Raw genomic sequence first — 57671 nt, forward strand, 5'->3', positions numbered from 1 at the left:
GTCTTAGATCACACCCAAAAACGGTCAATGAAAAGGTTTGCATTTAACTTATATTACTGTTTTATAAAGATTTTATTATTTATATTATTAATTTTAAGGCGTAAATAAAATACAGAGCAATGTTATTTTTAGTAACAAAATTACATTTGTGAAATTTGAATGTTATTGAATCAACATTTTTCGTAAACATTAAAATGAAGAGTACATCTGACGTATTTGTAAACAAAAAAAGGAGCTTTCGCTCCTTTTTAATACCGGATGTCATTTTTTATCGCAAAAAAAGATTTCGGAAGTTCTCGGTGGTTTTATGCGCAACTTCAGACAGTGCACATGACTTAAGTTGCGCAATATACGCGGCAACCTCGACAACATAAGCCGGTTGGTTCTCTTTTCCTCGATGAGGAATTGGAGCCAAGTATGGTGAGTCGGTCTCAATCAACAGTCGCTCTAATGGCAACGCTTTCACCACTTCTTTCAACTCGGTTGCTTGACGAAAAGTTACGATACCTGAAATCGAGATATAAAAACCCAAATCCATAGCAGCTTCGGCAAAGGGAAGATCTTCAGTAAAACAATGAATGACACCACCACATTTCTCCGCGCCACCATTACGTAAAATGTCCAATGTATCTTCACGCGCATTGCGGGTGTGAATAATAAGCGGCTTGTTCAGTTCAACCGCCAACTCAACCTGCTGTTCAAAACGCTCTTTTTGAAGCGCCGCTGTTTCTGGTTTGTAATGGTAGTCCAATCCAGTTTCGCCAATAGCAACAACTCTTTCGTGGCTAGCATGGCGACGCAAAGTCTCCATGGAAAACGCACTCTCAACATCCAATGGGTGAACACCACAAGAAGCGTACACATTCTCGTAAGGTTCGATCATCTCCAACATATTAGGAAATGAGTCTAACGTAACACCTACAGATAGCAGCTCTTTTACGTTAGCTTGCTTTGCTTTGTTAATAACGTCTTCAATATTGATATGAAGATCATCGTAATTCAATTTGTCTAAATGACAGTGCGAATCTACGAACATAATGCCTCTCGTGATTCAATTAACCAGTTCATTGATAGTAGCTCAAGGTTCAAACCCGGAAAGGTTTGCATTTGCGCTTTGAGCTCCATGAGTTTCTTTGTTGATGCATACAACCCATCGTAATGATGGGGCTGAAATTTCGCGGCACCAGGCAGTATGCCTTCGTCTACAACACCAAACTGCGACTTCTGAGCATCCGTCAATAACAACCATGCCCAATCCAGCGCTTGGTCTGGATTTTTTGCCATTAACGATGCACATTTGGATACATCAGACGTCGGAGATAACAGTGTTTCAACCAAACAACGTTCGAAAGCCGAATACTCCTCTAGCTCACCATTTTTCAACGATTCAAGCGTTTTTAATGGAGAACCCATATTCAGTTTCAACGCGAAAGCCGGTACTTGAGACAAGCCTTGCTCCCCAATCCACTGCATAGCTTGATCGGTTGAAGGCGGCGTCACAACCCAATGCTGGCATCGGCTACGAATCGTCGGTAGCAATCTTTCTTGATTATGAGTAACCAGCAAAAACAAACATTTTTCGCCCGGTTCTTCCAGCGTTTTTAATAGCGCATTAGAAGCGGATTCATTCATCGCATCGGCTGGCTCAATCACAAACAAACGGTAACCATTCAGCTGAGAAGATTCATGAGCTAGACGATTGCAAGCGCGAATTTGGTCAACCGTAATCGCCTTGCCTTCTTTCTCTGGCCTAATCCAGTGCAAATCTGGATGGCTTTGAGATTTCGTCAGTTGACAGCTATGGCAAAAACCGCAAGCTTCACTGCTGTAGTTTTGACAAAGAAGTGCATGACTAAAAAACTCAACAAGCTTTTCTACTGCCAAGCCTTTATTACTTTGCAGCAATAAAGCTCCAGGAATTCGATCTGAATCCAACCCAGATTTGAGGTTCTCCCATGCTGGCTTTAGCCAAGGAAAATCATTAAACATGCGTAACCTATATTCGCTTTTTACTTACTGGCGAGACAACCATTCGTTCAAGGCGTCTTGAATATCACGAGACACTTCTTCAATCGATTGTTCTGCATTGATCACAACAATTGACGGATCAGCATTGGCGATTTCCAAGTAACGCTCACGAGTGCGCTCGAAGAAGCTGATATCCATCTTTTCAATACGGTCTAGCTCGCCACGACCACGAGCGCGCTCAAGACCGATACGAGGATCGATATCCATATAAAGTGTAAATGCGGGCTTAAAGTCACCCAACGTGGTGTCACGAAGGTTTTTCATGAGTGACGCATCAATTTGACGGCCACCACCTTGGTAAGCTTGTGATGACAAGTCATGGCGATCGCCAACAACCCATTGTCCGTTTGCAAGCGCTGGCTTAATCACATTCTCAACCAGTTGAACACGCGCGGCGTACAACAGAAGCAACTCTGTCATGTCTTTCAACTCTTCGCCTTCATGCTCTTCCTTGACTAAAGCGCGCATTTTCTCGGCAAGAGGTGTCCCACCAGGTTCACGCGTGTTAACGATGTTTTCGATTCCCGCTTGTTTGAGCGTGTCCAAAACCGTTTTGATCGCAGTGCTTTTCCCCGCGCCTTCAAGGCCCTCTACGACAATAAAGTTTGCTTTCATCATTTGTTCTTTCTTAGTTCTCTTAAATAGGCTCGAACAGCACGATTGTGCTCAGCAAGTGATTTCGAGAAAACGTGTCCGCCCGTCCCACTTGCTACAAAATATAAGTAATCACTGCTTTCTGGGTTTAGTGCAGCTTCAATAGAGGCTTCTCCGGCCATTGCAATAGGTGTCGGCGGCAAACCATTAATAACGTAGGTATTGTATGGTGTTGGGGTGCGTAGGTCTTTCTTACGGATGTTACCATCGTAAGCATCCCCCATTCCGTAGATAACGGTCGGATCCGTTTGAAGTCGCATATGTTTATTCAAACGGTTAACAAACACAGAAGCAACACGTTCGCGTTCTGAATCAATCGCCGTTTCTTTTTCGATAATAGAGGCAAGGATCAGCGCTTCATACTTGTCTTTGAGAGGCAGCTTCTCCTGACGAGCGTCCCAGTTCGCATCCAGTATTTTATTTAATTTGGAATGTGCACGCTTTAGCAACTGACTTTCGCTCGCACCAGCGGTGTAGTGGTACGTTTCAGCCAAAAACAAGCCTTCAAGCTTATCACGTTCAATACCAAGCTTCTGTGCCATCTCTTTTTCTGACAACCCTGAAAGATCGTGTTGAACATACGGTGCGCTTTGAAGTTGCTCTAACCACTCAGAAAAACGACTACCTTCAACAAACGTGATGGCAAATTGATGTTCTTTGCCTGTATTGAGTAGCTCTAACGCCTCGTAAAGCGATACATTTGGCTCGAGTTGGTAAGTGCCGGCTCGCAATTGAAGAAGCTCTGGGTAAAGATGGGGCATTAAGCGAGTGTAATCAGACGCTTTTATGATGTTCTCTTTCACCAAATCGCGCATTACACGATGAAAGCTTGTGCCGTTTTCGACAGTGAACAGTTGAGGTTGCTCAATTAAAATTGGCGAGTTAACGTATTGCTTTGTTTGTGAAACAACGTAAAAAAACCCTGCTGCGCTTATCACAGCGATCAGCACAACAAAAGCCAACAGTTTTTTAATCACGTATTTAAATTCCCTTGCAGTCGTTGAGTCAGTTTTCCTATCGGAAAGACAGTTTTGTGGTTATTAGAGGCTGTAATGCTCGTGACAGGAGCAACACCTAGTAGTGAGTTGCACATCCATACTTCATCCGAAGAAAGCAGTTCCACCAGAGAAAAGTCCCCTACTTCAACTTCGGTATTATTGGCCTCAAAAAATTCAAGCACCTTACGACGCATCACGCCTGCAACGCCAGACAAATTTAAGCTAGGCGTATAAACCTTGTTATCTTTAACCCAAAAAAGGTTTGCCATTGTAGTTTCAATGACATGATTTTGCACATTTAACGTCACTGCATCGGCAAAGTTAGAGTGCTCAATTTCAGCCTTCGCAAGCACTTGTTCTAAGCGATTGTTGTGTTTATGCCCTGCCAACAAAGGCTGAATTCCGAGACGGGCTTCGCATACCCCCAGATTCACCCCATTTTGTTGCCAGTCGACATAATGGACAGGAAATGCAAAGTTCGAGATGGTCACCATTGGGCACTCAATGCCCTTAGTGCCATACCCTCTTCCACCGATTCCGCGGCTAATGTGAATTTTGATTCCAGCGTGTTCATCTTTCAGGGTAGCCAAGTGAGCCCACTCGGAAACTATACTCCAGTCAGGTAAAGGAATATGAAGTGTTTTGAGACATGCTTCCAAACGTTCAACATGCGCTTGCCAGTACTCTAGCTCGCCGTTTTTAGTCTGGATAGTAGTAAAGCAACCGTCTCCATATTGAAAAGAGCGGTCACCTAATGAAACCTGTGTTTGTGGAACTCCATTTACCCAAAACATTAGAACACCCTTAGGTTGCAGACGACAAATAAAAGAAAACGGCTCAATGCTAAGCATCGAGCCGTTAGAATACAAGTTTCGCGGTCTTAAAACCTTATTAGAGATTTTACTCAGCGAACTTTTTGAAGATCAAAGAACCGTTTGTACCACCAAAGCCAAACGAGTTACAGATTGCGTATTCCATACCTTCAACTTTGCGCGCAGTGTGCGGCACAAGGTCAATGTCTAGACCTTCTTCTGGATCATCAAGGTTAATCGTTGGTGGAACGATTTGGTCAACCAAAGACATAATCGTGATGATAGCTTCAACTGAACCAGCAGCACCCAATAGGTGACCAGTCATTGACTTAGTTGAAGAAACAAGAACTTGTTTTGCGCCTTCTTCACCAAGAGCACGTTTCACACCCTTGATTTCAGCAACGTCGCCAGCAGGAGTAGATGTACCGTGAGCATTCACGTAACCTACTTGAGTACCCGTGATGTTCGCATCACGCATTGCTGCTTCCATTGCTAACGCACCACCTGAACCATCTTCACTTGGTGAAGTCATGTGGTAAGCATCACCAGACATACCAAAGCCAACTAGCTCTGCGTAAATCTTAGCGCCACGTGCTTTCGCATGTTCGTATTCTTCAAGAACCATCACGCCAGCACCATCACCTAGAACGAAGCCGTCACGGCCTTTATCCCATGGGCGAGATGCCTTTTGAGGTTCGTCATTGCGAGTAGAAAGTGCTTTAGCAGCACCGAAGCCAGCCATACCAAGAGGCGTAGAAGCTTTCTCTGCACCACCAGCAACCATCGCGTCTGCATCACCGTATGCAATCATACGAGCAGCGTGGCCAATGTTATGTAGACCTGTAGTACATGCAGTAGAGATCGCGATGTTTGGACCACGAAGACCACGCATGATAGACAGGTTACCCGCAACCATGTTTACGATGGTCGAAGGAACAAAAAATGGGCTAACTTTGCGAGGACCTTTCTCAACCAGTGCTGAGTGACCAGTTTCAATGAGGTCTAGGCCGCCAATACCTGAGCCGATTGCAACACCAACTCGAGGCGCGTTTTCTTCGGTAATTTGTAAGCCAGAGTCATCTAGCGCTTGGATACCCGCTGCAATGCCGTACTGGATGAATAGATCCATTTTACGAGCATCTTTTTTAGACATGTACTCTGTGCAATCGAAATCTTTAACAAGACCTGCAAAACGAGTTGAGAAGTTCGTAGTATCGAAGTGTTCGATATTTACGATACCGCTTTTACCTTCAAGCAGGGCTTTCCAAGATGATTCTACTGTGTTGCCTACCGGTGACAACATACCCATGCCAGTGACAACTACACGACGCTTGGACACGATATAATTCTCCGGGAATTGAATATTTCTATGAGAGGATAGAAGAAGTTAGAAAGAACACAGGCGGTCTAGGAGACCGCCTGGGAGAGATAATTACTGAGCGCTGTTTACGTAGTCGATTGCAGCTTGAACAGTAGTGATCTTCTCAGCTTCTTCATCAGGAATCTCAGTGTCGAATTCCTCTTCTAGAGCCATAACTAGTTCTACAGTGTCTAGAGAATCAGCACCTAGATCATCAACGAAAGAAGCTTCGTTTTTAACTTCTGCTTCGTCTACACCTAGCTGTTCAACAATGATTTTCTTTACGCGTTCTTCGATGTTGCTCATTTTTCTTTTCCTTTACAGATTTCGCCTAATGCGATGATTCCGTAGTTTATTCGAACTATTGAAAGTTGCAAGGGGGTCCTTGCTGGTCAAACCACAAAATTAGCGAATTTAACCGAATTTCAATACATTTTTGACTTAAATCATGCACAAATCTTGCGCATAAGCATGACAAGTTCATGACAGTTAATTGCAACTATAGGCTATTTTTCACAATGTAAAATAGCTAAATTTGCACGAACTGTGCATTAAACCATGTACATGCCACCATTTACATGCAAAGTTTCACCAGTAATGTAAGCGGCTTCAGGTGAAGCTAGGAAAACTACTGCTGATGCAATTTCACGAGGATCACCCAAGCGACCAGCTGGCACGTTCGCCAACGTTGCTGCACGTTGGTCGTCATTTAGCGCCTTAGTCATGTCAGTTTCGATGAAACCAGGTGCAACTGTGTTCACTGTTACGCCACGAGAAGCCACTTCACGAGCCATTGATTTGGTAAAACCAATCACGCCCGCTTTTGCTGCTGCGTAGTTAGTTTGACCCGCATTACCCATAGTGCCTACAACAGAACCTACGTTGATGATACGACCCGCGCGTTTTTTCATCATTCCACGCAGAACCGCTTTAGACATGCGGTAAATAGGCGTTAGGTTTGTGTTGATGATGTCGTTCCACTCATCGTCTTTCATGCGCATTAGTAGGTTATCGCGAGTGATACCTGCGTTATTCACTAGAATATCGATCGCACCAAACTCATCGTTAATGGTTTTTAGTGTTGCTTCAATAGACTCAACGTCAGTGACGTTAAGCGCTAAACCTTTACCATTTTCGCCTAGGTATTCGCTGATCGCAGCCGCGCCGCCTTCAGACGTTGCGGTACCAATAACGGTGGCACCGCGTTCAACAAGAAGCTCAGCAATCGCACGACCAATGCCACGGCTTGCGCCAGTCACTAGAGCGATTTTACCTTCTAGATTCATCATGTTGTGTTTTCCTTTTCTTATCGTGAAAGAATTATTTAGCGGCTTCTAACGACGCCACATCGTTAACTGCTGCTGCACTTAGTGTTTTCACGATACGTTTTGTTAGACCTGTCAGAACTTTGCCCGGGCCAAGTTCAAGAAGGTTTTCTACACCTTGTTCACTCATTAGCTGTACGCTTTCAGTCCAACGAACTGGGCTGTATAGCTGACGAACAAGCGCGTCTTTGATTTTTGCAGGGTCAGTTTCAGCTGCCACATCAACGTTATTGATAACTGGAAGTTGTGGTGTGTTGAATTCGATAGACTCTAGCGCTACTGCTAGTTTATCAGCTGCTGGTTTCATTAACGCGCAGTGTGAAGGCACTGACACAGGAAGAGGAAGAGCACGTTTCGCGCCAGCTTCTTTACACAGTGCGCCAGCGCGCTCTACTGCATCTTTACTACCTGCGATAACAACTTGACCAGGAGAATTGAAGTTTACTGGAGAAACGACATCGCCTTGCGCTGCTTCTTCACACGCCTTTGCAATCGCATCATCATCTAGACCGATGATTGCATACATTGCGCCAGTACCCGCAGGAACCGCTTCTTGCATTAGCTTGCCACGTAGTTCAACCAATTTGATTGCTTCTTTAAAGTCAATCACGCCAGCGCACACAAGCGCTGAGTATTCACCGAGACTGTGACCCGCTAGGTTTGCTGGTTGTTCTAGACCAAGCTCTTGCCATACGCGCCAAATAGCGACAGAAGAAGCAAGCAATGCAGGCTGAGTACGGAAAGTTTGGTTTAGATCTTCAGCAGGGCCATTTTGAACAAGCGCCCATAGATCGTAACCTAGTGCGTCAGATGCTTCTGCAAATGTTTGTTTTACTACGTCATATTGTTCGCCTAGATCAGCAAGCATACCTACAGCTTGAGAACCTTGACCTGGAAATACGATAGCAAACTTGCTCATGTTGTTTTCCTTTAAGCAATGTAAAAAGAAATAAGATGCACGTGAGTGCACCTTAAATTTTGAATTCTCGCGAAACTTAGAATTTCACCAGAGCAGAGCCCCATGTGAAACCGCCACCGAAAGCTTCAAGTAGCAACGTTTGTCCACGCTTAATACGGCCATCACGAACCGCTTCATCAAGCGCCGTCGGAACTGTCGCTGCCGACGTGTTACCGTGTCGGTCTAATGTGACAACAACTTGGTCTAGTGACATTGACAGTTTTTTCGCCGTCGCTGAAATAATACGGTAGTTCGCTTGGTGCGGCACTAGCCAGTCTAGCTCAGACTTGTGCATATCGTTTGCTTCAAGCGTATCTTTAACGAGTTTAGACAGTTGAGTTACCGCAACTTTGAATACTTCGTTACCAGCCATATGAAGCCATTTATCAACATCTTTACCACGCTCTGGTACAGGTAGACTTAATAAATCACCAAATTGGCCATCCGCGTAGATATGCGTAGAGATAATGCCAGGCTCTTGGCTTGCACCAACAACAACTGCACCCGCACCGTCACCAAACAAAATTATCGTTGAACGGTCAGTTGGCTCACACGTTTTAGACAGTGCATCTGCACCAATCACCAATACGTTTTTACACATACCTGATTTGATATGTTGATCCGCAACAGACAATGCGTAAACAAAACCAGAACAAGCAGCGGCTAAGTCGAAAGCCGGACAACCTTTAATGCCAAGCTTTGCCTGCACCTGACACGCAGATGAAGGGAAAGTATGGCTACTGCTCGTGGTAGCAACGATAATTAGGTCGATATCATTTTTATCAATGCCGGCCATATCGATAGCGTTTTCAGCTGCGTAGAATGCCATGTCCGCAACAGTTTCGTCTTCTGCTGCAATTCGACGCTCTTTAATACCAGTACGAGCTACGATCCACTCATCACTTGTATCTACCATTTTCTCTAGGTCTGCGTTAGTACGCACTTGAGATGGCAGGTAGCTGCCAGTACCTAAAATTTTGCTATACATGAAGACTAATAATGCCTCTCGAGTAAAACCGCTTCCAAACGATCGCTAATACGGCTTGGTACTTGTCGTTTGACCTCGTGTACTGCCTCGCCAAGTGCATTGACAATCGCAGATACATCCGCACTTCCATGGCTTTTTATGACAATGCCGCGCAATCCTAGCAAACTTGCGCCGTTATACTGGTCGGGGTTCAGTGTTTTTAGTTCATTAAATAGCCGAGAAAACAACTTTCTAGCAATCCAACCCTTTATCGTCGATGCCATCATGCTGGTTTTTAGTTTTTCGATAAAAAGTTGTGCTGTTCCCTCGCTGGCTTTTAAGCATACGTTGCCAACAAATCCATCACAAACGATGACATCGGCTACGTCATGCAAAATTTGATTACCTTCAATATAACCAACAAAATTGATAGCGTCGGTTTGAGAAAGCATTTCTGCACAGCGTTTAACTAAATCGTTCCCTTTAATTTCTTCTGCACCAATATTAAGTACAGCAACGCGAGGAGGACGACATAGGTGTTCTTCTGCTAATGCACTGCCCATCACGGCAAACTGAAACAGACTGTCTGCGTCACAAGACACATTCGCACCAAGATCTAACATCCAAGTACGTTTGCCACTGATGGTGGGTAAAGCTGAAACTAAAGCAGGCCGCTCTATACCGGGAAGCAACTTGAGGATAAATCGCGACAGCGCCATTAATGCGCCGGTGTTGCCGCCACTTACACAAGCATCCGCTTCTTGGTCAGAAACCAGATCAATTGCCATACGCATAGAACTGTTTTGACTATTGCGTAATGCTAAAGACGGTTTTTCTGAGTTCGAGATAACTTTCTCGCTATGAAGAATAGTCAAGCGGGAACTGGTAGAGGTACCGAGTTGAGATAATTGAGATGTGATCAGGCTTTGATCACCTATAAGAATCACTTTTAGCTCTGGGAAATGAGACAGTGCCTGCACGGCGGCAGGCACTGTTACGCGTGGACCGAAATCCCCGCCCATTGCATCAAGTGCAACGGTAATACTTTGCAAAGGTTCAACCTTACTTGTTGATAACCTTTTGACCACGGTAGTAACCTTCAGCAGTTACGTTGTGGCGTAGGTGAGTTTCACCAGAAGTCGCGTCTACAGATAGTGCAGCTGTAGTTAGCGCATCGTGTGAACGACGCATACCGCGCTTAGAACGAGTTTTACGGTTTTTCTGTACGGCCATTGACCCTACTCCTATACTATTGGGTTAAAAACCTAAAGAAGAAGCGGCTACCACACCAGTTACTTTTTCAGATTTTTCAAAACGTCGAATGGATTCGGTTTCTTTTCCTCAATTTCTTCAGGAAGCTCACCAAAAACCATGTTATTTGAATCAACGCTACAATCCGCTTCATCGTGCATCGCAATTTGAGGTAATGCTAAGATGAACTCGTCTTCAACCAGTTGTATAAGGTCTAATTCACCGTACTCATTTAGATCTACCAAATCATAAATTTCTGGTGCTTCCTCTTCCGTCTTCTCACCGTAGTAAGGAGTGTAAAGGAATTCAACTTCACACGCGTGTGTGAATACCTCATTACAACGCTGACACTCTAATTCGACTTCGATGTTAGCTTTACCAGAGATAACAACAAGTCGCTGTTCATCTATCTCAAATGACAATGAGACTTCTGCGTCGCGTTTTACGCCTTCAGTTGCTTCCGCTAAGCGCTTGAAAAGACTAGCTTGGATGATGCCATCGTAATCTAATCGTTTCTGTGCGGACTTTGCTGGATCAACCGTTCGCGGTATTTTTACCTTTTGCATAGGGCGCGAATATTATCTTCCAAATCAAAATTAGTCAAAGAAAAAGGCAAAAAAGTTGTACTTTTTTACGCTTAACATACAGAGCATTAGCCATAATCAATTTTGATCGATTATCCTATTGGAAATGCTTGCGTGAATTGTAATTCAAAATGAAAAATTACCAACTGGTTTTAGCCTCAACCTCCCCTTTTCGTCAACAACTGCTTGAAAAGCTTTCAGTCCCGTTCATTTGTTTATCTCCTGACTGCGATGAAACGCCGTATGAGAGTGAAACTCCTCTGGATCTAGTGCAGCGCTTAGCCGTAAACAAAGCAACCTCTTGCTCTATTAATAAACCAAGTTTGGTCATCGGCAGCGATCAAGTTTGCGTAATTGATGGAAAAATCGTTGGCAAACCTCTAAATCGTGAAAATGCTATCGATCAATTACTTGCTCAAAGTGGTAAAGCCATCACTTTCTATACCGGACTGGCGGTTTATAACTCGGTGACGAATCTGACTGAAGTTGGCTACGACACTTTTGAAGTGCATTTTAGGAACTTAAACCGTGAACAAATTGAACGTTACGTCGACAGAGAAGAACCGTTTTACTGTGCTGGCAGCTTCAAAAGCGAAGGGATGGGAATTTGTTTGTTCGAAAAGTTAGTCGGCAAAGATCCAAACACTCTCGTTGGCCTGCCTTTGATTGATTTGATTGATATGCTGCAAAAGCAAGGTTTCGAGATCTTGTAAGTTTAATCAACGCCTCTACTCATCATTTCATCATTTGAAACCTAATATATAAGTGGAATGCAAAAAGGGAGCTAAAGCTCCCTTTGTTTATAGTAAATGCGTTCAGTTTGCCTTTCTTAATCCAACAAGCACTTTCTCTAGTTTGGATTCCATCGGAGCATTAATTTCCATCCATTCATCATTAGACGGATGTTGAAACTTAATGTTCGCGGCATGCAAAAACAAACGGTCCAATCCAAGTTGACCAGTGTAGGCATCAAAACGTCTATCTCCGTAACGATCATCCCATGCGATAGGATGTCCGGTGTACTGAGTATGCACACGAATTTGGTGAGTACGCCCCGTAATTGGGCTGGCTTGAATCAACGTCGCTTGCTCAAATTTCTCAAGAATTTTGAAACGCGTTTCTGATGGCTTACCGTTTGGGTTCACTCGTACAATACTGTTCACTTCATTTTTAAGCAGGGGGGCGTTCACAACTTTACAGCTGCTTTTCCATTGCCCCATCACTAAGGCGAAGTAAAACTTCTTCACCGTTTTTTCACGGAACTGCGCTTGCAAATGGCGAAGCGCCGAGCGCTTTTTAGCAACCAGTAAAATACCCGAGGTATCTCTGTCAATACGGTGAACCAATTCGAGGAAGCGTGCCTGTGGACGCAATGCCCTTAATGCTTCAATTGCACCAAACTTCAAGCCACTACCACCATGCACTGCTGTACCAGACGGTTTGTTCAGAATCAGCATATGATCATCTTCATAAATGATCATATGTTCTAGTTCAGCAACCTTATTAAGTTTCGTGCTTGGTGCGACATCCTCTTCCTTTTTCTCAACCGTTACAGGTGGAATTCGGACTAGGTCGCCAGCTTTTAGTTTATATTCGGCTTTGATGCGCTTTTTGTTCACGCGCACTTCACCCTTACGCACGATTCGATAAATCATGCTCTTTGGAATGTCTTTTAATTGGTTACGCAAGAAGTTATCAATGCGTTGACCCGCCATGTCTTCGTCGATATCAACGAACTGGACTTGTGTTCTTATCTCGCTCATGCGCGCTATTGTAAACGTAAATCCGCGTGACTTCACATTATTCTTGCTGCAAAAGAAACACTTGTTGCGAGAATCTGCTCCGAAATACGCCAACCTTTTGTTTAGATTATTAAAACCCTTTCCCTTGTTCGGGTTTTGTTTTCTGTCTTTGGAAGTTTACGTGATTCAATCGCTTATTTAACAGCCAGTTATAAATTGGAAAGTTTGAGTTTAGCGGCAAATTTTCCATCGTTTGCGCTAAAGCAGATTGCTGATATCCACGCGCACTGCTATAGTTCACAGCTGCTAAGGAAGGTTTGGTTATATTTTATTCACTACCAATCATTTGTCCTCAAGCAATGTGAGTAGAAGGTTGAAGCTCAGGTGCTGCATTGGCGTAAGACACATTGAATTCAACACTCTTGCCACCCTACTCCTCGCATATTCACGTTGAGTACCTACCGCCCAAATAGCGGGTTACAAGTCTACGTTTCTAACAGAAACCAAAATAGATTTGTGATGACTGAAGTGCCCCAGAGCATCCCCTTCCAGCCGGGAGGCTGCAAAATATTAGCCATGGGATCAGGCACCGTGAAACAGCGAAAAAAACGTGGCAAGTCGACAAGAAAGATATAAAAGAAAAGACAACGAGAATTTTCAATGAAAAGAATGTTAATTAACGCAACTCAAAAAGAAGAGTTGCGTGTCGCTCTGGTTGATGGCCAGCGACTTTTCGATCTTGATATCGAGAGTCCAGGACATGAATCTAAAAAAGCGAATATCTACAAAGGACGTATCACACGTATTGAACCAAGCTTAGAAGCCGCATTTGTTGATTACGGTGCTGAGCGTCACGGTTTCCTCCCTCTTAAAGAAATTGCCCGCGAATACTTCCCTGAAGGTTATACCTACCAAGGCCGTCCAAGCATTAAAGAAGTGCTGACTGAGGGCCAAGAAGTAATCGTACAAGTAGAAAAAGAAGAACGTGGTAGCAAGGGCGCAGCTCTAACCACGTTTATTTCTCTTGCGGGTAGCTACCTTGTTCTTATGCCAAACAACCCTCGTGCAGGCGGTATTTCTCGCCGTATCGAAGGTGATGAGCGTACTCAACTAAAAGCAGCATTAAGCACTCTAGAACTGCCTCAAGGCATGGGTCTGATTGTTCGTACTGCTGGCGTTGGTAAGAGCGCAGAAGAACTTGAGTGGGACTTGAACGTACTGTTGAACCATTGGAGCGCGATTAAGGGCGCGGCAGACTCTAACCCTGCCCCATTCTTAATCCACCAAGAAAGTAACGTTATCGTTCGTGCAATTCGTGACTATTTGCGTCGTGATATTGGTGAAATCCTTATCGACAGCAACACCATTTATGAACGTGCGAAAGAGCACATTCAATTGGTTCGCCCAGATTTCATCAACCGCGTTAAGAAGTACGAAGGCGAAGTGCCGCTGTTTAGCCACTACCAAATCGAGAGCCAAATTGAATCGGCTTTCCAACGTGAAGTGCGCCTACCATCTGGCGGTTCTATCGTAATCGACCCAACGGAAGCTCTGACTTCTATCGATATCAACTCTGCTCGTGCAACTAAGGGTGGTGATATCGAGGAAACAGCACTTAATACCAACCTAGAAGCAGCAGACGAGATCGCTCGTCAATTGCGTCTACGCGACTTAGGTGGTCTAGTGGTTATCGACTTTATCGATATGACACCAGTACGCCACCAACGTGAAGTAGAAAACCGCCTACGTGAAGCAGTTCGATTAGACCGTGCTCGCGTACAAATCGGTCGTATCTCACGCTTTGGTCTTCTAGAGATGTCTCGTCAACGATTGAGCCCTTCTCTTGCAGAAGCAAGCCACCACATTTGTCCTCGCTGTAGCGGCACAGGTGTTGTTCGTGACAACGAATCTCTAGCACTTTCTGTTCTTCGTTTGATTGAAGAAGAAGCACTAAAAGACAACACAGCTCAAGTATTGGCTGTAGTGCCAGTGCCAATCGCATCTTACCTATTGAACGAAAAACGTCGCTCGGTTAACCATATCGAACGAATTCAAGAAGTTAAAATTACGGTTGTTCCTAACTCAGACATGGAAACACCGCACTTTGAAGTAATTCGCGTACGCGAAGGTGAAGAGTTTGATTTAATTTCTTACCTACTTCCTAAGAAGTTGGAAGCAATGAAAGAAGCAGAAGGTAAAGAACCTTCTGAAACAGACATCAAACCTAAGCGAATCGAAGAGCCAGTTCTTAAGGGCTTTGCAGCGCCAGCTCAAACCGCTCCAGCTCCTGTTTCTAAACCTACGCCGGTAGCGAAGAAGAAAGAAGTAGAGCAAGAAGCAAAACCTGGCCTATTCAGCCGTTTGTTTAAAGCACTAGGTAGCTTCCTATTTGGTGGTTCTGAAGAAGTAAAAGAAGAACCAAAACAAGAAGAGAAGAAATCAAACCGCGACAACAAGCGCAACAAACGCGATCGCAACGACCGTCGTCGTAGCAACCAACGCGATAACCGCGAAGGTCGTGAAAACCGTGATAACCGTCGTCGCCGTAAGCCTCGTGAAGAGCAAGCAAATGAGCAAAACGAAGCTCAACAGCCTGCAAACAAACAGCAACCAAACCGTAGCCAGAAGCGTAAGCCAAAACCTCAACAAGCTGAAAAAGCTCAAGAGCCGAAAGCAAACGCGAAAGTAGCGGAAAAAGGCTTGCAACTTGCGGCTGAAGCTCGCTCAGAAGTGAAGCCTGAAGAGAATAAAGCGAAAGCAAACGCGAAAACAGAGAAAGTCAAAGAGCGCCGCCAACGTCGCAAACTGAACAAATCTGTTCGTGTTAAAGATCAACTTGCCGATGAGCAAGTAGAAGAAACAGCAGTGAAAGCAATTGAACCTGTTGAGTCTCAAGTAGATCAAGCCGTTGATACAGCAGCAGACGCACAGCAAGACAACAAGCAAGGTGAATCGAAACAACGTCGTAACCGTCGTTCTCCTCGTCACCTACGAGCAAGTGGTCAACGTCGTCGTCGTGGTCGTGATCGTCGTCCTAACCCATTCCGTCTGCGCAAAGGCGGTGTAGCATCTCCTGAGATGGCAATGGGTAAAGTGATGCCACGTTACATTCCAAAACCAGCGCCTAAGAAGGAAGAGCGAGTTCAGGAAGAAGCGGTTGTGGCAATTGCAACTGTACCTGCTATGCAAGGTGGTTTTGCTTGCCCTGAAATGGCAATGGGTAAAGTCATCATCCGTCGTGAGCAACCAGCGGTAGCTGAAGCACCTGTTGTTGAACCTAAAGTTCAAGAAACAGTAGAAGCTAAAGCTGAATCACCGATTGTTGAAGCTGTAGCGCCTGAAAAGGCAGAGCCAGTAGCGGTTGATCAAGCTCCTGTAGAGCCGATCGTTGAAGTGGCTGAAGCACCTGTTGCGGAAGCAACAACAGAAACAGTTGTTGAAGAAGCTCCGGTTCAAGAGCCAGTCGTTGCAGAAACTGTGGAAGAAGCAGCAACAGAAGTTGCCGTTGAAACTCCAGTAGCAGCGCCAGAGATGAAAGCTGAAGTTATCAACGTTGTTGCTAAGCCACGAGCTAGCGCACCAATGACAAAAGCACCTGGTCCTCAAGAACTACGTGAAATCGAAGTAGCCGCAGCGCCGTTTAAAGCTGAACGCTACCAAGCTAAAGGTGCTGGTAGCCAAGTGGCAACAAACCGCGCCTCTGCAGCAATGACAAAGCCAAACTTCAACTAAGTTTGAATACATTGCGATAGCCTGAAAGCTAGAATCAAAAGGCCACCGAAAGGTGGCCTTTTTTTGTTTGTTCTCGGTCTAGCGTAATTGGTCATATTAATATCAACGACGGATCACATTTGTGGTTCATTATCCGTATCATTCTTGAACTTAATCACACTTTTCGGTAGCATTCGCCAACTCAAGTTTTCGACACCATTCTACTGCTGCTCTTTTATTACTACGGTTTACACTAAGTACCTTGAATGTATTTTCATCACTTAGTGGTTAATGCAAATACGAATATGTGTCGGGATAAACTCATCTCAACGAGAACTTAAAGACAAACATGTTCGAATTCCCGCAATTTTCTAAGCACTCTATTAAAAATGACGTGCTATCAGGTTTGACGGTTGCCCTGGCACTTGTCCCTGAAGCCGTAGCATTTGCATTCGTTGCTGGTGTAGACCCAATGGTTGGTCTGTACGCAGCATTCATCGTTGGCCTTATCACCTCAATCTTTGGTGGTCGCCCAGGCATGATCTCTGGTGCTACAGGCGCAATGGCTGTAGTAATGGTCTCTCTTGTTGCGAGCCACGGTGTTCAGTACTTATTTGCTGCCATTATGTTGGCCGGTATTCTGCAAATTGCTGCCGGTTTATTTAAATTGGGCAAATTCATTCGAATCGTTCCACACCCTGTAATGATTGGTTTTGTTAATGGCCTAGCGATTGTTATCTTCCTCGCGCAATTGGGACAATTCAAGGCTCCAGACATGAATGGCGTGCTGACTTGGCTTCCACAAGATCAAATGATGTTAATGCTAGGTTTGGTTGCGTTGACCATGGCGATCATCTACTTCTTGCCGAAAATCACAACAGCAGTACCATCTTCACTTGTTGCTATCGTAACCGTTACTGCACTAGTTGTTGGGTTAGATCTAGAGACACGTACAGTTGTCGACTTCCTACGTTCTATGTCAGGTAATGAAGCCGCTACACTAGCAGGCTCTTTGCCAACCTTCTCTATTCCATCAGTACCATTTACGCTAGAGACTCTGCAAATCATCTTGCCTTATGCAGTGATCCTTGCGGCCATCGGCCTAATTGAATCTTTGCTAACGCTGACCGTTTTAGACGAAATGACGAATACTCGTGGCCAATCTAACCGCGAATGTATCGGTCAGGGCATGGCAAACATGACATGTTCTGTATTCGGCGCGATGGGTGGTTGTGCAATGATTGGGCAGTCAATGATCAACGTAAACTCCGGTGGCCGTGGCCGTCTGTCTGGCATCGTAGCGGCTGTAGCTCTGCTGATGTTCATTTTGTTTGCGTCATCGTTGATTGAAATGATTCCACTAGCAGCCCTAGTTGGTGTGATGTTCATGGTTGTGATTGGCACATTCGAATGGGCAACATTTAAGTTGGCTCGCCGTGTACCAAAGCAAGATTTCTTCGTTATCGTACTAGTAACCGTCGTTACAGTACTGACTGACCTTGCTGTTGCGGTTGCGGTTGGTGTAATCGCTTCAGCGCTGATGTTTGCATGGCAACATGCGAAGCACATTTACGCAGATACTTGCTTGAACGCAGAAGGCTCAAAAGAGTACAAAATTCACGGTCCAATTTTCTTTGGTTCAGCAGCAAACTTCCTCGAGCTGTTTAATGCGCCAGAAGATCCTAAAGATGTGATTGTCGATTTCGCAGACTCTCGCGTCACAGACCACTCGGCAATTGAGGCAATTGAAACGCTAGCAGAGCGCTACGCTTCCATCGGCAAAACGCTTCACCTTCGTCACCTAAGTCCGGATTGTCGCAAACTACTCGACAAAGCTGGCAGTCTAGTCGAAATCAACGTGAAAGAAGACCCTAGCTACAAAGTCGCAACCGACATTTTAGCTGGCTAATCTATGCGTAAAGGGATGAGCAATGCTCATCCCTTTTATTATTTATCTGATATCGTGATAATTACAGCTTCTGCAAAACCGCTACCGACGCCTCTTCGATTAAGTCCAATACCAACTCAAATCCATCATCTCCACCATAGTAAGGATCTGGGATCTCGTCATAACTCGAATTAGAGTGGCTTAAAAATAGCGAGACTTTATGACGATGTTCTGCAGGACAAATATCGAGTAAGTCAGCCAAGTTTGCTTTATCCGCAGCCAGTACCAAATCGAAGTCTTCGAAATCTTGCACTGACACTTGGCGTGCTCGCATTCCTTTAAACGAATAGCCACGTTGTTTCCCTGCCGCCATGGCTCTTGAGTCTGGTGTGTTTCCAGTGTGATAGTCAATTGTCCCAGCCGAATCAATGTCGACATCGACACCTAACTCTTCCGCTTTAGCTCTCAGAACGGCCTCACCGGTTGGTGAACGGCAAATATTTCCCATACAAACAACGAGTATTCTCTTCATTTTATTCCCTGAATTATCGATGGTTTTTCTTCACGATATGTTGGTCTATCATAGCGAGATAATTCAATGAACCCAAGCTACCGCGGGCAAAGCACGAAACGGATTTAAGGAAGTATTATGTCTATCGAAGAAAATAAAGAAGCACGCCATAAGGCACGCCAACAAAAAGTAAAAGAACAGGTAGACGCAAAAATTGCGGCCGCTCAAGAAGAGAAAGGTCTACTGCTGATCATTACTGGTAATGGTAAAGGTAAATCGACATCTGGCTTTGGCACGATTGCTCGCGCCGTCGGTCACGGCCTTAAGTGTTCAGTGGCTCAATTTATCAAAGGCACTTGGGACAACGGCGAGCGCAACTTGCTAGAAAAATTGGGAGTAGAATTCCAAGTTATGGCGACTGGTTTTACTTGGGAGACGCAGAACAAAACCGCCGATACCGAAGCAGCGCAACTGGTCTGGAAAGAATGTAAGCGTATGCTGCAAGATGACTCTATTGATGTCATCTTATTCGATGAGCTAACTTACATGGTGAGTTACGGTTACATCGATTTGGACGAAGTGGTCGAAGCGTTAAACAATCGCCCAAAAATGCAGTCGGTTGTGATTACTGGTCGTGGTGCACATCGCACACTAATTGAAATGGCCGATACCGTTTCTGAAGTGAAGAATGTAAAGCACGCATTTGAATCTGGCGTAAAAGCGCTGAAAGGCGTCGACTGGTAAAGCTTGCAGCACAATGAAAAAAAGGGTTGGTACAATGCCAACCCTTTCACTTTCAACGCGTGGTTAGTTGAAAAGATTCTTCAACAGACCATCGACCGCTTCTTTGGTTTTCTCATCTTTGATTTTGTCCGTTAGCTTCTCTACGCCACGGTCAATTTCTTTCTGAGCTTTCTGTTTAAGAACATCATCGAATACGAGTTTGAATTTAGGGTCCGCCCACTTACCAGACACATTGATTGGAATCGTGATGTCCTTAAGCTCATCGATGTTTTTACCACCTTGGCCTTCTAGCGTACCCACAATTGAAGTACTGATAGTAAAGTCGACCGTCTCATTGATGTAGTTTGCACTGCCTTTACTACGCACACGTAGTAACGGTGATTGAGCATGCAAGTTGTCCGTTGATACCACACCTTTGTTTAGTTTCAACGTCGCGGTCATCGCACTGAAGTCTGTTTTCTTCACTTCGTTGGTACTTTCAACTTTTTGCCCTTTGAATCGCGCGTAGTTTTCACGAATCAATTGAGCAACGTTGATGCCATTTACCGCACCATCAGCAAAGTTAATCACTACCGTACCAGCAAGGTTCTGTTTGATACCTGTCGGCGTCAAACTGCTACCTTGGACATTCACGTCGATGTTACCCGTACCTTCTAGCTTGTCGTTGTTAGCAACATCAATCAGTAGCGGTTGAACTTTCACACCTTTGATTGATTTTTTCACGCTGTAAGTCGCTGGCGTCTTACGTGCATCTAGCCTTGCTGTTGCTGAAATTGTGCCTTGGTACAACTTCGAGCTAAATGATGTGAGGTCAAACACACCACGATTGACAGTGAAGCTCGCTTTTACCGCTTCCATTTTTGCGTTAGCCGCTTTGAACTTATCGATGGTGATATCACCTTTGACATCCAGCGTTTTCAGTGCTGAAAGATCCGGCTCAACTTCAGGCCCCGCGGATGCACTCTTACCACCAGATGCTGGCTTTTCGCTTGCTGGTGCTTGTTTATCCAAGCCTAAGAATTCATCTAAATCGATATTAGGGCTATGAAGGGCAAAACGTATTTTTGGAATGTCTCCCAATGTCACATCGGCTTTACCATCCAATGCAATCGCGTTTGCGGTTAACTTCTCTAGAATAAAGCTAAGGTGGCTTTTATTTAGGTCAAATGAAAGGTCAGAGACCATATCAACTTTCATTGGTGATTGTGGCAAAGCATCACCTTCAAAGCTTGATTTCAGCGTAAGCTTATTCAACAACACTTTGCTAATCGCTTGGTCAACCGTAAGCTGCCCACCGCCTTGCATGTCCAGCTTCATACCAGCCGCACTGCCTTTAAGCGCGTAGTTAAGATTGTTTACTTTATCGAATTCAAATGTATCTAAGCCAATTTTTGCCGATTCAATAGTGTTGTTTGGATCAGTGTACGTCGCATCAACATTGATGTTCTTCAACGCATAACTGGCAAGACCTTTCGCCAGTTTAAAGTCTGCCTTACCTTCTGCTGTAAACTTCTGGTCATTCATTTCGCCTTTCACACCAAAGTCAGCTGTCGTCCAGCTGTCAAAAGCAAATTCAGAAAGGTTCAACGATACATCATACAGCTTGGTGTAATTGCCGGCTTGCTTGTCTTGAATTTCTAGTGAGCCATTAGAAACCGTAACACCAGCCAGGTTGATACTCCAATCTAAGCCTTCAGACTGCGATTCACCACTTTGATCTGGTGCAGTATCATTCGGTTGCTCTGCTTGTTGAGTTTGCGCTTTCGTTAGAGCATCAATGTTCTTGCTGCCGTCTTTCTTCGTTTCAACGTAGAACTCCGCACCATCTAAAGTAATGTTACCGATTTCAAGTTGTTTGCTAAAAAGTGGTGTGACAGAAACATCAACACCGACAGTGTCGACTTTAAAAAGATTTGGCTGACTAAAACCTTGCGGGTTACGCAGTTCGGTTCTTCCCAATTCAAAACCAATTGATGGGAAGAATTGCCAACTGATATCCCCTTCAATCACTAATTCTAACCCTGTTTGTTTCTGAGCTTGCTCAACAATCAGTGGCTTAAATTGGTTTGGATTGACAAAAATAGTTAACGCTAAAATTGCAGCAACAAATACCACAACAGGTATCGCGAGAACTAAGAGCAGTTTCTTCATTTGTTTTTCCTTGCTCGTGTGTTTTTAAAATTATAAGCGCAGACTAGATTTACCGCCGAGAGTTCCACAAAAGCGTGAAAATCATCCGGTTTTGACATGCAACTGACTAATTTAAAAACAAAAAAAGAAGTGGCACCTAAAGTGCCACTTCTTATCATAAAAATAAAGCGATATAGCCGTCTAAAGACTTAAGCTTTCAAAAGTTTTGCAATGTGAGCTTTTAGTACATCGATCGCGATACGGTTCTTACCGCCACGAGGTACGATGATGTCCGCATATTGCTTAGAAGGTTCGATAAACTGCATGAACATCGGACGAACAGTTTGCTGATATTGCTTAAGAACGGATTCCATTGTACGGCCACGCTCTTCAACGTCACGCTTAACACGGCGAAGTAGGCAGATATCCAGAGGCGTATCCATAAATACAGTCGCGTGCATCAGGTCACGAAGACGAGGGTCAGTAAGAAGAAGGATACCTTCTAAAATGATTACCTTTTTAGGGGTCATTGTGGTGGTGTTACTTGTTCTTGTGTGCTCTGTGTAGCTGTACTCAGGCACTTCCACGGCCTCACCACGTACAAGCTTCTCTAGGTGCTCGCACAATAGGTCGTGGTCCAACGCACTCGGGTGATCGTAGTTCGTCTTTACTCGCTCTTCCATGCTTAGGTGGCTTTGGTCGTTGTAGTAGCAATCTTCCGTGATGACACCGATTTGATGATCGCCTACTTTCGCGCGAAGCTCATTGTAAATTGTGCTCGCGATCAGACTTTTTCCAGAAGCAGAAGCGCCAGCAATACCTACGATGACGCATTGATTATTATCAGACATTAGTTTGCACCCGATGATGATTTCTAGTCACATAAAAAGATAAACTGCCTGATTATAGGGAGTTCACCCCGTAGTTACTAGCTGGAATTAGAGTTTAGTCATAAGTTTCTGCCTGCCCAGAGGATTAACCTCCGGGCAAACGTTAAAATGTGCAACTTTCAACCACCAACCTCAGTTTACCATTGTAAAACTGATTGCATCTGGTTTCGCTTTGCCTTGCCAAAACATTGTGCTACACACTCGATCTGCAAGCTGTTTGTAGTAGCCTGAATGCTCACTGTCAGGTCGTCTCGCAACGGTTGGCACACCAGCATCAATGTCTTCTCGCATAGAAATATGCAACGGAATTTGGCCCAATAGCGCTAAGCCAAACTCTTGAGACATTTTCTCCGCGCCACCCATACCAAAGATGTGTTCAGTCGCGCCACATTGGCTACAAATGTGGTAACTCATATTTTCGACCACACCTACTACTGGCACATTGACTTTGTTAAACATTGCTGCGCCTTTGCGCGCGTCTGCCAACGCTAAATCTTGTGGCGTCGTCACCAAAACCGTGCCGGTAACAGGGATTTGTTGTGACAACGTCAACTGGATATCACCCGTGCCTGGTGGCATGTCTATCACTAAGTAATCCAGCTCTGGCCAATCGGTTTCATTCAATAGCTGAGCTAACGCTTTCGATGCCATAGGGCCACGCCAGATCGCTGCTTCAGATTTATTAACTAAATAGCCGATAGAATGAGTATAGATGCCGTGAGCAAAAATAGGCTCCATCCATTTGCCATCACGAACTTCTGGTTTCGCATCTTCCTGGCCGAGCATCATCGGAACCGATGGACCGTATATATCGGCATCCAATAGGCCAACCTTCGCTCCCGACTGCGCGATAGCCAAGGCTAAGTTAACGGCTGTTGTGGATTTGCCCACCCCACCCTTTGCAGAGCTCACCGCAATGATATTCTTCACACCTTTCACCGCATTAGAAACCTGCGTTTCTAGTGCTTTTACGCCGAGTTCAATGTGAAACGGAAACGCGGCTACAGCTTTGGATGCTTGCTGTTGTTGAATCCATTTTTGCAATGTGCGCTGAAGCTCATTACTAGCAAATGGCAATGTAATCTTCACCTCACCTTGAGCGGTGATGGTGACAACGCCGTGAATATCGGCCCAGTTTTCCACTAACTGTGGATGTTGAAATTGATTAAACCAATGACAAAAATCTTGTTTTGAAGTGAACTGATGCATAAGTCCTCCTTTTGAGTACCATGCTACCACCGACCCGACATAACCAGAACCCTAAAAAAACTAAGGCATTCCGCGGTTTGACACCTTGGAGTTAGTGAGTTCATGGGGTAGTATTATCCATCAAAATTTTTTTATACCTATCAAGAAAAGCGAATATTAAGTATGGCAAACGATCCAAGACACCTTCCTTCAAGGAAACTGCTGGTAACTTGTGCCCTTCCGTACGCTAACGGTTCGATCCACCTTGGCCATATGCTTGAGCATATCCAAGCGGACATTTGGGTTCGTTACCAACGCCTACGCGGCAACACTGTAAACTTCATCTGTGCTGACGATGCTCACGGCACGCCAATCATGCTTAAAGCGCAACAGATGGGTATTACTCCAGAAGAGATGATTGCCGCTGTTAGCGAAGAGCACCAAAAAGACTTCGCTGGCTTTGATATCAGCTTTGATAACTACCACAGCACGCACTCAGAAGAGAACCGCGAACTGGCATCTCACATTTACCTAGAGCTAAAGAAAAATGGCTTTATCTCTAGCCGTACTATTTCTCAGCTTTTCGACCCTGAAAAAGAGATGTTCCTACCGGATCGTTTCGTAAAAGGTACATGTCCTAAGTGTAAGTCTGAAGATCAGTACGGTGATAACTGTGACAACTGCGGCGAGACTTACAGCCCGACAGAACTGATCAATCCTAAATCTGCAGTTTCTGGTGCGACGCCAGTAATGAAAGATTCTGAGCACTTCTTCTTTGACCTGCCTCAGTTTGAAAGCATGCTAAAAGAGTGGACTCGCTCTGGTTCTCTGCAATCAGAAACCGCGAACAAGATGCAAGAGTGGTTTGAATCCGGTCTGCAACAATGGGATATCTCGCGCGACGCACCTTACTTTGGCTTCGAAATCCCAGGCGAAAAAGACAAGTTCTTCTACGTATGGCTAGATGCACCTATTGGCTACATGGGCTCATTCAAAAACCTATGTAACAAACGTGACGATCTAGACTTCGATGAATACTGGAACAAAGACAGTAAAACTGAACTTTACCACTTCATCGGTAAAGACATCGTGTACTTCCACAGCTTATTCTGGCCTGCAATGCTTGAAGGTTCTGGCTTCCGTAAACCAAACAACGTGTTCGTACACGGCTACGTAACGGTAAACGGCGCGAAAATGTCTAAGTCGAAAGGTACATTCGTGAAAGCAAGCACGTACCTCGATCACCTAGACCCAGAATGTCTACGTTACTACTACGCAGCGAAACTAAACAGCCGTATTGACGATCTAGATCTTAACCTTGAAGACTTCACTCAGCGCGTTAACGCTGACGTAGTCAACAAGATCGTTAACCTAGCATCTCGTAACGCAGGCTTCATCGCTAAACGTTTCGAAGGCAAACTGTCTGACAACTTCGCTGAACCAGAGCTTTACAACGAATTCGTGGCAGCGGCTGACCGTATCGCAGAGCTTTTTGAAGCTCGCGAATTTGGCCGTGCTATCCGTGAAATCACGGCACTAGCAGACAAAGCAAACCAATACGTTGACGAGAAAGCCCCTTGGGTTGTAGCGAAAGAAGAAGGCAAAGATCAGGAACTACAAGAAATCTGTTCTGTAGGTATCAACCTGTTCCGCGTACTAATGACTTACTTGAAACCAGTAATGCCAGCTCTTGCTGCACGCACTGAAGCATTCCTAAACCAAGAGCTAACTTGGGAAGGCATTGCTCAGCCACTCACAGGCCACGAAATCACTAAGTTCAAAGCGCTATTCAACCGTATCGATCCAAAGAACATCGAAGCGATGATCGAAGCATCGAAAGAAGACGCTGCAGCAGAAATGGCAGCGAAAGAGAAAGCTGAAGCGGCTAAAACAGAAACTGAGCTAAGCAAAGACCCAATCGCGGACGAGATTGAGTTTGATACTTTTGCTCAAGTGGATTTGCGCATCGCTCGCATCATCTCTTGTGAAGAAGTGCCTAAAGCAAACAAATTGCTTAAGTTCCAACTGGACATCGGTGGTGAAACTCGTCAAGTTTTCTCTGGCATCAAATCAGCCTACAAACCTGAAGAGCTAGAAGGCAAGCTAACCGTAATGGTAGCGAACCTAAAACCTCGTAAGATGAAATTCGGTATGTCTGAAGGCATGATCCTAGCGGCAGGCCCTGGTGGTAGCGACCTATGGATTCTTGAGCCACACGAAGGCGCTCAGCCTGGCATGCGTGTAATGTAATTCCCTTACGTTACGCTTGAAATGAGTTCAATCCCCGCCTCTCTCGGCGGGGATTTTTTTGATCAAATTCACATTATGGGGGAGCTTCTGCACCAATAACGCGCAAAACATTTAGGTTTAAAATTTAACCATTTGTTTTTAAAGTAATTTTAATTGGCATCAAAACTGCAAATTTCTTCTTGCTAGGTCCAAACACTAACAAGGAGTTGGTTATGTTTGTTTTGATTTCAACGTTATTATCCGTCGCCATATTAGCCGGCATTTACCACCTTTCCACAAAACGCGAACAGCAACATGCACGAAAGTATCAGTTGCTTACCCTACTTCGCGATGTCGTTAACTTGCTTAGACGTCATCGAGCAATCACACATTACTCCCTTCAATCCCAACAAAACTATGATCGAGAAATAGAAGAGATCCATCATGCTCTCAACAACAAGCTGCACCTTTTGTTGGAAACATCGCGCTTTGAAAATAAACCCATGTATCGTGTGTTACAGATAAAAGTCAGTAAGTTGCTAGAACAATGGCAGGAAAACAGCATCGCGAGAAATCAAATGGAGCACGGAAAGCTGATTCGACATTGTTTGTTTTTAATGGATGAAGTCACTATTGCGTGGCTAGCAGTTGAGCAACGAGATGAGTTGCATGATGAGTACCACATGAATTGGCAAACCATTATCGATAGCCTCGAAACCTTGACTCAACTTCGTATTAGCATTCAAGACTTAAACGAACAAGGAGGAAGCGTTCGAGTAAAGAACTACGCATCTGTAATGACACGTAAACTGAATCAGTTAGCGGTAATAGCACCATTGACTATCGCAGCGCCGATCTCCGTACGTTCGACACAAGCGTTAAACGACTATGTCGAAGGAAAACACACCGGACTAACAGAAGAAGAACTTTATGGCATCACCTCAGATCTGTCACTGACGATTTTCAATACCTATGATCACGTGCTATCAGATATTGTCGAAACACTGTATTTGCCTTTGCCCAGACTCTCATTAGCCTGAAAGACTCATTTTTCGACATAATTGCATGAGGAACTAGATCAAAAGCCGTAAGTAACGAGCAATAAAAAACCGCAGGCATTGCCTGCGGTTTTTTCTAACTTTGCTCACTCAATGCTTAGCTATCATCTTCAGTGAAGTTGGTTGGTAGTTGCTTTTTCATCTCGTTCCAGATTTGAGCACTTTCCATGCCGTAGTGGCGAATTACAACTGGCAATTGTTCACGCTGGCCCGTTTCACAAGTTTCTAGCAGTTGACGGTAGAATCTTAGCGCCAAATCACGTGAGGCCGGGTTAGAGAAGTAGTAACTGCCAACGCGGTCATACAGCTTCTTCAAGCCATTGAAAATCAAACCGTAGATTTGGTTACCAGAGTGGAATGCTAAGCGTTGGAACAACATGTAATCGTAAAAGTTAAATGTTTTCGCGATCAAGATTTCCTGACGCTTTGCTTCATCTTTTTCGTTGTCTTCTTTAACGCTTTGAAGCACCTTATCCGCATACGGAGAAGAGGCAATAAAATCATCCCAAGATGATGCATTCACAAGCGCTTCACAAGACTCAATTACGTTCTTGATTGTACGCTCAGAGTTTTCTTTGTTCGCCTTGAATGCATAACGCATAAAGATAGGGCTGATGTTGGTACGTGCCGCAAGCAAATCTTCTACAATATTTGTTGCATTATCGACGTCTAGCGTCATCAACGTATCCAAGATATGCAGACCAGATGTCTCCATAAATTGGTTAACTTTTGTTGGTTTACCGTGTTGGATAGTCAACCATCCATCACGTGCTAGTCGTTGAAGAACCTCTCGTAAAGTCGTTCGAGTAACACCAATCAGTTCGGACAGCTCGCGCTCAGCAGGTAAAATTGAGCCTGGAGGAAAACGGCCGTTCCAAATGCTCTCGATAATATATTTTTCTGCGAATCCCGCAGGGCTTTTCGCCTTAATGACCATTCTACTTTTTATCCAATATTGATTTCTGAGGGTCGATACTACTCATCATACCACTACTTAACGATTTGAGAAAATTTACGATCAATTATTGACACGATCCCTCAATATAGAGTTAATACTCTACACGTTCGCTGAATTTAGGATACTTAGTGAAGCAGTTCAAAGCCGTAAAATTTGTATTTTATAAAAAAGAAACCGAACACAAATAGAGAAAAAATAACGACAAGTACGTCACATTTTTATGTTCATAATATGCAAAATAAATTTGTATTGTCTGGTTAATATTCCTTTTTAATTGATCTTTTCTCGTCACTTGGCGTCATTTAAAATCCAAGGGGATTTTTTCAAGCTTTCCATGATATAGTAACGCCGTTTTGATCGCGTTATTACACTTAAAAAGTAGTTTTAGTCGGAAGCATTACGTTTTGTTATTGACTAATAAAAGCCGGAGTGTAGAGTTTGCGATCGAAAGTGAGCGGTGCTTGAGTTCAGGGGAAGTAACTTGGCAAAACTACAATAAAACAAAGGATTGTTGTTTTACTAAGTTATTGTTTTAAAAGACTAGTTAATAAGTCTAACAAACAGATACTTGAGCGCTAATTGTAGTGTCTATTCATAATATTGTTATAAAGAGAATTATCATGCCGATATCGCTCGGAAACGCTTTTATCAAGAATTTCCTTGGTAAAGCGCCTGATTGGTACAAAGTTGCCATTATAGCCTTCCTTATTATTAACCCGATTGTTTTCTTCCTAATAAATCCATTTGTTGCTGGGTGGTTGCTTGTCGCGGAATTTATTTTCACGCTTGCAATGGCTTTAAAATGCTACCCATTACAACCTGGTGGTTTACTTGCAATTGAAGCTATTGCTATTGGCATGACCAGCCCAGCGCAAGTAAAACATGAGTTGGTTGCGAATATAGAAGTATTACTACTTTTAGTATTCATGGTTGCGGGTATCTACTTCATGAAACAGCTTCTGCTGTTCATCTTCACCAAAATCCTGCTTGGTATTCGTTCAAAAACTCTGCTTTCGCTTGCATTCTGTTTCGCAGCCGCGTTTTTGTCAGCATTCTTAGATGCGTTGACAGTAATCGCTGTTGTCATCAGCGTAGCAGTTGGTTTCTACTCGATTTACCACAAAGTTGCTTCAGGTAACCCAATTGGCGATCACGACCATACTCAAGATGACACCATCACAGAACTGACTCGTGATGACCTTGAAAACTATCGTGCATTCCTACGTTCGCTGCTTATGCACGCTGGTGTGGGTACCGCGCTGGGCGGCGTAACAACGATGGTTGGTGAACCTCAAAACCTTATCATTGCAGACCAAGCGGGTTGGTTATTTGGTGAATTCCTAATCCGTATGTCTCCTGTGACGTTACCAGTATTTATCTGTGGTCTTATTACCTGTGCATTGGTTGAGAAGCTAAAAGTATTTGGTTACGGCGCACAACTGCCTGATAACGTACGTCAAATCCTTGTGGACTTTGACCGCGAAGAACGTAAGACACGTACAAACCAAGACGTCGCAAAACTGTGGGTACAAGGTATTATCGCCGTTTGGCTGATTGTCGCGTTAGCGCTTCACTTAGCTGCCGTTGGCCTGATTGGTCTGTCTGTCATTATCCTAGCAACGTCATTTACTGGCGTCATTGAAGAGCACTCAATGGGCAAGGCATTTGAAGAGGCTCTGCCTTTCACAGCCCTACTCGCGGTTTTCTTCTCGATCGTTGCAGTAATCATTGACCAAGAGCTATTCAAACCTGTTATTGACGCCGTGTTAGCCGTTGAAGACAAAGGCACACAGCTTGCCCTCTTCTACGTTGCGAACGGTTTGTTATCGATGGTTTCGGACAACGTATTCGTAGGTACGGTATACATCAACGAAGTAAAATCAGCCCTTATGGAAGGCTTGATCACGCGTGAACAGTTCGACCTGCTAGCAGTTGCAATCAACACTGGTACAAACTTACCTTCTGTTGCAACGCCAAACGGTCAAGCCGCTTTCCTATTCCTACTAACGTCTGCGCTAGCACCGTTAATTCGTCTGTCTTACGGTCGAATGGTAGTGATGGCATTGCCATACACTGTCGTTTTGGCGATTGTAGGTCTGATGGGCATCATGTTCTTCCTAGAGCCAGCAACAGCGTCTTTCTACGATGCGGGCTGGATTGCACCTCATACCGGTGATCTGACTCCAGTTGTGTCTGGCGGACACTAAAATTTGAGTTGATTAGGAAACTTATACACGATAAAAAGCTCTGAGTATTCAGAGCTTTTTTCTATTTCAGACAGGATTGAAACCGTGACTATTTTTTCATCACTTAACCAATTTTCGAAGGGACGCGTATCGTGGTTGCTTCTTCTTTTGTTCATCATATTTTTTGAAGCCTGCGCACTCTACTTCCAACACGTAATGATGCTTGCACCATGTGTAATGTGTATTTATGAGCGTGTGGCAATGATGGGTATTGGCGGTGCAGCTATCATCGGACTTATCGCACCGAACAACGCACTATTCCGCTGGTTAGGGCTTATTGGTTGGGGATTAAGCTCGTACAAAGGATTGATGCTTGCAATGCAGCATGTTGATTACCAGTTCAATCCATCACCATTTGCAACTTGTGATCTTTTTGTCACCTTCCCAAGTTGGGCTCCGTTAAACCAATGGGTTCCTTGGATGTTTGAAGCGTATGGCGATTGTTCAAAAATTGTTTGGCAGTTCTTCGACTTATCGATGCCACAATGGTTGGTAGTTATCTTCGCTGGTAACTTGGTTGCTTTGGCGTTGATCGTGATTGCACAGTTCTTTCCGGTGAAACGTAAGAATCCAATTCGTTAAGGCGTATAAAAACATAGATGAGAAAAAGCCGACCTTAGGGTCGGCTTTTTATTGGGTTCGATTCAGTAACTCGCTTTTATAGTGTTACTTACCACAACATTGCTTGAACTTTTTACCGCTCTCACAAGGGCATGGATCGTTACGACCTACATCTTTAAATGGGTTTAGGCTTTGAGATTTATTGCCGACCATTAGTTCATCTGCACCCAATGCGACTTCAACTAACATCAAATCAAGTTGATCAACAAGGTCTGTTAACGCTGGCGGTGTTTCAATGCCCGCGTCACGCATATGTTGCTGAGTAGACTCTTCATCAATGGCTAGCATCATTGTGGTAAGCAGCGCTTGCAACATACGTTGTAAACCATCATTTAACTCAACCTCTTGCCACTGCTCTTCAATCAAAGGCCAAACCGACATGAAACCTTCAGCAAAATCGGCTAACTGCTCAGGATCTTTTCCAGTTAGCTCTAGAGCTGAATACTCATTACGTAAAATACGGTTATGTTGCTTGTGAATTTGCTCTTCGACCGCTGGCTGAATCGATTTAAAACCTTCACCAAATAACGGCTCAAGCCAGGCCTCTGGCGCCAAAGGTTTTGTGGTTAGGTTTGCGGCAAGTACCGCACCTTCAATAAATAGCGAAGATTCATCAAGTTGAACTTCACCTTTTTCAATCAAAGTGTATTGCATGACATCTGGTTTCCCATGAATTTGGCGGCATTATACTCCAATACAAGTGAGATGCCAGTTGGCACCAGCGCCGAGTCTTTTAATGACAAACTTAGCCGACATCGCTACAATCGCCCTCCTTTTTATCACCAAACTGTATTAGGCAAACTATGCGAGTTGTATTAGGCCCAATGGAAGGCGTTTTAGACCATTTGATGCGCCAAATCCTGACCGAAATAAACGACTATGATCTGTGTGTGACGGAGTTCGTTCGAGTGATCGATCAAGTCCTGCCAGACCATGTCTTTCATCGCTTATGTCCGGAGCTTATGCAAGGCTCTCAGACCACTTCTGGTGTGCCTGTACACGTTCAACTACTAGGTCAAGAGCCACACTGGATGGCGGAAAACGCAATCCGAGCAGCAGAGCTTGGCGCGCGCGGCATCGACCTAAATTTTGGTTGCCCAGCAAAAATGGTCAACAAAAGCAAAGGAGGTGCGGCGCTATTGCAGCATCCTGAGTTGATTCATAGCGTGGTAAAAGCATGCCGTGACGCAGTGCCTGCGAATATCCCTGTCTCCGCAAAAATTCGTCTGGGCTGGGAAAACCCTGAAGACTGTTTTGAAATCGTGGATGCGATTCAATCTGCGGGAGCGAATGAACTGACCGTTCACGCACGTACTAAGCAAGGCGGTTATAAAGCATCTGAAATCAAGTGGGAATACATCAATAAAATTCGCGAGCGATTCTCCATCCCTTTGATTGCCAATGGTGAAATCTGGAATTTCGAAGATGGTCAACGCTGCATTGAAACCACTGGTGTCGACTCTCTGATGGTGTGCCGCGGTGCGTTCAACATTCCTAACCTAGGTAACATGGTAAAACACAACCACACGCCAATGGTTTGGTCTGATGTGGTCGACCTGCTGATCTACTACTCAAAGTTTGAAATGAAGGGTGATAAAGGTTTGTACTATCCAAACCGCGTGAAGCAATGGTTCGCTTACCTGCGCCAATCTTACCCAGAGGCTAACGAATTATTCCGCGAAATCCGAACATTTAATAAAGCAGCACCGATTGTTGAGCACATCCAGCGCTACCGAGATGAACTCCAATCGCGTCAAAGCCAAGTGGCTTAAGCACTCCACATGCACAAATTGTGCGTGATGGTTGAACGACAAGTACAAAAAAGGGCGATATTATCGCCCTTTTAGCTATTGGTCAGACTGCCTTCTAGCAAGCGCGCCTCGAACTAATAACAAATCTTGTTCTTTCCGGTACTTTTCGCTTCATAGAGCTTCTCATCAGCCGCCTTGAACAGTTCATCAAAGCTTTCCGCTTTGCTTGCAGAGCTAAAGACCACACCACCCGACACGGTAAATCCATTCTTCGTAACTCGTCGTGATCGTTCATCAATCGCTTTTTTGACTCGTTCGAGAATGTGCTTCATCCCTTCAATATCTTCATCGTATATCGCGAGAATAAACTCTTCGCCACCAAAGCGAGATGCGACGTCACTGTGACGAATGTTGTCTCGGATGCACTTCGCGACCAGTTGAATCGCAGAGTCACCTACATCATGGCCGTAAGTATCATTGATAGTCTTAAAGTTATCGATATCGAACACAGCCAATGCCACGTTCTTCTTCGTCATTTTATTACGCCAAACGGCCTGCATTCCTCTGCGGTTGAGCAGCCCTGTCATTGGGTCTCTTGCAGCAAGATCTTTAAAGTAGCGACGTTCGGTGTGCATGTTGACATAAAACAGTACTACGGTACTCAATACGTAAATGAAGACCGCGACCATGATGCTGTACTTTTCAAAGAACGTTAAATTCTTAATCTCGCTCCATAAGTTATATTCGTAATAAATACTGTGATTGGCACTCAAGCGCTCTTTTTCAATGGGCTTGATCCGCACGGCATCTTCAGGAATCGTTTGGAAATTGGAAACTAAGTGCAGCTTCCCGACAAGGTTTTCAGAAGTCGTGAGCAGCGCATCGACATCAAAATCAATCGAGAGCACCCCTTGGTGGACGCCTTTTTCGTAAATTGGCACTGTTAAACTGATGATTTGCCCTTCCATGGAATCAAGCATCGGCCCAGGCCCAGCCAATGTAATGTTGACCTTATCTTGCGCGGTTTTTTGCCAGAATGGCCTCGCCTTTAACGTTGACCAAAGCTCTTTAGTAAAATTCTTAGCGTACTTATCGGGCGACGAAATCACATAACCACGTTTATCGATGTAATGGATACCAACAATGTGGGATTCAATATCATGAAGGAAGGACAAAGAAGGGGCAAAGCCTGCTTTTTGTTCTGCAAGTTTGTTGATTTTCGTCCCTGCCTGACACAAGCTTTTTTCGCCGACGATCATGTAATCAACATCAACCGCTGGCAGGCCATCGCTGTAAACATTTTCCAATAGCAAAACATCAATCGGCCATATATAGCAGATATCGCCTTTCACAATAGAGTTATGCTCTTCAGAAAGAGGGTTCGCGAAGTTTGAATAATTGGTAAAGCTGTAGTCCAGTGCAGTTAAGACTTTGATACCACGAGTTAACGCTCTATCGATACGCGAATATTCAGTATCAATATAGCGATTGACTGCATCGTAGTAGTTTTTTGTAGTAACGAGCATTACCACAATGAATAGAACTAAAGGAAAGAAAACAACAAATGAGAGGCTAAATCGCCTTTGGTTAACCATTGAGTACCATTGTTTAAGTGTTCGCCTCTCATATGCATCGGCTTAAAGAGGCTGTTTATAGTTATTAATGAACATATTCACAAATTTTAATAAATATAGAATGCGGTGTCACTTCACTTGCCACAAATTGATACTTAATGCTGCCATATTGACAGAAACATGACCTTCATAATCAATTATTTCACACTTATCTAATAATTGATGCAAGTGTTTCGCATTCAAGCCTAACTGCCACAATGGTAGGTCAATCGTGCTTTCTTGTAGACCAATATTGACTGCAACAATGATCGTCTCTTCACCAAGCTGTCTTGCATAAGCAAATGCTCTTTCGTCGCAATAAAGCCATTGCATGCTGCCAGATTGTAGGGCTTTGAACTGTTTGCGAATTTCAATCCACTGTTGGTACAGATGGATCCAATGCGAACCCTGAACTAAATGCCAAGGGAAACAACGTCTGTTATCTGGGTCAAAGCTTCCCTCAAGACCGACTTCACTACCATAATAAATGCATGGTGCGCCGACATAAGTCATGAGTAAGGCCAACGCGATTTGCATTTTTTTCTCATCCCCATTCACCAAGGTGAGAAAACGTGCCGTGTCATGGCTATCAAGTTGATTGAGTTGTGAGAGCTGATTGGCAAAAGGAACTTTTGCTCTGGCTTCATCCAACCACGCTTTGAACTCAAAACCATCTATATCGATTGGGTCGTACGTGATGTCTTGATGCGCAATAAACGCTCGAACAGGGTGGGAAAAACCGTAGTAGTTCATCGCGCCATCTTCTTGCTCCCCTTGCAACCATTGAGTCGCTTCAAAAAAATGCTCACCTAACACATAAGCATTCGGATTAACGGATTTGGTCGCTTGGCGAAATGCTTTCACGTAGTGAGCGTTGTTTTTCGCCCCCTCCCCTTCACCTAGCATATGAATGACATCAAAACGCCAGCCATCCACGGAATATGGCGGCTTCAGCCAATGTTTGATAACCGATGCCTCACCTTGGTAGATATATTCTCTGACTTCGTAATTCTCAAAATTCAATACCGGCAGATTGTCGATACCTTTCCAGCCAATATAGTGATTACTCTCCCCATCAAAGAAGTAATAGTCGCGAAAATCGGATTTAGGATTCCCGTACGCGCCTTTCCCTTTCTGCTGAATATCAAACCAAGGGTGATGCACAGAAGTATGGTTAAAGACCGCATCCAATACGATCTTCATGTTTTTGCTGCGGATTTTTTCGCACAATGACGCAAAATGCTCGTTAGTGCCGAACATAGGATCAATCGTGAAATAATCCGTGGTGTCGTACTTATGGTTACTTGGCGAGGAAAAAATCGGATTGAAGTACAATGCAGTCACACCCAATTGTTCAAGGTATCCAAGCTTTTGCTCAACGCCTTTTAGATCACCACCGAAGAACTCACGTGCCCCAGAGTTTTGGTGATTCCCTACTGGTTCTCCCCACGTTTTAATCACAGCATCAGGATCGTACTCGCAGTACGCTTCACGAATCGCAGACTCACTTTGACTCGCGGCAAAACGATCAGGAAAAATCTGATAGAAAACTTGTTCTTGAACCCACTTTGGCGGTTGATGGTTTACATTCAATTTGAAATGAAATTCTTTGGGCGGAATACGTTTTTGCACTCCACGTGCGTCTAGCCAATATTGCTGACCATTTCTAACGACTTTAAATACATAGTGGGTGATGTCTCGATCTCTATTCGGCTCGAACGATACTTCCCACAGCAGTAACTCTCCAGCTCTGCCGCATTGCATCATGGCGACAAGGTATTCTTCGTTGTCTGGCTCAATACGCACATAAACAGCATCAAATGTTAACGCTTCTGTTTTTAGACAGACCTTCACGCGTTTACCATCGAAGGCTAAACCATCAACCGTCTGGCTATGAAAGAGAAATGGCAAAGACATAATAAGCACTCTTTAATAGGTGGATATGCCACTATTTTATTAAAGAATGAGAGACAAAAAATCCTCCTTGGAAATTCGGTGCTTTACCTATTTTCTCAAGGAGGATCACACTTGGTAGGCGTAGTCGTGGCTCTAACTATGTCGAAGAAATGCGTAACGAATCAGACAGGCTATTTAATTGAGCAATAAACTGTCATCCGAAAGTTCTTCGCCTCGAACTTTAGAGAACATGTCTAGTAAATCAGGCACTTGCATATTGGCGCGCTGCTCTCCAGCGACATCCAGAACGATTTCCCCTTGGTGGAGCATGACGGTTCTATCACCACAAGCGAGCGCGTCTTTCATCGAGTGCGTTACCATCATCACCGTCAGATCAAACTCATTGACGATACGCTTGGTTAAATCGATGACAAAAGCCGCCATACGCGGGTCAAGCGCGGCCGTATGTTCATCAAGCAGCAGTAACTTACTCTCCGATAACGTCGCCATCACCAGGCTCACGGCTTGTCGTTGTCCACCAGACAACAAACCAATACTGTCACCCAATCGGTCTTCCAAACCTAAACCCAAAATACTGATGCGTTCTTGGAATAACTTGCGACGCTTGGCAGACAGCGCCAGCCCCCAGCCACGTTTTTTACCCCGCATGTACGCTAGAGCCATGTTTTCTTCAATGGTTAGCTCTCCACAGGTTCCTGCTAACGGGTCCTGAAACACTCGAGCACATTGAGTAGCGCGCAGGGCAACCGTCTGCTTGGTGACGTCTTTGCCATCAATGATCACTTGACCACCAATCATCGGTGTCTCACCCGTCACCGCTCCGAGCAATGTCGATTTACCCGCACCATTAGACCCGATTACGGTTAGAAATTGGTGCTCTGGTACCTCTAACGATACCCCTTTCAACGCGCGATTTTCCAAAATCGTACCAGGGTTGAACGTCACTTGGATGTTGTTAAGTTCAATCATAACGCCTCCCCAGAACCATTTTTAGATGCCGCTTGTTTCGCAGTCGTTACGCGTTGTTTGGCTTTCATACTTTGCTTGAGCTTAGGCGCAATGAGCGCTACCGCAACCAACACTGCGGTCACGAGGTTGAGATCCGAGGCCTGAAGGCCAAACATGCCAGAACTCAACGCAAAAGCGACGGCTAGTCGATACAACACCGAGCCCAAAATAACGGCGCAAACGGCAACCCAAATTTTGCGACCTGGAATGAGCGTTTGACCCAAAATAACCGCAGCCAAGCCGACCACGATGGTACCAACGCCTGATGTTACGTCAGCAAAGCTGTTGGTTTGCGCAAATAGCGCACCAGCGAAGCCAACAAATCCATTCGACAGCGCCAAACAAAAATAGGTGTAGAACCCTGTGCTTGCACCTTGCGCAGACACCATTCGGCCATTCACACCCGTCGCTCGAAGGCCCAAGCCGAAGTCGCTATTTAGCAATCGCACCACCAAAAAGGCAGAGATGAGAACCAGTACGCCTACGACCAACGGACGAATAAACATCGCATCGCCCATCGATTCAAAAGGAGTAAGAATGGTGTCTTCACCCAAAAGAGCCATATTGGGTTTGCCCATGATGCGAATGTTGATAGAAAACGCGGCAATCATAGTGAGGATGGACGCTAAGAGATGCAAAATTCCACAGCGTACAGCGAGAAATGCGGTGACCCAGCCTGTCATGCCACCAGCGATAATCGCCATACCGGTTGCAATCCAAGGGTTGATGCCTGCAACGATAGCTGTCGCAGCAACCGCGGCTCCCATAGGGAAACTACCATCAACACTTAAGTCAGGAAAATCAAGAACACGAAACGTAAGATAGACGCCCAAAGCAACCAAGCCATAAATCAAGCCGATCTCAAGCGCGCCAAAAAAAGCAAATGCAGACATAACTGCTCCTTTCTGCATGTTCAGATCGCTAGCAGCGATCTGACGTTACAACTTTCAACTTAGGTCGAGGTAAAGAGAGCAATCCGCTCAGAAAAAACTTTGCTCTCATAAACTTACGATTTACGAGCCCATTTTTCATGCTGAGACAAATGGGCTTGAGAGAAAGAGTCCTTACCTCAAGATAAGTGATTTACTGCATGCTAGTCGCACGTTGAACAACAGAACTCGGCAGTTGGATGCCCAACTTAGAAGCGGCGCTCTCATTGATGACCAAATCCGAACCCGTTGCGACTTTTACATCCAACTTTCCTGGCTCTTGACCATCAAGTATGGCTGCTACGTAATCTGCCGTTTGCACACCGACTTGGTAGTAGTCAAAACCAAGGCCAGCAATCGCACCTTTTTCAACATAAGATGTTGCACCGCCAAAGACTGGCTTTTTCGCTTGGTTCGCCGCGACAATCATGCCTTCGATCGCACTCGCTACAGTGTTATCCGTAGGCGCGTAAAGGATGTCTGATTTTGCTGCGATGGCTTGCGTAGCAGATTGAACATCGGCACTTTTCAAAGCAGTGGCTTCCACCACTTTAATGCCTTTCGCCTCTGCACTTTCTTTTAGAAGATTAACCAGCGTCACCGCATTCGCCTCGCCAGGGTTGAAGACGACACCAATGCTTTTGACTTGAGGAAGGATTTCTTGAATGAGCGCCACGTGCTGAGCCACTGGAGACAGATCTGATAAACCTGTTACGTTTTTGCCCGGCTGCTTCATCGATTTAACCAACTTGGCTCCTACTGGATCAGTCACCGCAGTAAACACAACAGGAATCGTACGAGTCGCAGAAACCAGTGCCTGCGCTGACGGCGTTGCAATACCGACTAGCACGTCTGGGCTCTCTCCCACGTATTGACGCGCAATTTGCACCGCAATTGCAGGGTTACCTTGTGCTGTTTTGTAGTCGAATTCTAGGTTTTTACCCTCTTCATAGCCTTTTGCTTTCAATCCATCTAGCAAACCTTGGCGAGTGGCATCCAAAGCTGGATGCTCAACGATCTGAGAAACCGCAACTGTTGCGGTATTAGCAAATACATGGGTGGAAGAAAGAATAGCAGTAGCGGATAGAACGGCAGTGGCTAATAAACGTTTCGTTTTCATCATAACTCCTTGATGTGTCTTCGTCCTTGTTTCACGAGCTTCAGCAATATGTGGATACTCATGAGATCAAATGTGAGAAGGCGTGATGTTGTGTTTGCGTATCTGTGCACTTCTTGTGCATCTTATTTTTATTATTACTACTAAGTCTTAGTAAAGAAAAGAAACATTTAACACTAAGGCAACATTTGTGATCGCAAGATCGCATTCTATTACGCAACAATGTAATGCACTCAAACGTAGCTAGAGGATGGTTGCGGGCTAAAGGCTTAGCCCCAACTGCGCATACTGCGCGATGAGGATATAGACAAAACAAAAAATGGAGTGGCAATCGCACACTCCATTTAAAAATTGTTGAACGCTAAATGAGTTAGAACCAGCGCTCTAGTGAGGACTTATCAAGCTGGCGGAAAGCACGATTCAAAATTATTGCGAGCTCTTTATAACGAGGTCGCGCTTTAACTGGCTCTAAGGCAAAGCCTGTTTCCACGATTTTTTGATGAAGTTCGCGATACCAAGAAGCCAATGATGGCGGTAATTTGGTGTTTGAGCGAGCACCGAGCCACCAGATACCTTGCAAAGGCAAGCTTATAGCAAACAAGGCTACGACGATAGATTGAGGTAACGCGTTGTAATTGTTGAACGCCATTTGAGTGAGAACACTGATAGCAGCGACAGCTGGCATGACTTTAATGCCAAAACGAGTCGCTTTGATAATACGTTGCTCAGGAAATATGGCACCCAGCTCTTTACGAACCGGCCAGATCTCCATGTAACTTTGGCCATCTTTCAGGCTATGGATCAATCCGACTTTATTACTCATACCGCTCTCTCACTAAAAAATAGTTGAACATTTCAACTGAAGGTGCAAAAAATTGATGAAAGTTAATATTCTTTCAAATTTTTTTTGTTATCATTGCCTATTATCGCTATCCTTTGCAGACCCTCAATCTCATTGTTGCTGTTATTTACAATTTAAGCAACTCCGAGATATCTATCTGCACGGATCGCATCATAGTGATGGATGGGTTCATCACTATTTCTTTATATGGAATTAGAACGATTTTTGACCAAGATTAGTACGCAGCATTGCTGGTATCGGCTATTCTTGTGATTAATTTTTCATCCTTTAACTGATTTTGATCAGACGAATAACAGGTAGTCACACATGTCTAAGCTAGTTTTAGTTTTAAACTGCGGTAGTTCTTCTCTTAAATTTGCTGTTGTTGATGCCGAGAACGGCGAAGAGCATCTATCAGGTCTTGCTGAATGTCTTCACCTTCCTGAAGCACGTATCAAGTGGAAACTTGATGGCAAACACGAAGCTCAACTTGGTAACGGTGCAGCACACGAAGAAGCACTAGCGTTCATGGTAGAAACTATTCTTGCTTCTAAGCCAGAGCTTTCTGAGAACCTAGCTGCTATCGGTCACCGTGTAGTACACGGCGGCGAGCAATTCACTCAGTCTGCACTTATCACTGACGACGTACTAAAAGGTATCGAAGACTGTGCAACTCTAGCACCACTTCACAACCCTGCACACATCATCGGTATCAAAGCAGCTCAAAAATCTTTCCCAGCACTTAAAAACGTTGCTGTGTTCGATACTGCTTTCCACCAAACAATGCCTGAAGAGTCTTACCTATACGCTCTTCCATACAACCTATACAAAGAGCACGGTATCCGTCGTTACGGCATGCACGGTACTTCACACCTATTCATCACTCGTGAAGTTGCAGGCCTACTAAACAAACCAGTTGAAGAAGTAAACATCATCAACTGTCACCTAGGTAACGGTGCTTCTGTATGTGCAGTTAAGAACGGTCAATCTGTAGATACTTCAATGGGTCTAACGCCACTTGAAGGTCTAGTAATGGGTACTCGTTGTGGTGACATCGACCCTGCGATCATCTTCCACCTACACGACACACTTGGTTACTCTGTTGAGAAAATCAACACAATGCTAACTAAAGAGTCTGGCCTTCAAGGTCTAACTGAAGTGACTTCTGACTGTCGTTTCGTTGAAGACAACTACGGTGAGAAAGAAGAAGCAACTCGTGCAATGGACGTGTTCTGTCACCGTCTAGCTAAGTACGTTGCTGGTTACACTGCAACTCTAGATGGTCGTCTAGACGCAATCACTTTCACTGGCGGCATCGGCGAAAACTCTGCACCTATCCGTGAAATGGTTCTAAACCGTCTAGGTATCTTCGGTATCGAAGTAGACAGCGAAGCTAACCTTAAAGCTCGTTTCGGCGGCGAAGGCGTTATCACTACTGAAAACAGCCGTATCCCTGCAATGGTTATCTCTACTAACGAAGAGCTAGTTATTGCTGAAGACACTGCACGTCTAGCAGGTCTTTAATTGAATTTTCTGGCTAGCCACTCGGCTAGCCAGATTTTCATCCAACGAATTTCTTAGGGGCTCAACTCCTATTCTTCGAGCGTCATGGAATAAGAGTTGAGCTTTTATCCCCCAATAGCTAAAGGTACTCTACGAATGTCTCGTACTATTATGCTTATCCCTGCAAGTGCTGGTGTTGGTCTAACTAGCGTAAGCATGGGTGTTCTTCGCGCAATGGAGCGCAAAGGCGTTAAGGTTTCTTTCTACAAACCAATTTCTCAACCACGTTCTGGTGGTGATCAACCTGATCTGACTTCTACTATCGTTGGCCACAACAGCGATATGAAGATCGGTGAACCTATGGCGATGTCTGTTGCTGAGAGCCTAATCGGTAACGACAACATGGACGAGCTACTAGAAACTGTTGTTGAGCGTTACAACCAAATCAATAAAGATGCGGATGTAACACTTATCGAAGGTCTAGTACCAACTCGTAAGCACCCATTCGCTAACCAAGTGAACGCTGAAATCGCAGCAACACTTGGCGCAGAAATTGTTCTAGTGGCTACTCCAGGCACTGATAACCCAGCTCAACTTAAAGAGCGCATCGAAGTAGCATGTTCTAACTTCGGCGGTACTAAGAACAAAAACATCTCTGGCGTTATCATCAACAAGCTAAACGCACCTGTTGACGAAGCTGGCCGTACTCGCCCTGACCTATCTGAAATCTTTGACGATGCAGATAGCGCGAAGCAAAACGAAATGAAAGTGATGGAAATCTTCAACACTTCTCCAATTCGTGTACTAGGTTGCGTGCCATGGAGCATCGATCTTATTGCTACTCGTGCAATCGACATGGCGAAGCACCTGAAAGCAGATATCATCAACGAAGGTGACATCAACACTCGTCGCATCAAGAGCATCACGTTCTGTGCACGTTCTCTTCCAAACATGATTGAGCACTTCAAACCAGGTTCTCTACTTGTTACTTCTGCAGACCGTCCAGACGTAATCGTTGCAGCTTCTCTAGCGGCAATGAACGGCGTTGATATCGGTGCTGTACTGCTAACTGGCGGTTACGACATCCCACGTGAGATCGAAGGTCTATGTAAGCCAGCATTCGAAACTGGTCTACCTATCTTCAAAGCACAAGGTAACACTTGGCAGACTTCTCTAAACCTACAGAGCTTCAGCATTGAAGTACCTGCAGACGACAAAGAGCGTATCGAGTTCATTAACGAGCACGTTGCTGGTCACATCGACGGTAACTGGATCGAGTCAATGACGGAAGGTACTCAAAAATCTCGTCGTCTAAGCCCACCAGCGTTCCGTTACCAGCTAACTGAACTTGCTCGTAAAGCAGGTAAGCGCATCGTTCTTCCTGAAGGTGATGAGCCACGTACAGTGAAAGCAGCGGCTATCTGTGCAGAGCGCGGCATTGCAGAATGTGTGCTTCTAGGTAACCCAGCAGAAATCAAACGCGTTGCAGCGCAGCAAGGTGTTGAGCTAGGTGCTGGCGTTCAAATCATCGACGCTGATGCTATTCGCGAAAACTACGTTGCTCGTCTAGTTGAGCTACGTGGCGCGAAAGGTATGACTGAAGTTGTAGCTCGTGAGAAACTACAAGATTCAGTATTCCTTGGCACAATGATGCTTGAGAACAACGAAGTTGACGGCCTAGTTTCTGGTGCGGTTCACACTACGGCGAACACTATCGTTCCTCCGTTCCAAATCATCAAGACTGCACCAAACGCGTCTATCGTATCTTCAGTATTCTTCATGCTTCTGCCTGATCAAGTACTGGTATACGGTGACTGTGCAATCAACCCAGATCCAACAGCTGAACAGCTTGCTGAAATCGCTATCCAATCTGCTGACTCTGCAGCAGCATTCGGTATCGAACCACGCGTTGCAATGATCTCTTACTCTACTGGTGAATCTGGTAAGGGTGCAGACGTTGATAAAGTACGTGAAGCAACAAAACTGGCTCAAGAGAAACGTCCTGATCTTATCATCGACGGTCCTCTACAGTACGACGCTGCGATCATGGAAAACGTTGCTGCTTCTAAAGCACCAAACTCTCCAGTTGCAGGTAAAGCGACAGTATTCGTATTCCCAGACCTAAACACTGGTAACACGACTTACAAAGCGGTACAACGTTCAGCAGACCTAGTATCTATCGGTCCAATGCTGCAAGGTATGCGCAAGCCAGTAAACGACTTGTCTCGTGGCGCGCTAGTAGACGATATCGTGTACACCATCGCTCTAACGGCAATCCAAGCAACTCAAGAACAGAAGTAATTCTTTTCTCTGCTTGAATGAATAGTCAAAGCCCTCGATTCGTCGAGGGCTTTTTTGTTGTTCAAGACACACGGTTTAGAAAACAGATACTCAATACAAGACAAAGAACATCAGTGCCCCAACGGCAACACATCCCACCATCACAGGCGCGACCCTAAGCCATAATTTTTTGTCTCCTATCGCGACAACCATACTCATCTTAACAATGGTATTGACCGATGCTGCAATTAAGATACCCAGCGCGGCGGTGGTTACGCTCAATATTTGGATGCTCTGACGACCGAGCGCCAAGGAAATCGCGTCTACATCCGTAATCCCTGAAAGGGCCGATAAAATTAAGACACCCGCATTACCGAACCACTCAGCAAGCGCATGTGACAGCAGCATAATCACCGCCAGCATCATCCCAAAAAACAGCGCCGATTGCAGTGCGAGTGGGTTGCTCTGTTTGTTCGATTGTTCGATCTGTTCCACTTCGCTCCGCCGCCATATCCACCAAGCAGGCAAATACAGCGCCGCCATCATGGCCATCACAATCGGCCATAGTAACGAGACAAGTTGAGGATTAATCACAAACAGAATAATCAACAGCCGAGGAAACATGGTGCCGCAACTCAAGAGTATGCCACTGGCAAGTAATGGGCTGATATTGGCTTGCTCCCGAGAAAGATGGGAAAACTGCAGCGTTAACGCCGTCGAAGAACTTAAACCTGCAAAAATGGAGGTGAACAATATGCCACGTTTCGCCCCACCGATTTTGATTGCGAAATAGCCCACAAACGAAATACTGGCAATCAATACGACCATCCACCAAATCTCGTAAGGGTTAAGAGCGTTCCAAGGGCCATAGGGTTGATTTGGAAGAAGCGGCAATAACACGATGGAGATAATCAGCAACCGGAGCGCTGCATCCAGCTCGTATTCCTGTAATTTTTGCAACGCTTGGTGAAGTTCTCGTTTGTTGTCGAGCACCACTGCGGTAATCACAGCTGCAGATGCCGCAAGCACCGCTTCTCCCGACACCGCTAAACTGCCCAACACAAACGTCACCAACAAGCTAACCACGCCAGTAATACTGATATCGCGACTCTTCTTCTGCTGCATGACAAACGCGATACACGCCAATATCACCAACGCAATCAAGGCAAAACCAAGCAATAAAGGAGAATAGAGATCCGCAAGAATCGCGACAAGACCACCAAGTAACCCGACGAGAGAGAACGTACGAATACCTGCAACACGGCTACCTTCAACACTATTTCGCATCACCCAGCCGCGCTGTGTCCCGATAATCGCACCCAATAGCAAGGCAATAAGCAGATTCCAGATAAGATGCTCGCCAGTCGCAAACTCGTTGATATCCATGCATCACCCCGTTAAAAAGCGGTTGTCATATCATTAGTTTATTTGAATCTTGGTAAGAAGCTGTGACGACAAGAAGATAATCTGAAACTGGCTACCGTTCCTGCCTTACCAGCGGGTCTTGTCCTAGCTTTTAACTATCACCAGAGCTCAATAATACGGAGCGATTTTCCCTCTCCCGTTCAATTTATCGGCATTATTTTCATATCATCTGAACTTTCTTACGAGAAACTACGTAACGAAGATGGAATGCAATTACGCAATCTCACACATAAGTAAGGAATACATATGAACAACTCCATCAACAACTCATTTCTAAAGTTTGGTTTAGCTGCATGTCTGTTCAGTTTTTCTGCGTTTAGTTTTTCCTCTCCAAGTATTGAAGGCGCAGATCAAGATATGTCCGCGGGCACGGTAACGGCAAAAATGGCTCATGCTGACGAAAACGGGTGGATGGTTGTACACCGAACAGATGAATCGATGAAGCCAGGCCCCGTGATCGGCTATGCTCCGCTTAAAATGGGACAAAATGAGAACGTGAATGCAATTTTGATGGAACCGGTTGAGTCTGGTGACATGCTGATGCTAATGGTCCACGGAGAAAAAGGTGGAATGAAGACGGGCGTATTTGAGTACTCACTCGGAGCCAAAGAAGATGGCCCAGTAAAGGTTAACGGTAAGTTGGTGATGGACATCGTCCGCGCTAAATAAGGCGAGCATATATTTAAAATTGCCCCTCTTGCTCCCAGTACTTAGCGTAAATAAAAGCCCTTAACAACGCAGTTCGTCGTTAAGGGCTTTTGTATTGGATGAACCGTTACAAACTAACCGATCATTTCTCTTTGGTGAGGAGAACTAAAGTCTAATTCAGGCCCTTTAGGCACCACTTGCGTTGGATTAATCCCTGTGTGACTGAAGTAATAATGGCGCTTAATATGATAGAAATCGGTGGTATCGGCGATACCGTCAATCTGATACAACTCTTTCAGATAACCCTGAATATTGACGTAATCGGCAATGCGTTGTTTATTACATTTGAAGTGCCCAACGTACACGGCATCAAAACGCACTAACGTGGTGAACAAACGCCAATCGGCTTCCGTAATTTTATTGCCTGCTAGATAGCGATGGGTCGCCAGATGAGCATTAATTTTATCTAAGGCCGAAAACAATGATTCAAAAGCCTCTTCATACGCTTCTTGCGAAGTAGCAAAACCGCAACGGTACACCCCATTATTCACGTTTGGATAGATGTAATCATTCCATTCATCAATCACACCGCGTAGTGGCTCGGGATAATAATCGTCATGATTGCCCGTGAGATCGTTAAATGCGGAGTTAAACATACGAATGATCTCTGACGATTCATTCGACACGATGGTGTTGGTCTTTTTGTCCCATAAAACTGGCACCGTAACACGCCCTGTGTAGTCGGGTTTCGCTTGAGTGTAGATTTGGTGCATACGTGTATGACCAAACAGCGGCTCGGGTAAACCCATTTGCCAACCTTGACTGAGCATATCAGGGCAAACAACCGTCACATCAATGTGTGGCTCTAGACCTTTCAACTTACGGAAGATAAGCGTTCGATGTGCCCAAGGACACGCGAGAGAAACGTACAAATGGTAACGGCCAGATTCTGGTTGGAATACCGCCTCTGAATCATTTTTAATCCAGTCACGAAATCCAGCGTCTTCACGAACGAACTTCCCGCCATTCGCTTTTGTGTCATACCACACATCGTGCCATACGCCTTCGACCAACTTACCCATGATTGCTCTCCTATTTCTTATGTCTCCCTTTATATTAGAGATTCATAAGAAACAGAAAATCATCACGCTTAGGACATCTTGTTCAAGAAATTCGAATGAGCATTGAAATTCATGTTCAAAGAAAATGAGCATAAAAAAAGCGCGACCCTAGTAAAAGGAATCGCGCTTAAGCCCGTCACAGGCTGAATTTACTTAACCTAACATTTGGTTGGTTACACGCTCACGTGAATACAAGAAACCGCGTGAATGTCTGTACCTTCAATCGTAGGTTTGGTTTTTGCACACTCTTCTGTCGCTTGAGGGCAACGAGTACGGAACACACAACCTGAAGGAGGATTGATTGGTGATGGCAGATCCCCTTCCAACATTTGGATGGTTTTATTGCGTTCTAACTCTGGGTCTGGGATTGGAACCGCCGACATCAGCGCACGCGTATAAGGGTGCTTAGGGTCTGCAAATAGCGCATCCGCTTCGCCTAACTCTACCGCGTTACCCAAATACATCACGAGAACACGATCAGAGATATGTTTCACCACTGACAAATCGTGCGCGATAAACACCAAAGAAAGTCCTAGCTCTTTTTGCAGCTCTTTCAGAAGGTTAACAACTTGAGCCTGAATCGATACGTCTAGCGCCGAAACTGGTTCGTCACAGATGATCATTTTTGGCTTAAGGATAAGTGCGCGTGCGATACCGATACGCTGACACTGACCACCTGAGAATTCGTGTGGGTAACGGTTGATTACGTTTGGCAATAGACCAACTTTCGCCATCATCTCTTTAACGCGGTCTTTCACTTCTTGCTTAGACAATTCTGGGTAGAATGTCTCTAAAGGCTCAGCAATGATGTCGCCAACCGTCATACGCGGGTTAAGAGAAGCCAAAGGATCTTGGAAAATCATCTGGATTTCTTTACGCGTTTCACGACGCTGTACATCTTTCATTTTTGTGAGGTCTTGGCCTAACCAAACCACTTCGCCATCGGTCGCTTCAACAAGTCCAATGATGGCACGTGCGAAGGTCGATTTACCACAACCTGACTCACCGACTACGCCAAGCGTTTCCCCTTCGTAGAGGCGCACATTTACGCCATCTACCGCTTTTAGGCTAGAAGGTTTTGACCAAGGCCACGCTGATTTTGATGCGATGCTGAAGTGAACTTTCAGATCAGATACATCCAGAATTAACTTTTTATCTGCGCTCATTTGTTCCAAGCCTCCCATTCAGAAAAACATGCACGCTGACGACCATCACCAAATGGCGTCAAGATTGGTGCCTCACGCTTACAGCGGTCCATCACACGATGACAACGCTCTTGGTAAGGGCAGCCCGGTGGTAGGCGCAGTAAGTTTGGTGGATTGCCAGGAATGGTTGGCAGAATTTCGCCTTCTGTATCCAGACGAGGGATCGCCTTTAACAGACCTTCCGCATAAGGGTGGCTTGGGTTGTAGAAAATTTCGTTTACGTTGCCGTACTCCATCGTACGACCTGCGTACATCACAAGCACTTTGTCACATGAACCAGCAACAACACCTAGGTCGTGGGTGATCATAATGATTGCCGTGTTGAACTCGGATTTCAGCTCGTTCAACAAGTCCATGATCTGCGCTTGAACCGTTACGTCTAGTGCCGTAGTTGGTTCATCCGCAATCAGCAGTTTAGGACGGCACAATAGCGCCATCGCAATCATTACACGCTGACGCATACCGCCAGAGAACTCGTGCGGATACATGGTAATACGCTTACGTGCTTCAGGGATTTTTACTGCTTCCAGCATACGTACTGATTCTTCAAACGCTTCTGCTTTGCCCATGCCTTTGTGCAGCATTAGCACTTCCATCAACTGGTCACTGACTTTCATGTAAGGGTTCAGTGACGTCATTGGGTCTTGGAAGATCATCGCGATCTGTTCAGCACGAACTTTGTTCAGCTCTTTTTCTGGAAGGTTAAGAATTTCTCGACCTTCAAATTTCGCGCTGCCTGAGATCTTGCCGTTTTTCGCCAGTAGACCCATGATTGCGAATACAGTTTGTGATTTACCTGAACCAGACTCACCCACGATACCGAGAGTTTCGCCCTGCTTCAGAGAGAAGTTCAAATCGTTTACTGCGGTTACGATACCATCTTGGGTGGTAAATTCGACACGCAGATCTTTGACATCTAATAAGCTCATCATTGCTTCCTTAATCTTATCTTTTAATTATCTGTCTTTTGGATCCAGCGCGTCGCGCAGGCCGTCACCAACGTAGTTGAAGCAGAATAGAGTCACAACCATGAACGCCGCTGGGAATGCCAACTGCCAAATTGCTACTTCCATTGTTTGTGCACCTTCTTGTAGAAGTGCGCCCCAACTTGTCATTGGTTCCTGAACACCAAGACCAAGGAATGATAGGAATGATTCGGTCAGAATCATGCTCGGAATTAGAAGCGTAGAGTAAACCGCTACAATACCCAATACGTTCGGTACGATATGGCGAGTAATGATCTTCCAATTACTTACACCACAAACGTGCGCAGCTTCGATGAACTCTTTACTACGTAGGCTGAGTGTCTGACCACGTACGATACGCGCCATATCTAACCAGGCGATTGCACCAATCGCAACGAAGATAAGAATGATGTTACGGCCGAAGAAGGTAACAAGTACGATAACTAGGAACATGAACGGTACAGCGTACAAGATTTCTAGAATACGCATCATAATGCGGTCAACTTTACCGCCAATGAAGCCAGAAGCCGCACCGTAAAGTGTACCAATCAATACCGCTACGAATGCACCCATCACGCCAACCATTAGCGAGATACGGCCGCCGATTAGAGTACGTACGTACAAATCTCGGCCTAGACTGTCGGTACCAAACCAATGTTCAGAGTTTGGCGCAACGTGCATTGCATACCAGTCAGTATCGTCAAACGCGTAAGGAGCGATCATCGGCAGAACAATTACCGCCAACGTCATTAAAACAAGAATAAATAAGCTCACCATCGCCGCTTTGTTACGCATAAAGCGGATACGAGCATCTTGCCAAAGACTGCGACCTTCAATCTCTAAGTTCTCAGAGAATTTTTCAATCGCTTCTAGGTTTTCTTTTTTCGTCAACATAACCAAACTTCCCTGTTAGTAGCGAATTTTCGGGTCAATCATTGCAAGTAGAATATCTACAATCGCGTTGAATAAGATAAATAGGAAACCAATCAGAATGGTTACACCCATTACTAGCGAGTAGTCACGGTTAAATGCAGCGTTAACGAATAGCTTACCGATACCCGGTAAACCAAAGATGGTTTCGATAACAACAGAACCCGTGATGATGCCTACGAAAGCAGGACCCATGTAAGAAACAACAGGAAGAAGTGCTGGTTTGAGAGCATGTTTGATGATGATGTAACGGTAACTCAGACCTTTAGCGCGAGCGGTGCGGATAAAGTTACTGTTTAGCGTCTCAATCATTGAACCGCGAGTAATACGGGCAAACGTTGCAACGTAAAGCAATGACATACCAATAACCGGCAACACTAAAAACTGCCAGCTACCATCTTGCCAACCACCCGCAGGGAAAATGTGCCAATGTAGAGAGAATAGGTAAATCAGAGCTGGCGCCAATACGAACGACGGCATAACCACACCAAGCATCGCGGTCGACATTATGGTGTAGTCAACCCACGTATTCTGCTTGAGAGCCGCTATCGTCCCGACCGTCACGCCCATGATCAACGTAAAGATGAAGGCGATAAAACCCACTTTCGCTGACACTGGCAGAGCAACGGCGATCAACTCGTTTACGGTGTAATCTAGGTATTTAAACGATGGACCAAAATCACCTTGCAGAACGTTGGTCAAATACGTTGTGTATTGCTCGAATACTGGCTTATCAAGGCCGTATTTCGCTTCAATGTTCGCCATAACTTCTGGCGGTAGTGGACGTTCTGTCGAGAAAGGGTTTCCCGGAGCAAAACGCATAAGAAAGAAAGATACGGTGATCAAAACCAACATTGTTGGGATCGCCTCAAATATCCTTTTTGCGATGAATTTAAGCATAAACTCACTCTTTCAGTCTGTGACAATTTAAATGAAAAAGAATAGTCCGATTTATTTTGGACTGAACATAGGCGCTACATGCAATTTCTCACATGCAGAGCCTAATTTTTATAGTTCTATCTGATTGAAGATTTACTCAGTGATGTAGAGATCTTTAGAGTAGATCTTTTCTTCCGCGTTGTTTGATGGGAAGCCACCCACTTTCGTAGATAGTAGACGTGATTTCACGTACTGGTAGATAGGTGCAATTGGCATATCCTTCGCCATTAGCTTCTCAGCTTCTAGGTAAAGCGCCTGACGCTCTTCGTTTGACGTAGAGCTGAACGCTTTATTCATAATTGCATCATATTCTTTGCTGTCGTAGTGAATACCACCAGTGGTGTTGTTGCTCATCATTAGAGTCAAGAATGACGAAGCTTCGTTGTAGTCACCACACCAACCAGCACGAGCAACTTCGAAGTTACCTGAGTCTTTTGTTGATAGGTATGTTTTCCACTCTTGGTTTTCTAGCGTTACGTCTAGACCAAGTGTTTTCTTCCACATAGAGCCTAGAGCAACCGCAATTTTCTTGTGGTTCTCAGACGTGTTGTAAAGAAGGTTAAACTTAAGTGGATTATCTGCGCCGTAGCCTGCTTCTTCCAATAGACGCGCCGCTTCTGCGTTACGCTCTTCTTGCGTCATTTTGCCGTAAGCAGGAATTTCTGGGTTGAAACCTGCTGTGATTTCTGGCGTTAGGAAGTAAGCTGGTTTTTGACCTTGAGCTAAAATCGCATCAGTTACGATGTTACGATCAATCGCGTAAGAGATAGCTTGACGAACACGTACATCATCAAACGGAGCTTTCTTCGTGTTGAAGATGTAGTAGTAAGTACATAGGTTACCCGTCACAGATACTTCTTGTGGGTGCTCTTTCTTCAGACGCTTGAAGTGCTCTGTTGGCAGTTCGTTCGTGAAGTCGATTTCACCCGCTAGGAAGCGGTTCATTTCTGCAACTTGGTTTTCAATCGGTAGGAAAGTAACTTTCTCTAGTGTGGTGTTTTCGTTGTCCCAGTATTGCTCGTTACGCTTCAATACTAGACGCTCGTTCACAACCCAGTTGTCAACAACATAAGCACCGTTACCAACAAAGTTCTCTGGCTTCGTCCATTGATCGCCGAACTGCTCTACTGTCGCTTGGTGAACAGGCTTCACTGTTGTGTGGCCCATCATCATCACGAAGTAAGGTACAGCTGTATCTAGCTCTACCACTAGAGTGTGGTCATCCACAGCTTTAACACCCAGCTCGCTCTTGTCTTTTTTGCCAGCAACGATGTCTTTCGCATTCTTCATCTTGGTGTATTCCATGTACCAAGCGTATGGAGAAGCCGTTGCAGGGTCGACAGCACGTTGGAAACTGTAAACGAAGTCACCTGCTGTTACAGGATCGCCGTTTGACCATTTCGCGTCTTTGCGTAGGTGGAAAGTGTATGTTTTGTTGTCTTCAGTTTCCCAAGATTCTGCAACACCTGGGATAGTGTTACCGTCTGCGTCTTGGTTTACTAGACCTTCAAGTAGGTCGCGAATCACGTGAGATTCAGGAACACCTTGAGATTTGTGAGGGTCTATTGTCGCAACTTCTGTACCGTTACCACGCACCAACTCTTGAACTGCTGCTAGTTTCGGTTCTGAAGAATCAGTTTTTGCTTCTGGTGCAGGTGCTGGCTGAGCCGCCTGTTTTTCTTCTGGCTTATTGTCGCCACAACCCGCTAGGGCAAGAGAAAGACCAGCACCAATAAATAAAGCGCGCGTGATTTTATTCTTATACATGCGTAAAACTCCAAGTTTTTTCGTTAGCATCCATGACTTCTCTATAAGGGACTGGAACGGTCAGCGTTTTAGATTTTTTTAGTGCACTTTCTGAGCACAAAAGCCTAAAACCTTACAGAGACTGCGGCACACATTAGCAATCATTGAAGTAATTTGCCATAAAAATGTAGCAAAAAAACTAATAATTCTGTAATAACCGCACATATCTAGCAATAAACTCCAATACAAAAGCATTCACTAGTAAAATGAAGACTGTAACTGACATTTAGCAGCCAAAACTTTCGATTACTCTGAATTTAAACTATTTGATAGCATCTTATGCTAGATATTCGCATATTATTTAACATTTGTGACAAACGAAGTCTAACAAATAATCGTTTATATATTGCTCGATATTTTTTATTGTGAACAATATCACCGAGATAAAACACGGGTGTTTTCGAAGATAAGAATCGCAGTATTGAACCGTTTCAATATGGTTGAACAAATAGCGAAATACAAAAAAAGCTAAGTGCGATTAACACTTAGCTTTTTATTTTTTGTCAAAACGAGTAGCTGGTTCTATTTTTCCCAGCGCTGCGCTGCTTGATGATCGGTGTCGCGCGATTCAATCCAACGATCTTCGTTAGTTGTGCGCTCTTTTTTCCAAAACGGTGCTTTGGTTTTCAGATAGTCCATAATGAACTCGCACGCATCAAATGCCGCGCCGCGGTGCGCACTAGAAACGCCCACAAATACAATTTGGTCGCCGCTGTCCATATCACCCACACGATGAATCACGCGCACGCCAAGCAGAGGCCAGCGAGCTTCAGCTTCATCACAAATATCGCTCAAGCTCTTTTCCGTCATGCCCGGATAATGCTCTAGATGCAGGCCAATCACGTTGTCACCAAGGTTCATATCTCTGACTTTACCGATAAAGGTCACGACCGCACCAGCAGCAGTGCCTTCCGACAAGCGTTGATATTCTTGATCAACAGAAAAGTCTTCAACTTGTACAGAAACACGAGGATCCATCTTAGCCTCCCGTTACCGGTGGGAAAAACGCGACTTCGTCACCCGCTTTTACTTGTGTATCCAGTGGGACGATCGATTGGTTCACTGCAGCAAGCAGCTTGCCTGGCTCAAGCGCCAAGTCCCACTTGCCTGCTTTTTCTGCGCCCGCTTCGACAAGATGTGCGCGAACGGCTTCGACCGTATCGAACTGGCCGTCCAAATCAACGCTGTCGATACCCACTAGCTCGCGGGTTTGAGCAAAGAAAAGTACTTTAATCATGATTCCGCCTTGAAATGTCCAGATTTGCCACCCGTCTTCTCTAATAGACGAACTTGACCAATGACCATGTCCTTTTGTACTGCTTTACACATATCGTAAATCGTTAGTGCAGCGACGGAAGCTGCAGTGAGCGCTTCCATTTCGACACCAGTTTTACCCGCAAGTTTACATACAGACTCGATGCGAACTTTGTTTTCTGCTTCGATAGCTTCCAGTTGAACTTCAACTTTAGAAAGCAGTAGCGGATGACAAAGCGGAATCAAATCCCATGTTTTCTTCGCTGCTTGAATACCAGCAATACGAGCCGTTGCGAACACATCACCTTTGTGGTGCTGGCCAGAGACAATAAGTTGCAAGGTTTCTGGAGCCATGTGTACAAATGCTTCAGCGCGAGCTTCACGCACGGTTTCTGCTTTTGCAGACACATCGACCATGTTCGCTTCGCCAGATGCATTAATGTGTGTAAATTGGGTCATTGTTTTTCCTTCGCTTTTAGGAAAGGTTATACAGATAGGTGTGGCATGAAGTTACAAGGGCGATGACTTGCATCCAACTGCTGTTTAATAATTTTTGTCCAGCCTGTACGACACGCACCAGTTGAACCTGGCATTGCGAAGATCACGGTGTGGTTAGCAAAACCTGCAATCGCACGAGACTGAATAGTAGACGTACCGATCTCTTCATACGACACCATACGGAACAACTCACCAAAGCCTTCAACTTCTTTATCAAATAGAGGCTTAAGTGCTTCTGGCGTGCTATCGCGTGAAGTAAAACCGGTACCGCCAGTGATCATGATCGCTTGGACGTTTTCATCGGCAATCCATTGAGAAACGATCGCGCGGATCTTGTACATGTCATCAATAACGATTTGTTTGTCTACTACGTTGTGACCCGCTTCTTGAGCGTGTTCAACAAGGTAACGACCAGAGGTATCGTTCTCTTCAGTACGTGTGTCAGATACCGTTAGAACGGCAATATTTGCAGGTTGAAATTTGCTTTCAGCGTGACCCATTTGTTCACCTATTCTCTAAATTAGCTTTGATACGCTTGGTATCGATTCGGAAAAAGTTAGAGCCAGCTTAGCACCAAGCTCTCTCTAAAAAATTGAATAAAGTTAGCCGCCGATAGACGCAAGATGCGGCGTCATACCAGTATTGCCATCGTGTAAGAAGTGGCTTACGGACTTTGTTTGCAGCTGCGATTGGATACGTTCAATCAACTCGTTTTCTTGGTCATCACGCTCCAACAAATCACGCAGTTCCACACCATGTTCACCAAACAAACAAAGGTGCAGCTTACCCAGCGCAGAAACACGCAGACGGTTACAGCTTTCACAAAAGTCTTTTTCATACGGCATGATAAGACCGATTTCACCTTTATAATCTGGGTGAACAAACACCTGAGCGGGGCCATCATTGTGCGAACGCACTTTCAGTAACCAGCCGTTCGCAATCAGTTGATTACGAATCGCAACACCAGAAACATGGTGCTTTGAAAAGAGGTCATCCATCTCGCCCGTTTGCATTAGCTCAATAAAGCGCAATTGGATTGGACGATCTTTGATCCAGTTAAGAAATGCGGGTAGCTCGTGATGGTTCAGATCTTTCATCAACACCACATTAACTTTGACCTGCTCATAACCGACTTCGAACGCACGCTCGATACCATTCATGACTTCAGTGAACTTATTTTCACCCGTAATCTGATGGAACATTCGAGGGTCGAGGCTATCTACACTCACGTTGATGTTTGTTAAACCGGCTTCACGCCAGTCTGCAACTTGCTTCGCCATTCTGTAGCCGTTAGTCGTCGTCGCCACCTTTTTGATGCCTGGCGTCGTTGCGACAGAATGAATGATGTCAGTGAAATCTTTGCGCAAGCTTGGCTCGCCGCCAGTAATGCGCACTTTTGACGTGCCACAATCAGCAAACGCTTTTACGACCCGTTTGATTTCAGGAAGAGATAAAAAAGACGAGTTTTTGTTGCCCGATGGTTTGTAACCATCAGGAAGGCAATAGGTACATTTGAAATTACATACGTCAGTCACAGACAGACGCAAGTAATAAAACTTACGATGAAATTTGTCTTCGAATTGTTGCGCCACGGAACACCTTTCCAAACACGGGAGGCATGGCCATTTCCAATCATGCCCTTGTGACAGTATGTCACTGGCTCAAAATGCTTATCCTCGGACTTAGCATAGTGAGCTCGGAGTTATGGCAACCAGAGGGATAACCCCTGATAGCTTTGCGGTGTAAAATACTTAATATTTGTAATGGAATCCAGACTTGAGTGATAAAAAACTCTCTAGAGACACAAATTACCGCTTAGTGAGTACCGTTAGGACACTCATTAAGTTAAATTGTAGCCGTTTTTTACAACATTATTAGAAGAACGTAATGAATATCTATACGGATAAGAAAGTGGTCGCTGTTGGCGGTGGTCATGGCTTAGGTCGAATGTTAGCCGCTTTAAAAGACTTTGGCAGTAATGCTACGGGCATTGTTGCCACAACCGACAATGGTGGTTCAACTGGGCGTATTCGTCACTGCCAAGGTGGCATCGCTTGGGGAGACACCAGAAACTGCATCAACCAGCTAATCACTGAACCATCTATCAGTTCGATGATGTTCGAATACCGCTTTAAAGGTACGGGAGAGCTGGACGGCCACAACCTTGGCAATTTGATGCTAACAGCATTGGATAACTTGTCGGTTCGACCGCTGGATGCAATCAATCTGATCCGAAACATGCTTAAGGTTGATGTCAATATTCTGCCAATGTCAGAGCACCCTTCGGATTTGTCTGCACTTTCAGTGAACGGTCAATGGGTCACAGGTGAAACCAATGTGGATGAGATGGAAACCGACTTACGTCGCTTAGATCTTTCACCAGAAGTTCCAGCCACTAAAGAAGCCGTTACTGCTCTGGCAGAAGCCGATGCAATCATTCTTGGCCCAGGCAGTTTCCTCACCAGTATTATGCCGCCATTGTTATTGCCTGAGCTGGGCAAAGCCATTGCAGCAAACCGAAAAGCGAAGGTGATATTCGTTGCTAACCTCAGCCCTGAATACGGCCCAGCAGGTCGAATGTCGATGGCGCAAAAGCTGGAATGGTGTGAACGTGCGTGCCAAGGACGAAGAATCGATGTCGTCCTTGCCGAAGAAACGGACCAGAAAGTGTTGGAACAATGGAACGTCGTTACCGAATCATTAGCCTCAACCAACCGAGATTGGCGTCACGACCGAGATAAGTTGAAAGCAGCGATAGAAAACCAACTACTCACTAAGTAGCCACTTGAGACTGCCAACGTTGATACGATAAAGCCCTTCCAATATGGAAGGGCTTTGTGTTTAAAAAAAGTAAAGACTTTATTGAGTCCAAGAGCGATACGCGTCGCGTGTTTCATTCAAGCGTTCAAGCATAGTGTTAAGCTCACTACCCTGTTCAACTAACTCACCAGATTTGGCTTTTTTATCGATAGACATCGCTAACTCACACAAACTGTCGGCTCCGAAACTCGCAGCACTGCTTTTTAGCGCATGGCTGATCTCTTTCAAATACATTAAGCGCTCTGAAC

General features: G+C 44.9%; 52 protein-coding genes and 1 riboswitch (1 of these 53 running past the window's edge). Of the genes, 13 read left to right on the plus strand and 39 right to left on the minus strand.

All coding sequences use genetic code 11. The features are described from left to right. Positions 1–268 precede the first annotated feature (268 nt). The 13 genes from BIW15_RS00855 to yceD form a co-directional block, all read right to left on the minus strand. Positions 269–1036 (minus strand): TatD family hydrolase, encoded by a 768-nt coding sequence (locus BIW15_RS00855; protein WP_005483719.1) that lies wholly within the window; start codon positions 1034–1036, stop codon positions 269–271. Continuing rightward, positions 1027–1989: a DNA polymerase III subunit delta' gene (locus BIW15_RS00860; protein ID WP_077280418.1), complete on the minus strand. Its 963-nt coding sequence runs from the start codon at positions 1987–1989 to the stop codon at positions 1027–1029. The genes BIW15_RS00855 and BIW15_RS00860 overlap by 10 nt, the downstream gene beginning before the upstream one ends. Positions 1990–2013: 24 nt before the next feature. Continuing rightward, entirely contained in the window at positions 2014–2646 is a 633-nt protein-coding gene (tmk, locus tag BIW15_RS00865; RefSeq protein WP_005490472.1) for a dTMP kinase, read from the minus strand. Then, entirely contained in the window at positions 2643–3659 is a 1017-nt protein-coding gene (mltG, locus tag BIW15_RS00870) for an endolytic transglycosylase MltG (RefSeq protein ID WP_077280419.1), read from the minus strand. Before mltG ends, tmk begins: the two co-directional genes overlap by 4 nt. Next, positions 3656–4474, minus strand: a complete 819-nt coding sequence (gene pabC / locus BIW15_RS00875) for an aminodeoxychorismate lyase (protein WP_077280420.1) — start codon at positions 4472–4474, stop codon at positions 3656–3658. Before pabC ends, mltG begins: the two co-directional genes overlap by 4 nt. Before the next feature lie 106 nt (positions 4475–4580). Continuing rightward, entirely contained in the window at positions 4581–5831 is a 1251-nt protein-coding gene (gene fabF / locus BIW15_RS00880) for a beta-ketoacyl-ACP synthase II (RefSeq protein WP_005482767.1), read from the minus strand. A 93-nt stretch (positions 5832–5924) separates the two neighbouring features. Beyond that, a complete protein-coding gene (acpP, locus tag BIW15_RS00885; RefSeq protein ID WP_004406112.1) occupies positions 5925–6158 on the minus strand; it encodes an acyl carrier protein in 234 nt (77 codons plus the stop codon). Between the two features lie 245 nt (positions 6159–6403). Continuing rightward, positions 6404–7138, minus strand: a complete 735-nt coding sequence (fabG, locus tag BIW15_RS00890; protein WP_005494558.1) for a 3-oxoacyl-ACP reductase FabG — start codon at positions 7136–7138, stop codon at positions 6404–6406. Between the two features lie 34 nt (positions 7139–7172). Next, the gene (fabD, locus tag BIW15_RS00895; RefSeq protein WP_015297035.1) at positions 7173–8096 is read right to left on the minus strand and encodes an ACP S-malonyltransferase; all 924 of its coding nucleotides are present in this window, start codon (positions 8094–8096) and stop codon (positions 7173–7175) included. 76 nt (positions 8097–8172) lie between these two features. Further along, positions 8173–9123, minus strand: coding sequence for a beta-ketoacyl-ACP synthase III (locus tag BIW15_RS00900; protein ID WP_077280421.1), 951 nt, complete (start codon positions 9121–9123; stop codon positions 8173–8175). A 5-nt stretch (positions 9124–9128) separates the two neighbouring features. Beyond that, a complete protein-coding gene (gene plsX / locus BIW15_RS00905) occupies positions 9129–10154 on the minus strand; it encodes a phosphate acyltransferase PlsX (RefSeq protein WP_005490633.1) in 1026 nt (341 codons plus the stop codon). 10 nt (positions 10155–10164) lie between these two features. Next, positions 10165–10335: a 50S ribosomal protein L32 gene (gene rpmF, locus BIW15_RS00910; protein WP_005396978.1), complete on the minus strand. Its 171-nt coding sequence runs from the start codon at positions 10333–10335 to the stop codon at positions 10165–10167. Positions 10336–10394: 59 nt separating this feature from the next. Then, positions 10395–10919 carry a 23S rRNA accumulation protein YceD gene (yceD, locus tag BIW15_RS00915; RefSeq protein ID WP_005461584.1) on the minus strand — a complete coding sequence of 175 codons (525 nt, stop codon included), beginning with the start codon at positions 10917–10919 and terminating at the stop codon, positions 10395–10397. Between the two features lie 149 nt (positions 10920–11068). Between yceD and BIW15_RS00920 the strand changes: the two genes are divergently transcribed. Then, the gene (locus BIW15_RS00920; RefSeq protein ID WP_023623831.1) at positions 11069–11650 is read left to right on the plus strand and encodes a nucleoside triphosphate pyrophosphatase; all 582 of its coding nucleotides are present in this window, start codon (positions 11069–11071) and stop codon (positions 11648–11650) included. A 102-nt stretch (positions 11651–11752) separates the two neighbouring features. On the opposite strand, the gene rluC is transcribed toward BIW15_RS00920, so the two are convergent. Continuing rightward, entirely contained in the window at positions 11753–12700 is a 948-nt protein-coding gene (rluC, locus tag BIW15_RS00925; RefSeq protein ID WP_005461586.1) for a 23S rRNA pseudouridine(955/2504/2580) synthase RluC, read from the minus strand. Positions 12701–13339: 639 nt separating this feature from the next. Between rluC and rne the strand changes: the two genes are divergently transcribed. Together rne and BIW15_RS00945 are read left to right on the plus strand one after the other, a co-directional pair. After that, on the plus strand, positions 13340–16411 hold the full coding sequence (gene rne, locus BIW15_RS00935; protein WP_042765749.1) for a ribonuclease E: 3072 nt from the start codon (positions 13340–13342) through the stop codon (positions 16409–16411). A 328-nt stretch (positions 16412–16739) separates the two neighbouring features. Then, positions 16740–18299 carry a SulP family inorganic anion transporter gene (locus BIW15_RS00945; RefSeq protein ID WP_017448358.1) on the plus strand — a complete coding sequence of 520 codons (1560 nt, stop codon included), beginning with the start codon at positions 16740–16742 and terminating at the stop codon, positions 18297–18299. A 61-nt stretch (positions 18300–18360) separates the two neighbouring features. Here the strand turns inward: BIW15_RS00945 and BIW15_RS00950 are convergent, their stop codons facing one another. Beyond that, positions 18361–18810: a low molecular weight protein-tyrosine-phosphatase gene (locus BIW15_RS00950; protein WP_077280422.1), complete on the minus strand. Its 450-nt coding sequence runs from the start codon at positions 18808–18810 to the stop codon at positions 18361–18363. 117 nt (positions 18811–18927) lie between these two features. Between BIW15_RS00950 and cobO the strand changes: the two genes are divergently transcribed. Continuing rightward, the gene (gene cobO / locus BIW15_RS00955; RefSeq protein ID WP_005461596.1) at positions 18928–19533 is read left to right on the plus strand and encodes a cob(I)yrinic acid a,c-diamide adenosyltransferase; all 606 of its coding nucleotides are present in this window, start codon (positions 18928–18930) and stop codon (positions 19531–19533) included. 63 nt (positions 19534–19596) lie between these two features. Here the strand turns inward: cobO and BIW15_RS00960 are convergent, their stop codons facing one another. From BIW15_RS00960 to apbC, 3 genes are all read right to left on the minus strand, one after another. After that, a complete protein-coding gene (locus BIW15_RS00960; protein WP_077280423.1) occupies positions 19597–21684 on the minus strand; it encodes an AsmA family protein in 2088 nt (695 codons plus the stop codon). Between the two features lie 188 nt (positions 21685–21872). Then, positions 21873–22514 carry a uridine kinase gene (gene udk / locus BIW15_RS00965; protein WP_005461598.1) on the minus strand — a complete coding sequence of 214 codons (642 nt, stop codon included), beginning with the start codon at positions 22512–22514 and terminating at the stop codon, positions 21873–21875. A gap of 171 nt (positions 22515–22685) precedes the next feature. Beyond that, positions 22686–23762: an iron-sulfur cluster carrier protein ApbC gene (gene apbC, locus BIW15_RS00970; RefSeq protein ID WP_021484884.1), complete on the minus strand. Its 1077-nt coding sequence runs from the start codon at positions 23760–23762 to the stop codon at positions 22686–22688. 162 nt (positions 23763–23924) lie between these two features. On the opposite strand from apbC, the gene metG reads away from it, so the two are divergent. Then, positions 23925–25991: a methionine--tRNA ligase gene (gene metG / locus BIW15_RS00975; RefSeq protein ID WP_005482411.1), complete on the plus strand. Its 2067-nt coding sequence runs from the start codon at positions 23925–23927 to the stop codon at positions 25989–25991. A 212-nt stretch (positions 25992–26203) separates the two neighbouring features. Continuing rightward, positions 26204–27010: a hypothetical protein gene (locus BIW15_RS00980; protein WP_005482403.1), complete on the plus strand. Its 807-nt coding sequence runs from the start codon at positions 26204–26206 to the stop codon at positions 27008–27010. 115 nt (positions 27011–27125) lie between these two features. Here BIW15_RS00980 and fadR read toward each other — a convergent pair whose 3' ends face one another. Then, on the minus strand, positions 27126–27965 hold the full coding sequence (gene fadR, locus BIW15_RS00985; protein ID WP_005461531.1) for a fatty acid metabolism transcriptional regulator FadR: 840 nt from the start codon (positions 27963–27965) through the stop codon (positions 27126–27128). Positions 27966–28606: 641 nt separating this feature from the next. On the opposite strand from fadR, the gene nhaB reads away from it, so the two are divergent. Both nhaB and dsbB read left to right on the plus strand, forming a co-directional pair. Then, entirely contained in the window at positions 28607–30193 is a 1587-nt protein-coding gene (gene nhaB, locus BIW15_RS00990; protein WP_005461506.1) for a Na(+)/H(+) antiporter NhaB, read from the plus strand. A gap of 84 nt (positions 30194–30277) precedes the next feature. Beyond that, complete coding sequence (gene dsbB / locus BIW15_RS00995) at positions 30278–30814, plus strand: disulfide bond formation protein DsbB (protein WP_005461532.1); 537 nt, start codon at positions 30278–30280, stop codon at positions 30812–30814. 84 nt (positions 30815–30898) lie between these two features. Here dsbB and BIW15_RS01000 read toward each other — a convergent pair whose 3' ends face one another. Further along, positions 30899–31507 (minus strand): SEC-C metal-binding domain-containing protein, encoded by a 609-nt coding sequence (locus BIW15_RS01000; RefSeq protein ID WP_020838706.1) that lies wholly within the window; start codon positions 31505–31507, stop codon positions 30899–30901. Between the two features lie 149 nt (positions 31508–31656). On the opposite strand from BIW15_RS01000, the gene dusC reads away from it, so the two are divergent. Then, positions 31657–32625, plus strand: coding sequence for a tRNA dihydrouridine(16) synthase DusC (dusC, locus tag BIW15_RS01005; RefSeq protein WP_005461533.1), 969 nt, complete (start codon positions 31657–31659; stop codon positions 32623–32625). Between the two features lie 113 nt (positions 32626–32738). On the opposite strand, the gene BIW15_RS01010 is transcribed toward dusC, so the two are convergent. From BIW15_RS01010 to yfbV, 6 genes are all read right to left on the minus strand, one after another. After that, a complete protein-coding gene (locus tag BIW15_RS01010) occupies positions 32739–34199 on the minus strand; it encodes a sensor domain-containing diguanylate cyclase (protein WP_005493122.1) in 1461 nt (486 codons plus the stop codon). Between the two features lie 108 nt (positions 34200–34307). Then, positions 34308–36134 carry a maltodextrin glucosidase gene (malZ, locus tag BIW15_RS01015; protein WP_077280424.1) on the minus strand — a complete coding sequence of 609 codons (1827 nt, stop codon included), beginning with the start codon at positions 36132–36134 and terminating at the stop codon, positions 34308–34310. A 174-nt stretch (positions 36135–36308) separates the two neighbouring features. Continuing rightward, positions 36309–37103 carry an ABC transporter ATP-binding protein gene (locus tag BIW15_RS01020; RefSeq protein WP_031819781.1) on the minus strand — a complete coding sequence of 265 codons (795 nt, stop codon included), beginning with the start codon at positions 37101–37103 and terminating at the stop codon, positions 36309–36311. After that, positions 37100–38035, minus strand: a complete 936-nt coding sequence (locus BIW15_RS01025; protein ID WP_005461508.1) for an ABC transporter permease — start codon at positions 38033–38035, stop codon at positions 37100–37102. Before BIW15_RS01025 ends, BIW15_RS01020 begins: the two co-directional genes overlap by 4 nt. A 190-nt stretch (positions 38036–38225) precedes the next feature. Continuing rightward, entirely contained in the window at positions 38226–39191 is a 966-nt protein-coding gene (locus tag BIW15_RS01030; RefSeq protein WP_025554143.1) for an ABC transporter substrate-binding protein, read from the minus strand. Between the two features lie 367 nt (positions 39192–39558). Further along, positions 39559–40011 (minus strand): terminus macrodomain insulation protein YfbV, encoded by a 453-nt coding sequence (gene yfbV / locus BIW15_RS01035; RefSeq protein ID WP_005461479.1) that lies wholly within the window; start codon positions 40009–40011, stop codon positions 39559–39561. Between the two features lie 345 nt (positions 40012–40356). On the opposite strand from yfbV, the gene BIW15_RS01040 reads away from it, so the two are divergent. Continuing rightward, positions 40357–41553, plus strand: a complete 1197-nt coding sequence (locus BIW15_RS01040) for an acetate kinase (RefSeq protein ID WP_005461478.1) — start codon at positions 40357–40359, stop codon at positions 41551–41553. Positions 41554–41688: 135 nt separating this feature from the next. Next, positions 41689–43833 carry a phosphate acetyltransferase gene (gene pta, locus BIW15_RS01045; RefSeq protein ID WP_005461502.1) on the plus strand — a complete coding sequence of 715 codons (2145 nt, stop codon included), beginning with the start codon at positions 41689–41691 and terminating at the stop codon, positions 43831–43833. A gap of 90 nt (positions 43834–43923) precedes the next feature. Here pta and BIW15_RS01050 read toward each other — a convergent pair whose 3' ends face one another. Continuing rightward, positions 43924–45198, minus strand: coding sequence for an MgtC/SapB family protein (locus BIW15_RS01050; RefSeq protein WP_053306357.1), 1275 nt, complete (start codon positions 45196–45198; stop codon positions 43924–43926). A 285-nt stretch (positions 45199–45483) separates the two neighbouring features. Between BIW15_RS01050 and BIW15_RS01055 the strand changes: the two genes are divergently transcribed. Then, positions 45484–45906: a hypothetical protein gene (locus BIW15_RS01055; RefSeq protein ID WP_062854273.1), complete on the plus strand. Its 423-nt coding sequence runs from the start codon at positions 45484–45486 to the stop codon at positions 45904–45906. Between the two features lie 113 nt (positions 45907–46019). On the opposite strand, the gene BIW15_RS01060 is transcribed toward BIW15_RS01055, so the two are convergent. The 11 genes from BIW15_RS01060 to moaA all read right to left on the minus strand — a co-directional run bounded on the left by BIW15_RS01060 (position 46020) and on the right by moaA (position 56195). Next, positions 46020–46967: a glutathione S-transferase family protein gene (locus tag BIW15_RS01060; protein ID WP_077280425.1), complete on the minus strand. Its 948-nt coding sequence runs from the start codon at positions 46965–46967 to the stop codon at positions 46020–46022. Positions 46968–47179: 212 nt separating this feature from the next. Then, complete coding sequence (gene oppF, locus BIW15_RS01065) at positions 47180–48172, minus strand: murein tripeptide/oligopeptide ABC transporter ATP binding protein OppF (RefSeq protein ID WP_017447834.1); 993 nt, start codon at positions 48170–48172, stop codon at positions 47180–47182. Next, complete coding sequence (locus BIW15_RS01070) at positions 48169–49140, minus strand: ABC transporter ATP-binding protein (protein WP_015297053.1); 972 nt, start codon at positions 49138–49140, stop codon at positions 48169–48171. The genes oppF and BIW15_RS01070 overlap by 4 nt, the downstream gene beginning before the upstream one ends. A 27-nt stretch (positions 49141–49167) precedes the next feature. Continuing rightward, positions 49168–50070, minus strand: a complete 903-nt coding sequence (gene oppC / locus BIW15_RS01075; RefSeq protein WP_005482423.1) for an oligopeptide ABC transporter permease OppC — start codon at positions 50068–50070, stop codon at positions 49168–49170. A gap of 15 nt (positions 50071–50085) precedes the next feature. Then, entirely contained in the window at positions 50086–51006 is a 921-nt protein-coding gene (gene oppB, locus BIW15_RS01080; protein ID WP_005461536.1) for an oligopeptide ABC transporter permease OppB, read from the minus strand. 132 nt (positions 51007–51138) lie between these two features. Next, positions 51139–52812, minus strand: coding sequence for an ABC transporter substrate-binding protein (locus BIW15_RS01085; RefSeq protein ID WP_025526741.1), 1674 nt, complete (start codon positions 52810–52812; stop codon positions 51139–51141). A gap of 561 nt (positions 52813–53373) precedes the next feature. Further along, entirely contained in the window at positions 53374–53829 is a 456-nt protein-coding gene (gene moaE, locus BIW15_RS01090) for a molybdopterin synthase catalytic subunit MoaE (RefSeq protein ID WP_005461480.1), read from the minus strand. A 1-nt stretch (position 53830) separates the two neighbouring features. Continuing rightward, the gene (moaD, locus tag BIW15_RS01095; RefSeq protein WP_005461535.1) at positions 53831–54088 is read right to left on the minus strand and encodes a molybdopterin synthase sulfur carrier subunit; all 258 of its coding nucleotides are present in this window, start codon (positions 54086–54088) and stop codon (positions 53831–53833) included. Then, positions 54085–54564: a cyclic pyranopterin monophosphate synthase MoaC gene (gene moaC, locus BIW15_RS01100; protein ID WP_005461493.1), complete on the minus strand. Its 480-nt coding sequence runs from the start codon at positions 54562–54564 to the stop codon at positions 54085–54087. The genes moaD and moaC overlap by 4 nt, the downstream gene beginning before the upstream one ends. Before the next feature lie 26 nt (positions 54565–54590). After that, positions 54591–55103, minus strand: a complete 513-nt coding sequence (moaB, locus tag BIW15_RS01105) for a molybdenum cofactor biosynthesis protein B (protein ID WP_005461494.1) — start codon at positions 55101–55103, stop codon at positions 54591–54593. A gap of 102 nt (positions 55104–55205) precedes the next feature. Next, positions 55206–56195, minus strand: coding sequence for a GTP 3',8-cyclase MoaA (gene moaA / locus BIW15_RS01110; RefSeq protein WP_005461510.1), 990 nt, complete (start codon positions 56193–56195; stop codon positions 55206–55208). After that, positions 56184–56317: riboswitch (molybdenum cofactor riboswitch) on the minus strand. It overlaps the preceding gene by 12 nt. Before the next feature lie 173 nt (positions 56318–56490). Here moaA and BIW15_RS01115 point away from each other — a divergent pair. Further along, the gene (locus tag BIW15_RS01115; protein ID WP_005494500.1) at positions 56491–57384 is read left to right on the plus strand and encodes a YvcK family protein; all 894 of its coding nucleotides are present in this window, start codon (positions 56491–56493) and stop codon (positions 57382–57384) included. A 78-nt stretch (positions 57385–57462) separates the two neighbouring features. Here BIW15_RS01115 and luxU read toward each other — a convergent pair whose 3' ends face one another. After that, a protein-coding gene (luxU, locus tag BIW15_RS01120) for a quorum-sensing phosphorelay protein LuxU (RefSeq protein WP_077280426.1) crosses the window boundary here: on the minus strand, positions 57463–57671 show its 3' portion. The gene runs 130 nt beyond the window's last position; only the last 209 of its 339 coding nucleotides appear in the window; the start codon falls outside the window, past its right edge — the gene reads right to left on this strand; the stop codon is at positions 57463–57465.

Source organism: Vibrio sp. SALL6 (genome assembly GCF_002002385.1).
In the GTDB taxonomy this organism is placed as follows: domain Bacteria; phylum Pseudomonadota; class Gammaproteobacteria; order Enterobacterales; family Vibrionaceae; genus Vibrio; species Vibrio parahaemolyticus.

Excerpts from the sequence above, each read along its gene's own strand:
- BIW15_RS00855 (WP_005483719.1), bottom strand. The coding sequence starts at position 1,036 with ATGTTCGTAGATTCGCACTGTCATTTAGACAAATTGAATTACGATGAT.
- BIW15_RS00860 (WP_077280418.1), bottom strand. The coding sequence starts at position 1,989 with ATGTTTAATGATTTTCCTTGGCTAAAGCCAGCATGGGAGAACCTCAAA.
- tmk (WP_005490472.1), bottom strand. The coding sequence starts at position 2,646 with ATGATGAAAGCAAACTTTATTGTCGTAGAGGGCCTTGAAGGCGCGGGG.
- pabC (WP_077280420.1), bottom strand. The coding sequence starts at position 4,474 with ATGTTTTGGGTAAATGGAGTTCCACAAACACAGGTTTCATTAGGTGAC.
- acpP (WP_004406112.1), bottom strand. The coding sequence starts at position 6,158 with ATGAGCAACATCGAAGAACGCGTAAAGAAAATCATTGTTGAACAGCTA.
- fabG (WP_005494558.1), bottom strand. The coding sequence starts at position 7,138 with ATGAATCTAGAAGGTAAAATCGCTCTAGTGACTGGCGCAAGCCGTGGC.
- fabD (WP_015297035.1), bottom strand. The coding sequence starts at position 8,096 with ATGAGCAAGTTTGCTATCGTATTTCCAGGTCAAGGTTCTCAAGCTGTA.
- BIW15_RS00900 (WP_077280421.1), bottom strand. The coding sequence starts at position 9,123 with ATGTATAGCAAAATTTTAGGTACTGGCAGCTACCTGCCATCTCAAGTG.
- rpmF (WP_005396978.1), bottom strand. The coding sequence starts at position 10,335 with ATGGCCGTACAGAAAAACCGTAAAACTCGTTCTAAGCGCGGTATGCGT.
- yceD (WP_005461584.1), bottom strand. The coding sequence starts at position 10,919 with ATGCAAAAGGTAAAAATACCGCGAACGGTTGATCCAGCAAAGTCCGCA.
- BIW15_RS00920 (WP_023623831.1), top strand. The coding sequence starts at position 11,069 with ATGAAAAATTACCAACTGGTTTTAGCCTCAACCTCCCCTTTTCGTCAA.
- rluC (WP_005461586.1), bottom strand. The coding sequence starts at position 12,700 with ATGAGCGAGATAAGAACACAAGTCCAGTTCGTTGATATCGACGAAGAC.
- rne (WP_042765749.1), top strand. The coding sequence starts at position 13,340 with ATGAAAAGAATGTTAATTAACGCAACTCAAAAAGAAGAGTTGCGTGTC.
- BIW15_RS00945 (WP_017448358.1), top strand. The coding sequence starts at position 16,740 with ATGTTCGAATTCCCGCAATTTTCTAAGCACTCTATTAAAAATGACGTG.
- BIW15_RS00950 (WP_077280422.1), bottom strand. The coding sequence starts at position 18,810 with ATGAAGAGAATACTCGTTGTTTGTATGGGAAATATTTGCCGTTCACCA.
- cobO (WP_005461596.1), top strand. The coding sequence starts at position 18,928 with ATGTCTATCGAAGAAAATAAAGAAGCACGCCATAAGGCACGCCAACAA.
- BIW15_RS00960 (WP_077280423.1), bottom strand. The coding sequence starts at position 21,684 with ATGAAGAAACTGCTCTTAGTTCTCGCGATACCTGTTGTGGTATTTGTT.
- udk (WP_005461598.1), bottom strand. The coding sequence starts at position 22,514 with ATGTCTGATAATAATCAATGCGTCATCGTAGGTATTGCTGGCGCTTCT.
- apbC (WP_021484884.1), bottom strand. The coding sequence starts at position 23,762 with ATGCATCAGTTCACTTCAAAACAAGATTTTTGTCATTGGTTTAATCAA.
- metG (WP_005482411.1), top strand. The coding sequence starts at position 23,925 with ATGGCAAACGATCCAAGACACCTTCCTTCAAGGAAACTGCTGGTAACT.
- BIW15_RS00980 (WP_005482403.1), top strand. The coding sequence starts at position 26,204 with ATGTTTGTTTTGATTTCAACGTTATTATCCGTCGCCATATTAGCCGGC.
- fadR (WP_005461531.1), bottom strand. The coding sequence starts at position 27,965 with ATGGTCATTAAGGCGAAAAGCCCTGCGGGATTCGCAGAAAAATATATT.
- nhaB (WP_005461506.1), top strand. The coding sequence starts at position 28,607 with ATGCCGATATCGCTCGGAAACGCTTTTATCAAGAATTTCCTTGGTAAA.
- BIW15_RS01000 (WP_020838706.1), bottom strand. The coding sequence starts at position 31,507 with ATGCAATACACTTTGATTGAAAAAGGTGAAGTTCAACTTGATGAATCT.
- dusC (WP_005461533.1), top strand. The coding sequence starts at position 31,657 with ATGCGAGTTGTATTAGGCCCAATGGAAGGCGTTTTAGACCATTTGATG.
- BIW15_RS01010 (WP_005493122.1), bottom strand. The coding sequence starts at position 34,199 with ATGGTTAACCAAAGGCGATTTAGCCTCTCATTTGTTGTTTTCTTTCCT.
- malZ (WP_077280424.1), bottom strand. The coding sequence starts at position 36,134 with ATGTCTTTGCCATTTCTCTTTCATAGCCAGACGGTTGATGGTTTAGCC.
- BIW15_RS01020 (WP_031819781.1), bottom strand. The coding sequence starts at position 37,103 with ATGATTGAACTTAACAACATCCAAGTGACGTTCAACCCTGGTACGATT.
- BIW15_RS01025 (WP_005461508.1), bottom strand. The coding sequence starts at position 38,035 with ATGTCTGCATTTGCTTTTTTTGGCGCGCTTGAGATCGGCTTGATTTAT.
- BIW15_RS01030 (WP_025554143.1), bottom strand. The coding sequence starts at position 39,191 with ATGAAAACGAAACGTTTATTAGCCACTGCCGTTCTATCCGCTACTGCT.
- yfbV (WP_005461479.1), bottom strand. The coding sequence starts at position 40,011 with ATGAGTAATAAAGTCGGATTGATCCATAGCCTGAAAGATGGCCAAAGT.
- BIW15_RS01040 (WP_005461478.1), top strand. The coding sequence starts at position 40,357 with ATGTCTAAGCTAGTTTTAGTTTTAAACTGCGGTAGTTCTTCTCTTAAA.
- pta (WP_005461502.1), top strand. The coding sequence starts at position 41,689 with ATGTCTCGTACTATTATGCTTATCCCTGCAAGTGCTGGTGTTGGTCTA.
- BIW15_RS01050 (WP_053306357.1), bottom strand. The coding sequence starts at position 45,198 with ATGGATATCAACGAGTTTGCGACTGGCGAGCATCTTATCTGGAATCTG.
- BIW15_RS01055 (WP_062854273.1), top strand. The coding sequence starts at position 45,484 with ATGAACAACTCCATCAACAACTCATTTCTAAAGTTTGGTTTAGCTGCA.
- BIW15_RS01060 (WP_077280425.1), bottom strand. The coding sequence starts at position 46,967 with ATGGGTAAGTTGGTCGAAGGCGTATGGCACGATGTGTGGTATGACACA.
- oppF (WP_017447834.1), bottom strand. The coding sequence starts at position 48,172 with ATGAGCGCAGATAAAAAGTTAATTCTGGATGTATCTGATCTGAAAGTT.
- BIW15_RS01070 (WP_015297053.1), bottom strand. The coding sequence starts at position 49,140 with ATGAGCTTATTAGATGTCAAAGATCTGCGTGTCGAATTTACCACCCAA.
- oppC (WP_005482423.1), bottom strand. The coding sequence starts at position 50,070 with ATGTTGACGAAAAAAGAAAACCTAGAAGCGATTGAAAAATTCTCTGAG.
- oppB (WP_005461536.1), bottom strand. The coding sequence starts at position 51,006 with ATGCTTAAATTCATCGCAAAAAGGATATTTGAGGCGATCCCAACAATG.
- BIW15_RS01085 (WP_025526741.1), bottom strand. The coding sequence starts at position 52,812 with ATGTATAAGAATAAAATCACGCGCGCTTTATTTATTGGTGCTGGTCTT.
- moaE (WP_005461480.1), bottom strand. The coding sequence starts at position 53,829 with ATGGATCCTCGTGTTTCTGTACAAGTTGAAGACTTTTCTGTTGATCAA.
- moaD (WP_005461535.1), bottom strand. The coding sequence starts at position 54,088 with ATGATTAAAGTACTTTTCTTTGCTCAAACCCGCGAGCTAGTGGGTATC.
- moaC (WP_005461493.1), bottom strand. The coding sequence starts at position 54,564 with ATGACCCAATTTACACACATTAATGCATCTGGCGAAGCGAACATGGTC.
- moaB (WP_005461494.1), bottom strand. The coding sequence starts at position 55,103 with ATGGGTCACGCTGAAAGCAAATTTCAACCTGCAAATATTGCCGTTCTA.
- BIW15_RS01115 (WP_005494500.1), top strand. The coding sequence starts at position 56,491 with ATGAATATCTATACGGATAAGAAAGTGGTCGCTGTTGGCGGTGGTCAT.